This window comes from Pseudomonas sp. Marseille-QA0892, assembly GCF_054950135.1.
In genome coordinates, this window is record NZ_CM143104.1 from 3135818 (window position 1) to 3193488 (window position 57671).

The following is a 57671-nucleotide window of genomic DNA, read 5'->3' on the forward strand; positions in this document are numbered from 1 at the left end:
GATATCCAGGCCGCTGATCGCGTCATCAGCCAAGAATGCCGACTTCACCTTGCCGGTGATCCAGGTGTCGGACACTGCTTCTTCAGCTTTGTCTACCGTATCGTTGGCGGCCAGCATGACAGGCTGTGCACCTTCAAAACGCGCGCTGGTATCAGCATGGGCGGCGTTGGCCAACGGAAGGCTCAGAGCGGCGGCAGTGACAGCAGCGAAAGTCCACTTCTCAAAGGGCATTTTCATATTCGTTACTCCATTCTTGGGGGATAGTCGCAGCGCAATGCACTGCAAACTTGAAAGTTAAGTCGCAACGCCCGTGCCAACGCTTCGCTCTGTTTTTTATGAGCTTTTTCAGTAACTTATGAATTTTTTACATTTCACTTTTCTTGCAGCTTGCAATTTTTCCGTCGTGCAGCATTGCATCCTGCATGCCATCACATTGTCCGCTTGGAAAAACAAAAAGGGCCATAAGGCCCTTTTCGTTCAACACATTAAATCGATTAGGCGCCAGAGCTTTCAGCCGCGGCAACGTCCTTGATCGATAGCTTGATGCGGCCGCGATTATCTACGTCCAGCACCAATACTTTGACTTCCTCGCCTTCCTTCAGAACGTCAGTGACCTTCTCAATGCGCTGATCGCTGATCTGCGAAATGTGCACCAGGCCGTCCTTGCCCGGAAGAATGTTCACGAATGCACCAAAGTCGACGATCCGCTCAACCTTGCCGACGTAGATCTTGCCAATCTCGGCTTCAGCCGTGATGCCGAGAACGCGCTGACGAGCAGCCTCTGCCGCTTCCTTGGTTTCACCGAAGATCTTGATGGAACCATCGTCTTCGATATCGATGGACGCCTTCGTCTCCTCGCAGATCGCACGGATGGTTGCACCACCTTTGCCGATGACATCGCGGATCTTGTCCTGATCAATCTTCATCGCAATCATCGTCGGCGCGTTGGCGGACAATTCGCTACGCGACTGACCGATCACCTGGTTCATCTGGCCCAGGATGTTCAGGCGCGCTTCGAGCGCCTGACCGAGCGCGATCTCCATGATCTCCTCGGTGATGCCCTGGATCTTGATGTCCATCTGTAGCGCGGTAACACCCTTGTCGGTGCCGGCCACTTTGAAATCCATATCACCCAGATGATCTTCATCACCGAGGATGTCGGTCAATACGGCGAACTTGTCGCCCTCCTTGACCAGACCCATCGCGATACCCGCTACAGGCGCCTTCATCGGGACACCAGCGTCCATAAGCGCAAGCGATGCACCGCAAACCGATGCCATGGAGCTGGACCCGTTGGACTCGGTGATTTCCGACACGACACGAACGGTGTACGGGAATTCATCCGCGCTTGGCAGCATGGCAGCTACACCGCGACGAGCGAGGCGGCCGTGACCGATTTCACGACGACCTGTGGCGCCCATACGGCCACATTCACCTACCGAATACGGAGGGAAGTTGTAATGGAGCATGAAGGCGTCTTTCTTTTCGCCTTCAAGCGTATCGAGCAGCTGTGCATCGCGCGCTGTACCAAGCGTCGCTACTACCAACGCCTGAGTCTCACCACGGGTGAACAGTGCCGAGCCGTGGGTCTTGTCAAGAACACCCACTTCGATCTTCAGCGGGCGGACGGTACGGGTGTCACGGCCATCGATGCGCGGCTTGCCATTGACGATATTCTCGCGGACAGTGCGGTATTCAAGCAGTCCAAAGACATCCTTGACTTCAGCGACGGTCGGCTCGCCATCTTCCTTGGCGAAACGCGCCACCACCTGATCACGCAGCTCGCCCAGGCGGCTGTAGCGGTCCTGTTTGATGGTGATCGTATAGGCCTCGGAGATCGCACTACCGAATTCAGCCTTGATAGCAGAGAGTAGCTCGGTGTTTTCAGCAGGCGCTGTCCAGCTCCACGCTGGCTTGCCTGCTTCGGCCGCAAACTCCTTGATGGCGGAGACAACGGTCTGGAACTCTTGGTGAGCGAACAACACCGCGCCCAGCATCTGGTCTTCGGTCAGCTCTTGCGCCTCGGACTCGACCATCAGAACGGCTTCTTCGGTACCGGCCACGACCATGTCGAGACTGGACGCCTTGAGCTGTTCGTAGTTCGGGTTCAGCAGGTAGCCCGTGCTTTCATGGAAGCCCACACGGGCAGCACCGACCGGGCCACTGAAAGGGATACCCGAGATGGCCAGGGCGGCAGACGTACCGATCATTGCAGCGATGTCCGGATCGGTTTTCTTGCTCGTGGAAACCACGGTGCAGATAACCTGGACTTCGTTGGTGAAGCCTTCCGGAAAAAGCGGGCGGATAGGGCGGTCGATCAGACGCGACGTCAGCGTTTCCTTCTCGGATGGGCGCGCTTCGCGCTTGAAGAAGCCACCGGGGATCTTGCCTGCGGCGTAGGTCTTCTCTTGGTAGTGCACGGACAGCGGGAAAAAGTCCTTGCTTGGATCCGCGGTCTTGGCACCGACCACGGTGACCAGGACAGTCACGTCATCGTCGACGCTTACGAGTACAGCGCCGGAAGCCTGGCGGGCGATGCGCCCGGTTTCCAGGGTGACGGTCGACTGACCGAATTGGAATTTCTTGATTACCGGATTCACGGGTTTTCCTTCTCTTTGTTGCCTTTGGGGAAATCGTTGGAATGGGCGGGATTCGGACCCGGCACGCTCCAGGGATAAAACGGACGCTGAAAGCAAAAAGCTGGAAGCAAGAGTGACTCCTACTTCCAGCTTCTGACTTCCAGCTCGTGCGTCTTAGCGACGCAGACCCAGACGACCGATCAGGGCGCTGTAACGAGTGGTGTCCTTACCTTTCAGGTAATCCAGCAGCTTACGACGCTGGTTAACCATACGGATCAGGCCACGACGCGAGTGGTGGTCTTTACCGTTGGCCTTGAAGTGGCCTTGCAGCTTATTGATGTTGAAGGTCAGGAGAGCGACCTGCACTTCCGGCGAACCGGTATCACCTTCAGCTTGCTTGTACTCGTTTACGATCTGGGCTTTTTCTTCAACGCTCAGTGCCATGATGGGCTCCTTGAGTGAACAGGCCGGGCCATGCCCGTGTTTAATAAAGAGAAATGACCGTGCCTGCTGACAGCCACCCTCGTTACGGCCGGTCTGAGAATCTCATTCCGCCCGAATCAAGCGACGCGGGGCAATTTGCCCGTCGTCATCTACCTCACCGATACCAATGAAGCGACCGGTGTGATCTTGGACGCGCAGCATACCGAACTTCGGCGCACCTGGCGCGCGAACCGGCTGACCGTGCAGCCAATAATAAGCACTGTGCTCGGAAAGTTGGACGAGCGGCCAGTGTTCCAGTCCGCTATCCACCGGCTGCAGGAAGCGCTCGAGCGCTTCGCTACCACCTTCGGCGTGGACCGCCTCGAGTGTCTCGAGGCTCACCGCATGGGTTAGGTCGAATGGACCAGCAACTGTCCGGCGCAGCTCTGCAACATGCGCACCGCATCCGAGCAACGCACCGATATCTTCGACCAATGTGCGCACATACGTGCCCTTGCTACAGGCTACCGCCAAACGCGCTGAATCACCGTCCAGCGCCATCAAATCCAGGCGCGCAATACTAACAGAACGCGGCGCGCGCTCCACCACTTCCCCAGCACGTGCAAGCTTGTACAACGGCTGACCGTCACGTTTGAGTGCCGAATACATCGGCGGTACCTGTTCAATGGCACCTCGAAAACGAGGCAGCACCTGTTCGATAGCGGTTTCAGCCACGTCAACAGGCTTGCGCTCGAGGATCTCGCCCTCCGCATCCCCGGTCGTCGTAGTGACTCCCAGGCGCATAACGGTTTCGTATCCCTTGTCCGCATCGAGCAGGTACTGAGAGAACTTCGTTGCCTCGCCGAAGCACAGCGGGAGCACACCCGTTGCCAGAGGGTCGAGGCTTCCTGTGTGCCCTGCCTTTTCGGCATTGAGCAGCCAACGGACCTTCTGCAATGCGGCGTTCGACGAAAACCCTTTTGGCTTGTCGAGCACCAATACGCCATCGACTTTCCGCCGAATACGCTTCACTTGTCCCACGGTCAGTCCTCGCGGTGCTCTCGGTCTTCCGCCACAGCCCGCTCGATGAGCGCTGACAGCTCCGCTCCTCGGCGGATACTGGCGTCGTAAAGGAACTGAAGCTGTGGAACTGTACGCAGCTTCATTGCCTTGCCGAGCTGCATGCGTAGAAAACCTGCGGCATCCTTGAGGATCTCGAGGTTCTGCTTGATATCGTCAGGCGTGTCCTTCCCCATAACCGTGATATGCACACGGGCGTGAGACAGGTCACGTGTGACATCAACTGCAGTAATGGTTACCAGCCCGAGCCGTGGATCCTTGATCTCCCGCTGGATAAGGAGCGCCAACTCCCGTTGCATCTGATCACCGATGCGTTGTGTACGACTGTATTGCTTGGCCATTGAAAGCACCTCGAGCCGCGAACCGCAGCCATGGATTCATTTCCCGTAAAGAGAAACGGCAAGCCCCTGATGAAATCCGGGTGCTTGCCGTTCTGATCTGCGGGAACGCTTAGAGGGTACGCGCGACCTGGACTTTCTCGAAGACCTCGATCTTGTCGCCGACCTTCACGTCGTTGTAGCTCTTCACGCCGATACCGCACTCCATGCCATTGCGCACTTCGGCGACGTCGTCCTTGAAGCGACGCAGCGACTCAAGCTCACCTTCGAAGATAACAACGTCATCACGCAGTACACGGATCGGACGGTTACGGTAGACCGTACCTTCGATGACCATGCAACCCGCGATAGCGCCGAATTTTGGCGAGCGGAAGACATCGCGCACTTCTGCAGTACCCAGGATGTTCTCGCGAACGTCGCTGCCCAACATACCCGAAAGCGCCTTTTTGACGTCTTCGATGATGTCATAGATGACGTTGTAGTAGCGCAGATCCAGGCCTTCCTGCTCAACGATCTTGCGCGCGCCAGCGTCGGCACGAACGTTGAAGCCGAACAACACTGCATTGGAAGCCAAAGCAAGGTTGGCGTCGCTTTCGGTAATACCACCTACGCCACCGCCCACGACACGTACCTGGACCTCTTCGTTGCCCAGATCCGCCAAAGCACCCTGCAGAGCTTCCAGCGAACCGCGAACATCAGACTTGAGCACGATGTTCAGGGTCTTAACTTCGCCCTGGCCCATGTTCTCGAAGATGTTCTCGAGCTTCGCGGAATGCTGCCGTGCCAGCTTGACTTCCCGGAACTTGCCCTGACGGAACAGCGCGACTTCCCGCGCCTTCTTCTCGTCGGCAACCACCGTCATCTCGTCACCGGCATCCGGCGTACCATCCAGTCCGAGGATCTCGACCGGGATGGATGGGCCCGCTGCCTTGACCGGCTTGCCGTTCTCGTCGAGCATCGCTCGGACACGACCATAGTTGACACCGACCAGGACCATGTCGCCCTGACGCAGCGTACCGTCCTGGACCAGTACGGTAGCGACCGGACCGCGACCCTTGTCCAGGCGGGACTCGACCACAACGCCCCGGCCAGGGGCTTCCGGACGTGCCGTCAGCTCGAGGACCTCTGCCTGAAGCAGTACAGCTTCGAGCAATTCGTCAACGCCTGTTCCGACCTTGGCCGAAACCGGTACGAACTGAGTATCACCACCCCACTCTTCTGGAATGACGTCACGACCAGCCAGGTCATTCTTGATGCGGTCAAGATCCGCTTCCGGCTTGTCGATCTTGTTCACCGCCACGACGATCGGCACACCAGCCGCCTTGGCGTGCTGGATGGCTTCCTCGGTCTGGGGCATGACACCGTCATCGGCCGCGACGACCAGAATGACGATGTCCGTTGCCTTCGCACCACGGGCACGCATCGCAGTGAACGCGGCGTGACCAGGCGTATCAAGGAAGGTAACCATGCCACGATCCGTTTCGACGTGATAGGCACCGATATGCTGGGTGATACCGCCCGCTTCACCGGCCGCCACCTTGGCACGACGAATGTAATCGAGCAGAGACGTCTTGCCGTGGTCAACGTGACCCATGACAGTGACGACCGGCGCGCGGTGAATCGCCTCGCCTTCGAACTTCAGGGACTCGGCCAGCTGGTCTTCCAGAGCGTTCTCATTGACGAGCTTCACCTTGTGACCCATCTCTTCGGCAACGAGCTGAGCGGTTTCCTGGTCAAGTACCTGATTGATCGTGACAGGCGTACCCATCTTGAACATGAACTTGACGACTTCAGCTCCCTTGACCGCCATCTGCGCAGCCAGGTCGGCGACCGTGATGGTCTCTCCGATACTTACTTCTCGCACGATAGGTCCTGTCGGGCTCTGGAACCCGTGTTGATTACGCTTCTTGAGCTTGGATTTGCCACGACCGCCACGGCGAGCGAAGCCTTCGGCATCGTCATCACTCGAGGGCGCTCGCGGCCCGACGCGGGACGTCATGCCCTTGTCCTTTAGCGTAGGACGATGCTGTGCATTCTTTCGGTCGCGACGATCGTCTTCATCGCGCGCCTTCTCAGGGCGGCGCGGCTCTTCGCGCTTACGCACCTCGACCTTGTGCCCATCGGTGGCCGCTGCAGCTGGGGCTGCGGCAGGCGATGGAGCAACAGAAGGCTGTGCGACGGCAGCGGCCGGCACGTCGGCCGGAGTGGCAGGAGCGGCCTCTTCAGTACCCTTGGCAGTCTTGGCGGCTTCGGCCTCTTCCTGCTTGCGGCGCTCTTCTTCGGCAGCAGCCGCGCGACGTGCTTCTTCTTCGGCTTTCAAACGCGCAGCTTCTTCCGCGGCACGCTGCTCTTCGAGCTCGCGCTGCTTCTCTGCTTCAAGTTCAGCCGGATCGCGCTTGACGTAGGTCTTCTTCTTGCGAACTTCGACATTAATCGTCTTGCTGCCTGCAACGCGCAGCGTAGTCGTAGTCTTACGCTGCAACGTGATCTTGCGTGGTTCTTCCATTCGCTCGCCGTGGCTACCCTTCAGGTGCGCCAAAAGCGCCTGTTTCTCGTTATCCGTTACCAACTGTTCGGCGCTGGTGTGCGGCAGACCTGCCTCGCGCATCTGCAGAAGCAGGCGCTCAACCGGTGTATCGACCACAGTGGCCAGTTCTTTCACCGTGACTTGCGTCATGCATTTCTCTCCTCAGGCCGCGACTTCTTATTCGAACCAATGGGCTCGGGCGGCCATGATCAATTTGCCAGCGCGCTCTTCATCCATACCCTTGATCTCAAGCAGATCGTCGATGGACTGCTCCGCGAGATCTTCGCGAGTGATGACGCCGCGCATTGCCAATTCCAGCGCCAGATCCTTTTCCATCCCATCGAGTTCGAGGAGATCGTCAGCCGGCTGGGCATCGGCAAGCTTTTCTTCAGTTGCGATTGCTTTCGTCAGCAGGCGATCCTTTGCACGGACGCGCAATTCATTGACGATATCCTCGTCGAAGCCCTCGATGCTGAGCATCTCCTCCATGGGCACGTAAGCAATTTCCTCAAGGCTCGTGAAACCTTCTTCAACCAGCACCTGCGCGAACTCTTCGTCAACATCCAGTTCGTCGATAAAGGTCTGCAGAATGTCGCCGGTCTCGGCCTGTTGCTTCGCTTGAATGTCTGCTTCGGTCATGACATTCAGTGTCCAGCCAGTCAACTGACTTGCGAGGCGGACGTTCTGACCCCCACGGCCGATTGCCTGCGCCAGGTTATCTTCGCCTACCGCGATATCCATGGCATGGGCGTCTTCATCGACAATGATCGCAACGACTTCTGCCGGCGCCATCGCGTTGATGACGAACTGAGCAACATTATCGTCCCATAGCACGATATCGACACGCTCGCCGCCCAGTTCACCCGATACGGCTTGGACACGGGATCCACGCATACCGATACAGGCACCCTGCGGATCAATACGCTTATCCTTCGATCGAACCGCAATCTTGGCGCGCGAGCCGGGATCACGGGAAGCCGCCATCACCTCGATGAGCTCTTCAGCGATTTCCGGCACTTCGATGCGGAAAAGTTCGATCAGCATCTCCGGTGCAGTACGGGAAAGAATCAACTGAGGTCCACGATTCTCCGTCCTGATTTCTTTCAGCAGGGCACGCAGACGGGCGCCGACTCGGAAGGTCTCCCGAGGAATGATCTGGTCGCGAGCCAAAAGCGCTTCGGCATTGTTTCCAAGATCAACGATGACGTTATCCCGGGTCACTTTCTTCACGGTACCAGAGATGATATCGCCCAAGCGGTTGCGATAGGCCTCGACAACCTGAGCACGCTCAGCCTCGCGAACCTTCTGAACAATCACTTGCTTCGCTGTTTGAGCAGCGATCCGGCCAAACTCGATCGACTCGATCTTCTCTTCGATGATATCGCCGGCCTTCGCGTCTGGCTTTTGCTCCTGCGCCTCTTCAACGGTCAGCTCAGATGCCGGATTCTGGAAATCCTCATCCTCGACCACGTGCCAGCAGCGGAAGCTATCGTAGTTGCCCGTGACACGATTGATCGATACACGCAGCTCGACTTCTTCCTCGTAGCGCTTTTTGGTCGCCGTTGCGAGCGCCAATTCCAATGCCTCGAAAATGACGCCTGCCGGTACACCCTTTTCATTGGAGACCGACTCAACAACCAGCAGTACTTCTTTACTCATGTACGCCTCGCCTTTCGCAATCCATTTGGCCCGTCGGATCCACGGCTCAATCGAAACGGGGAATGATATTGGCTTTATCGATCAGATCGATCGGTAGCAGATATTCGTGCTCTTCAACGCGAACCACGACATCTTGATCCTCGGTACCCTGCAGGAGGCCTTGGAAGTTGCGTCGACCCTCGTAGGGCGACCGTAGCCGGATCTTGACCTGTTCGCCGGCATGCGCAGCGAACTGCTCCAGCGTGAACAACGGCCGATCCATACCTGGGGAAGAGACTTCAAGCGTGTATTCGCTTGTAATGGGATCTTCGACATCCAGCACGCCGCTGATCTGACGACTGACCGTTTCGCAGTCTTCGACAAGAATGCCGTCGACATGATCGATATAGACCCGCAAGAGCGAATGCTTACCTTGGGATATGAACTCTATCCCCCAGCACTGATAGCCAAGCGCTTCGACTACAGGGCCCAGCATGGCCTGCAACTGTTCTAGCTTGCTCGACACCTGAGCCCCTCTTATATGAATACAAACAAAAAATGGGCATCACGCCCATCCCTGAATGCTGCATCGGTTGCAGCACAAACTATCCAGCTAAGAAAAAGCCCCTAAACAGGGGCCTCTACTAGTGGTTGCGGGGGCTGGATTTGAACCAACGACCTTCGGGTTATGAGCCCGACGAGCTACCGAACTGCTCCACCCCGCGTCAAAGCTGGTGCCGGATTATACGACCATAACGAAACACGGGTCAACCAAACACCTGGAAACAAGAAAGCCCGCAAAGCGGGCTTTCTTGTGTTTATGGTACCGAGGAGGGGACTCGAACCCCTACAGCCTATGGCCACTACCACCTCAAGGTAGCGTGTCTACCAATTCCACCACCTCGGCAAAACACTTTACTTCTGCTCTGGAACCCCCGGAACATCCCCCGCTTCAGCAGGCGACTGAGGCTTCTCAAGCAGCGGCACATCGTCACTTGGTGCATTCTGCTGCGGCGCTTCGATTGCCGCAGGAGAAGGAAGACCAACTCCGCTTAGTGCCTCAGCCTTTTCCTTAGCAAAATATGCTAACCCAAGACTGGTCAAGAAAAAAAGCGCGGCAAGTATACCAGTAATGCGACTCAAAAAGGTAGCAGAACCTTGCCCACCAAACACGGTTGCCGAAGCACCCGAACCAAACGAAGCACCTGCATCGGCGCCCTTGCCCTGCTGAATCAACACCAGACCGACGACGGCCAGAGCAACCAGCAGGTGCACAACGATTACGATCGTCTCAACCATCATTTACTTCCAGCGGCGCGAACAATCGCCCCGAACTCATCCGCATTCAGCGAAGCTCCACCCACAAGCCCACCGTCGATATCGGGCATATCAAACAGCTCTTCGGCATTTGCAGCCTTGACGCTGCCACCGTACAGCAGCCGGATACCCGACGCGATCTGACCACTCTCACTTGCTAATTGCGACCGTATTGCCGCATGCACAGCCTGTGCTTGAGCAGGTGTAGCTGTCAAACCGGTGCCTATCGCCCATACGGGCTCGTAAGCGATAACTGCACGAGCAAAAGCACTGATACCCAACTCATGCACAACGTTACCCAACTGCTCGGTAACGATCTCTAGCGTTCTACCCGCCTGACGCTCTTCAAGCGTCTCGCCGACACACAGTATCGGCGTCAAACCACATGACTGAGCCGCGATAAACTTACGACTAATCATTGAATCCGTTTCACCGAACAGCTGACGCCGCTCGGAGTGACCGACCAGAACCATCTGGCAACCGACGTCAGCCAACTGCGCCGCGGAAACCTCACCAGTAAGTGCACCCTGCCATGCTTCATGAGCACAATTCTGCCCACCCACCACGACCTGCGTGCCACCTAAAACCGAGACAACCCGCTCAACATGCAGTGACGCTGGCAATACAGCAACGTCAACTCCTGGCGAGACCTCAAGCTTGAGTATCTCTTGCACCAACTCGTCGACTGACGCGCGGGTGCCGTGCATTTTCCAATTGCCTGCCACGAGTGGACGACGCATGCCTGACCTCGTCGATCAAAGTGGTGGCGGATGTTACAGGACCATTTTTGTACTTGCAAGCGAAATCAAGCACATACCTCAGTTACTACTTTCGCCAGCTCATCCGCGTAGCCCCGAACCTTTACCTCATCGTCACCTTCGACCATCACGCGCACGAGCGGCTCAGTACCGGATTTACGTAGCAACACCCGCCCTTTTCCAGCCATTTGCTCCGTTACACGATCACAGGCGTCCTGTACCGCTGGGTGCGTCACCGGATCATTCCCGCCCTGAAAGCGGACATTCACAAGGACCTGAGGCATCTTCCGAACGCCTTGGCGCGCTCCTGCCAGACTTTGTTTACTTCGATCCAGAGCCATGAGCACCTGAAGCGCAGCGACGATTGCGTCTCCAGTGGTCACATATTGCCCACATACGATATGTCCGGAATTTTCTCCGCCGAGCTTCCAATCGCGCTCCTGGAGATTCGCCATAACGTAGCGATCCCCGACCTTTGCACGCATGAATGGCACACCCAATTCGGCCAATGCCAGCTCAAGCCCCAAATTGCTCATAAGGGTACCTACGACCCCACCCTGCAGCTTGCCGCGCCCACGGAGATCGCGCGCAATGATGTACAGCAGCTCATCGCCATCCACTACGGCCCCGGTGTGGTCGACCATCAGAACCCTATCGCCATCTCCATCAAAAGCAATACCAAGATCAGCCGACTGCGCTACGACTGCAGCTTGGAGCGATTCCATATGTGTAGAACCGCAACGGTCATTGATATTCAAGCCATCCGGCTGCGCTGAGAGCACCACGACCTGTGCGCCGAGCTCCTTAAATACGCTGGGTGCGACTTTGTATGTAGCGCCATGAGCGCAGTCGACGACTATTTTTAGCCCTGCGAAGCTTGTCCCAGTGGGCACGCAACTTTTACAGAACTCAATGTAACGTCCCGCTGCGTCATTGATCCGCGAGACCTTTCCAAGCTTCGCTGACTCCACAACACTCATTGGCGCATCGATCAATTCCTCGATCATCAGCTCGATTTCATCGGGAAGCTTGCTACCTTTCCCCGAGAAGAACTTGATGCCGTTATCGTAATGAGGATTGTGGGAAGCACTAATGACGATGCCCGCCTCAGCATGAAACGTACGAGTAAGGTAGGCGATCGCGGGTGTGGGCATAGGGCCCAGCAGCATGACATCCGCGCCTGCCGCGGACAAACCGGCCTCAAGCGCCGATTCGAACATATATCCCGAGATACGGGTGTCCTTGCCTACCAGGACACGACATCTGCCCTGCTTTCGGAAGGCCATTCCCGCGGCCCAACCCAGCTTGAGCATGAAATCAGGGGTAATAGGGAACTGCCCTACGCGGCCACGTATGCCGTCGGTGCCAAAATACTTTCTGCTCATGGAAGCTCCATATCGCTCAATTCGCCGATTCTACCGCGGCGATCATTTTCACGGCGTCTACCGTCTCTGCAACATCATGTACGCGAAGTATCCGTGCACCTTTCGCAACCGCAAGCCCCGCCAAGGCCACGCTGCCAATGAGACGCTCATCCACCGGCTTGTCCAGCACCTTACCGATCATGGATTTGCGGGAGACACCCACAAGCATCGGTGACTTCAAAACGGCCAACTCAGGCAACCTTTGAAAAAGCACCAGATTATGCTGCAGCGTTTTGGCGAAGCCGAAGCCGGGGTCGACAATGACTCGCTCACGAGGAATTCCTGCATTAACGCAGGCTTCAGTGCGCTGCGAAAGAAATGTGATTACGGACTGCACCACATCGTCGTAACGCGGATCCAGTTGCATGGTAGTTGGCTCACCAACCATATGCATCAGACACACTGGCAGGCCGGTATCGGCTGCGGCCTTGAGAGCTCCCGGCCGGGCAAGCGACCTTACGTCATTGATAAGGCCCGCACCTAGCGCCGCGCCCTCGAGCATGACCAGCGGGGTGGACGTATCAAGCGAGATGACGACATCCAGTTCGCGGGCAATTGCATCGACTATCGGCGCGACACGATCCAGCTCCTCCTCCGGCGACACCGCAGCGGCGCCTGGACGGGTCGACTCACCTCCAACATCGATGAACGTTGCCCCTGCACGAACCATTTGCTCGGCATGGCGTAGCGCAGCATCAACCTGGTTGAAGCGACCACCATCTGAGAACGAATCAGGTGTGACATTGAGGATCCCCATGACGTGGGGCACTGAAAAATCAACGACCCGGCGCCCAAAGGGCAACCGGGTCGGGTATAGCGGATTGGACATAAACGCTACTTAGTGCTCGCCAGCCGGCCCACCAATAGGCGTCTCGGGACGACCGGTCTCTTCACGAGGCGGAGTAGAGTCGCCGGAGCCACCCTGCCAGTCACGAGGCTCTCTTGGGGTGCGGCCAGCCATGATGTCGTCGATCTGACCAACATCGATCGTTTCGTACTTCATCAGCGCTTCGGCCATCATGTCGAGCTTGTCGCGATTCTCCTCGAGCAGTCGCTTGGCCGTGCCATAGCAATGGTCGATGATACTGCGGACTTCCTGATCAATGAGCTGTGCAGTCTGTGCAGAAACATTGGTCTGCTGGCTGCCAGCGCTGCGACCCAGGAACACCTCGCCCTCTTCCTCGGCATACATCAAAGGACCAAGCTTTTCCGACAACCCCCACTTGGTAACCATGTTCTTGGCCAACTGGGTAGCACGCATGATGTCGTTGGATGCACCCGTAGTGACCCCTTCAAATCCGAGAGTCATCTCTTCAGCGATACGCCCACCGAACAGCGAGCAGATCTGGCTATTCAAGGCACGCTTGGACAGGCTGTAGCGATCCTCTTCAGGCAGGAACATCGTCACACCCAGCGCACGGCCCCGTGGAATGATCGACACCTTGTAGACAGGATCATGCTCAGGCACCAAGCGTCCAACGATCGCATGACCGGCCTCATGGTATGCCGTGTTCAGCTTTTCCTTCTCGGACATGACCATGGTCTTGCGCTCGGCGCCCATCATGATCTTGTCTTTCGCAAGTTCGAATTCACGCATATCCACGATGCGCTTGCCCGCTCGCGCTGCAAAGAGGGATGCCTCGTTGACAAGGTTCGCGAGGTCCGCGCCGGAGAAGCCTGGTGTACCACGCGCAATGACAGCCGGATCAACGTGATCGCCAATCGGGACTTTGCGCATGTGCACCTTGAGGATCTGCTCGCGTCCGCGGATGTCAGGAAGACCAACGACCACCTGGCGATCGAAGCGCCCCGGCCGAAGCAGCGCCGGATCGAGAACGTCGGGGCGGTTGGTAGCCGCAATGACGATGATGCCATCGTTCATCTCAAACCCGTCCATCTCGACAAGCAGCTGGTTAAGCGTTTGCTCGCGCTCGTCATGACCGCCACCCAGGCCTGCGCCACGATGACGACCCACTGCGTCGATTTCATCGATGAAGATGATGCAAGGCGCGTGCTTCTTCGCTTGGTCGAACATGTCCCGGACACGGCTTGCACCGACGCCCACGAACATCTCGACGAAGTCAGACCCCGAAATGGTGAAAAAAGGCACTTTCGCTTCGCCGGCTACAGCCTTCGCGAGCAACGTTTTACCGGTACCCGGAGAGCCGACCATTAGAACGCCGCGAGGGATACGACCGCCCAGACGCTGAAATTTGCCCGGATCACGTAGGAACTCGACCAACTCGCTGACTTCTTCCTTCGCCTCGTCACAACCGGCGACGTCGGCGAAAGTAGTCTTGACCTGATCTTCGGAGAGCAGGCGTGCCTTGCTTTTGCCGAAACTCATCGGGCCGCCCTTACCACCCGCGCCCCCCTGCATTTGCCTCATGAAGAACATGAAGACTGCAATGATGACGAGGATCGGGAAGCTCGCTACAAGCAGCTGTGTCCAGATGCTCTGCTGCTCGGGCTGCTTGCCCTCAATCACAACGTTGCTGTTGACGAGATCGCCAATCAGCCCGTTGTCCTGGATTGCAGGACGGATCGTTTTGAAATTCTCCCCGTTCTGGCGCTTGCCCGTGATGACGTATCCGTCAACCGTAACCCGCTCGATTTGACCGTCCTTCACCTGCTGGATGAAGTCGGAATAATTCAGCGTCTGCTGCTCGCTAGGGCTGGAGAAGTTGTTCATCACCGTCACCAGTACGGCCGCGATGATCAGCCACAGGATCAGGTTCTTTGCCATGTCGTTCAATTCACTACCCTCTGAAGCCGCCCTGGCGGGCAGGACCCCACATGACGACCGGATGTTCACCGGCCTAACTTACTACACAACCCCTACATTTCGCAGGCGCCGTCTGTAACGCTTTATTTGCTTTGGACGACTAAAATCGATCCAAGTGCAATCGGTTCGACAAATTCATTGCGGCCTCAAGCAACAATGGTTCCGGTCATGCGCGTGGCATGAGTGAAACAAAAGCGGCCCTTACATTTGTACCCTATTGCGCGGCTCAAGGACATGCCTGCGGGCGGCTCCAGGCCAATGCACCCAATCAATGCGATGACACGCCGGACTTGAACCTTGTGCTGCAGCATTCGCCGGTGCCAACCAAGGTGCCTGGCTTTGCCGCCACGCGAAGAACCCACCATGGTCTGCACTATCATCAACGAGCATGACTTCTGCCGCTCAGGTACACTTACCGGCTTTTTCCAACGCCAATCGCATGGCCAGTCACAGGGGTTGATTATGCCGCTCACTCAGGACCAGAAGAAACAGTACAAATCTATCGGACATCATCTAAAACCCGTATTGATGATCGCCGAGAATGGTTTGACCGAAGGCGTACTCGCAGAGCTTGACCGCGCACTTAACGACCATGAGCTTATCAAGGTCCAGGTCCGCGTGGCTGAACGCGAGGATCGCCGCGCCATTATTGACGAGCTCTGCAAGGCAGGCAGCTGTGAACTGGTGCAGTCAATTGGGAAGGTCGCACTGGTTTACCGCAAGAACCCCAAACCGAACCGGAACCTCTCTAACATCGCACGAAACATGGGCTAAAGGGCGGCGTTAACGATGGCGGGGCGCAGGGCGCCCCAATAGTAGCAACCCCAGCGCCGCCAACACGATTCCCGCGACTCGCTCCGCCTCGACCGAAACAAGGGCAAACCCGAAGCACATACCCGCGCCGGCAGCAGCCGCACCGACCAGAAGCACTGCACGACTGTCGCGAATGAGCACCGAGCGGCCTTCGGCCCGCAGCAAGATCAGCAACTGGGTCGCCACACAGATGAGCGTGAGCATACCTTGCGATCGTGTGACCGATCGCAGTAGCTCTTCTGCAAGCATAGGTGCAAATCCAACGCTCGACAGACCAGGTAGCACAAGAAGAGGTAGCGCGAGCGCGCCACCGAGCCAAAGCGTAAGCGTCAATCGCCACACGAAGGTGGCGAAATCGACCCGCTGGTCAGACGTGACGGACTTCGACAATCTCGTACTCGATCAAACCGCTGGGTGTACGCACCGTAACGACGTCACCCTCTTCCTTGCCAACAAGCGCTCGAGCGATGGGTGAGCTGACGGACAGCTTGCCCTGCTTCACGTCAGCTTCGTCATCGCCGACGATCTGGTACGTCGTGGTCTCGTCGGTTTCGACATTGGCGATATCCACCGTGGTGCCAAAGATCACCTTGCCAGAGTGAGGGATACTGCTGACGTCGATAACCTGTGCGTTCTGCAGGCGGCCTTCGATATCACGGATGCGCGCCTCGACCATACCCTGCTGCTCGCGCGCGGCGTGATACTCGGCGTTTTCCTTCAGATCTCCCAGCTCGCGGGCCTCGGCTATCGCCTGAGTGATTTGTGGACGCAGCTCGGTCTTGAGGTGTTTCAGTTCTTCCTCCAGGGCGCGCGCGCCCTGGACTGTCATGGGGTATTTAGTCATGCGTTAATTCCTGCATGGAGATCCTGCAAACGGCGCACGGCTTTCTCAGGACCAAACTTCAGCGCTTCGCAGATTGCCTGACCACCCGCGATCGTGGTGGTGCAGCAGATCTTGTGCTGCAGCGCATTGCGACGAATGGAATACGAGTCTGCAATGGACTGCCGGCCCTCGGTCGTATTGATGATCAAGGTTACTTCGTCGTTCTTGATCATATCCACGACGTGCGGACGCCCTTCAGTCACCTTATTCACACGACGAACCGGCAACCCGGCTGCCTCGATGACACGTGCAGTCCCAGCCGTAGCCACCACCTGGAAGCCCAATTCCACCAGATCAGCCGCCACCTGTGCAACGAAGGGCTTGTCATCATCGCGTACGCTAATGAACGCGCAGCCTGAGTTTGGAAGCACTTCACTCGCACCGATCTGAGCCTTGGAGAATGCTTCTGCAAAGCTGTCACCAACACCCATTACTTCGCCGGTCGACTTCATCTCCGGGCCGAGTATGGGGTCGACACCAGGGAACTTGGCGAACGGGAATACCGCCTCTTTTACGCTGTAGTACGGCGGGATGATCTCTTGGGTGAAGCCGATCTCTGTAAGCGTCTTGCCGGCCATTGCCCGCGCAGCGACCTTCGCGAGCGAGACGCCAATGCACTTGGACACGAACGGAACGGTACGCGACGCGCGCGGGTTCACTTCGATGACGTAGATATCCTCGCCCTGCACGGCCATCTGCACATTCATCAGACCAACGACGTGCAACTCGAGCGCCATTTTCTTCACCTGCTCCCGGATCTCATCCTGGATATGCTTCGGCAGGGAGTAAGGCGGCAACGAGCATGCAGAGTCACCGGAGTGAACGCCCGCCTGTTCGATGTGCTGCATGATCGCGCCGATGACTACGGTCTCACCATCGCTCACTGCATCGACATCCACCTCGATTGCGCAGTTGAGGAAGTGATCAAGCAGTACGGGGCTATCATTCGAGACTTTGACGGCATCACGCATATAGCGCTTGAGCTCGTCTTCCTGATACACGATCTCCATTGCCCGGCCGCCCAACACGTAGGAAGGACGCACCACCAACGGGTAGCCGATATTCTTGGAAGCCAGAATGGCTTCATCTTCGCTGCGAGCCGTCGCGTTCGCCGGCTGACGCAGGTTCAGACGCTGGACCATCTGCTGGAAGCGCTCGCGGTCTTCTGCACGGTCGATAGCATCAGGCGTGGTACCGATGATCGGTACGCCAGCTTCTTCAAGCGCACGAGCGAGCTTTAGAGGTGTCTGGCCGCCGTATTGCACGATCACGCCTTTCGGCTGCTCGACACGAACGATCTCAAGAACATCTTCCAACGTCACCGGCTCGAAATACAGGCGATCGGAAGTGTCGTAGTCCGTGGATACGGTTTCAGGGTTGCAGTTGACCATAATGGTCTCGTACCCGTCCTCACGCATCGCGAGTGCCGCGTGCACGCAGCAGTAGTCGAATTCGATACCCTGGCCGATTCGGTTCGGGCCACCACCAATGACCATGATCTTGTCGCGGCTGCTCGGGTTTGCCTCGCACTCTTCCTCGTAGGTCGAATACATGTAGGCCGTATCCGTCGCGAATTCTGCGGCACAGGTGTCGACGCGCTTGTAGACCGGCAGCACCTTCAGCTTGTGGCGATGGCTGCGCAGGTTTTTCTCGGTCACACCCAGCAGACGAGCCAGGCGCGCGTCAGAGAAACCTTTGCGCTTGAGCCGGCGCATTAGCGCGTAGTCGATATTCGATAGTCCCAGCGTCTGCACATGCTGCTCTTCCTTGACCAGATCCTCGATCTGCACAAGGAACCAAGGGTCGATCTTGGTGAGGGCAAACACTTGCTCGACCGTACGGCCAGCGCGGAATGCATCGGCCACGTACCAGATCCGGTCCGCACCCGGGACGGTCAGCTCGCGCTTGAGCGTGCTTTCCGCCTCGGCATCGTTAAGATCCAGCTTGGGATCGAAGCCGCTTACACCTACCTCAAGGCCCCGTAGTGCCTTCTGCACGGACTCCTGGAAGGTACGCCCGATCGCCATGACCTCGCCGACGGACTTCATCTGGGTCGTCAGACGCGCATCGGCGTTAGGGAATTTCTCGAACGCGAAACGAGGCACCTTTGTGACGACATAATCAATCGCTGGCTCGAACGACGCTGGCGTGCGGCCACCGGTGATGTCGTTCTGAAGCTCGTCCAGGGTGTAGCCAACAGCGAGCTTCGCCGCGATCTTGGCAATTGGGAACCCGGTGGCTTTTGAGGCCAGTGCGGACGAACGCGAAACACGCGGGTTCATCTCGATCACGACCATCCGACCAGTATCCGGGCAGATGCCAAATTGAACGTTGGAGCCACCCGTCTCGACGCCGATCTCGCGCAGCACCGCCAGGGAGGCGTTGCGCATGATCTGGTATTCCTTGTCGGTCAGCGTCTGCGCCGGGGCCACGGTAATGGAGTCACCCGTGTGCACGCCCATGGGGTCGAAGTTCTCAATGGAGCAGACGATGATGCAGTTGTCCTTCTTGTCGCGGACAACCTCCATCTCGTATTCCTTCCAGCCGATCAACGACTCGTCGATCAGCAGTTCGCGAGTTGGCGACAGGTCAAGCCCGCGCGCACAGATCTCTTCGAACTCTTCGCGGTTATACGCAATACCACCACCTGTTCCGCCCATTGTGAACGAAGGGCGGATGATGCATGGGAAACCAACCTGGTCGAGTACGCCATACGCCTCTTCCATGCTGTGAGCGATGCCCGAACGCGGGCATGCGAGACCGATATCTTTCATCGCCTTGTCGAAACGTGAACGGTCTTCGGCCTTGTCGATAGTGTCAGCATTGGCGCCGATCATTTCGACCCCAAACTTCTCAAGCACACCGTGCCGCTCGAGGTCGAGCGCACAGTTCAATGCGGTCTGGCCGCCCATGGTCGGCAGCAACGCATCGGGACGTTCCTTCTCGATGATCTTTGCGACTGTCGCCCACTTGATTGGCTCGATGTAGGTCGCATCGGCCATCGCCGGGTCAGTCATGATCGTCGCCGGGTTTGAGTTGACCAGAATGACCCGGAAGCCTTCTTCCTTCAGCGCTTTACAAGCCTGCGCGCCGGAGTAGTCGAACTCGCACGCCTGACCAATAACGATAGGGCCGGCGCCGAGGATGAGGATGCTTTTGATATCTGTACGTTTTGGCATGTGCTTACTCTCGAATTCCTTGGCTCGACAAACTCAACGGCGCGCAGCCATGGCTTCGATGAAACGATCGAACAGTGGCGCAACATCGTGTGGGCCTGGGCTGGCCTCAGGGTGACCCTGGAAGCTGAATGCGACCTTGTCGGTGCGCTCGATCCCCTGGTTGGAGCCGTCGAACAATGATTTGTGAGTGACGCGCAGATTGGCTGGAAGGGTCTGTTCATCGACGGCAAAGCCGTGGTTCTGGCTCGTGATGAGCACTTCGCCAGTTTTCAGGTCCTGCACAGGATGGTTTGCACCATGATGACCATTCGGCATTTTTACAGTCTTGGCTCCAGACGCTAACGCCAGCAACTGATGGCCGAGGCAAATACCGAATACCGGAATGTCTGTTTCCAAGACCTGCTGGATCGCGCTGATGGCGTAGTCGCAAGGCTCCGGATCACCCGGACCATTCGCCAGGAATATACCATCCGGGTTGAGTGCCAGTGCCTCACTTGCCGGCGTTTGTGCCGGCAGTACCGTGATGCGGCACCCGCGTGCTACCAGCATACGAAGAATGTTCAGCTTTACACCGTAGTCAAACGCGACAACGTGATAAGGCAGCTGCTCGGCTGGGATTTCCGCGTGATCGTCATCCTGCAGGTTCCAGACCGTCGATCGCCATTCGTAAGCCTGCTTGGTGCTGACCTCCTTCGCAAGGTCCATACCTTTGAGGCCAGGGAATTCGCGCGCAAGCTCGAGTGCACGAGCTTCGGTCGCGTCCTCTCCCACCAGGATGCAGCCATTCTGTGCACCCTTTTCACGAAGAATACGCGTCAGGCGGCGGGTGTCGATATCTGCAATGGCGACTGTACCGTTTGCCTTCAGGTAGTCCGACAGGCACTGCTTGTTACGCCAGTTGCTGGCGACAAGTGGCAGATCTCGAATGATCAGGCCGGCAGCCCACACTTGATTGGCCTCGCCATCTTGTGGCGTCGTGCCTGTGTTACCGATATGAGGATAGGTGAGCGTGACCAACTGCCTGGCGTAGGACGGATCGGTAAGGATTTCCTGATAGCCGGTCATGGCAGTGTTAAACACTACCTCGCCGACCGTATGCCCGTCGGCACCAATGGATTCGCCGCGAAAAATGCTGCCATCAGCAAGGGCGAGTATGGCTGGCTTAGTCAAGAAAGACCTCCCGAAGATCTAAGGCTGACGCAAACGCAGATTGTAAAAAAGCGGGATGACGTATCGACCGTCACCCCGCTTTTTATTTGAGCCATTCTGCGCAACTTTTAGTAAACATACTAAAGCAGGCATTGTATAGAAATAGACCTTTCGGGTCCACCGCGCTTGTCGGCCAGTTACGGCTCAACGCAACCCCAGCACGTCCTGCATGTCATATAGACCCGGCTCTCGTCCCTCCAGCCACAGCGCGGCCCGCACCGCCCCTTTCGCGAAGGTCATTCGGCTGGACGCCTTGTGCGTGATCTCGACCCGCTCTCCGTCCGCTGCGAACAGGACCGTGTGGTCACCTACCACGTCCCCGGCCCGTACAGTCGCAAAACCGATCGTCTCGCGCTTGCGCGCCCCCGTCTGGCCTTCACGCCCGTAGACTGCCACTTCGTCCAGATCACGCCCCAGCGCAGCCGCGACAACTTCGCCCATTCGAAGTGCAGTACCGGAAGGCGCATCGACCTTGTGCCGGTGATGCGCCTCGATGACTTCAATATCCACCTCGTCACCCAGAACGCGGGCGGCTGTATCGAGCAGCTTCAGGCACAGATTAACGCCAACACTGTAGTTGGCTGCGAACACGATCGGTATGGACCTGGACGCTTCGACGAGCTGTTCACGCTGCTCGACAGAGAAGCCCGTGGTTCCAATTACCATGGCCTTGCCGGCCTGGCGGCAGCGTGCAATGTTCTGAAGACTGACCGTTGGATGCGTAAAGTCGACCAGGACATCGAATTCGTCGACAACCTTTGCCAGATCGCCTGATAGCGGCACACCAATCCGGCCAATACCTGCCAGCTCGCCGGCGTCGGCGCCAACCAGGGTGCTATCCGGCCGGTCTACCGCCGCAGTAAGACCAGCCGCGCCACCGCTTTGCTGAACGGCCTCGACTAGATTCTTGCCCATGCGCCCCGCGGCGCCCACCACTGCTATACGTCGCATTTGACGTGCTCCATCCCATCGTCGCCAATCAGGCATCACCTGCTGGCGACTTTTTTATCAGAGGTCACCGAAGAAGCGTTTGACGCCTTCAAACCAGCCACTGGCTTTCGGTGAGTGCGAACTGTTGCCATGGAGGCTGCTGCGGAACTCCTCCAGCAACTCACGCTGCCGCTTGTCGAGATTGACCGGCGTCTCGACTGCGACACGGCACATCAGGTCCCCAGGGCCACCACCACGAACAGGAGACACCCCTTTGCCCCGCAGGCGAAATAGCTTGCCCGTCTGAGTGCCTTCCGGAATCTTCAACTTGACGCGACCATCCAGGGTCGGCACCTCGAGCTCGCCGCCTAGCGCTGCATCCACGAAGCCGATCGGGACCTCACAGAACAGATCCTTGCCGTCGCGCTGGAAGATCGGATGCTCGCGGACATTCACGACGACATACAGATCGCCTGCCGGACCGCCCAATGCACCCGCCTCGCCCTCGCCCGACAGGCGAATGCGATCGCCGGTATCGACACCAGCTGGCACCTTGACCGACAGCGTCTTCTGCTCTTCGACGCGCCCTTGACCATGACAGGCATCGCAGGGATCAGGAATGACCTTCCCTGCCCCATGGCACCGTGGACAGGTCTGCTGAACAGAGAAGAAGCCCTGCTGCATGCGTACCTGGCCGATACCGCCACAGGTCGGGCATGTGACAGGCGATGAGCCTTTCTTCGCGCCGCTACCTTCACATATCTTGCAGTTGACCAGCGTAGGTACGCGAATGGTTACGCTAGTGCCGCGTACAGCTTCTTCCAGGTCCAGCTCAAGCGTATAGCGGAGGTCGCTACCACGCTGCGGGCCGGCCCGGGAACCGCCGCGCGCTCCACCGAAGAAGTCGCTGAAGACATCCCCGAAGATGTCCGAAAAACTGGCACCACCCATGCCACCCGGGCCGCCGCCCATCTGCGGATCAACACCCGCGTGGCCGTATTGATCGTAAGCGGCGCGCTTGCTCGCATCAGAGAGTACTTCGTAGGCCTCGTTGGCCTCCTTGAACTTCTCTTCTGCCGCCTTATCGTCCGGATTCCGGTCGGGGTGGTATTTCATGGCCAGACGACGATACGCCTTTTTCAGGTCAGCCTCGCTGGCCCCGCGCTCGACGCCCAGGATTTCGTAATAGTCTCGTTTCGCCATGATTCTCTGTATTCCTCTATTGCCCCTCCAGACATGCCTACGCGGGAGCAAGCCCCCGCGTAGTGAGTCGAGACGCGCGACCTACGGCCGCGCGGGGAGCAAAGCAAACGTGACGTTTACTTGTTGTCCTTGACCTCTTCGAACTCCGCGTCGACGACGTCGTCACCGGCCGGCTTCGAAGCGCCCTCGGCTTTGGTTGCATCGCCTGGCTGCTGTTCGGCGTACATCTTCTGCGCCAGCGGAGCTGACGCCTGAGACAAGGCATTGACCTTGGCCTCGATGACGCTCTTGTCATCGCCACGCACAGCCGTTTCCAGCTCGCCGATCGCTGTCTCGATCGCCGCCTTCTCTTCAGCTGTTGCCTTGTCGCCGGCCTCGGTCAGCATCTTGCGGGTCGCGTGGACCAACTGGTCACCCTGGTTACGGGCCGCGACCAACTCCTCGAACTTCCGATCATCCTCGGCGTTGGCCTCGGCATCACGCACCATTTGCTCGATTTCTTCCTCGGAGAGACCCGAGTTCGCCTTGATGACGATCGACTGCTGCTTGCCGGTTGCCTTGTCCTTCGCGCCTACGTGCAGGATGCCGTTGGCGTCGATGTCGAACGTGACTTCGATCTGCGGAACGCCACGCGGCGCCGGCGGGATCTCGGCCAGGTCAAATCGACCCAGCGACTTGTTCTGCGCGGCTTGCTTGCGTTCGCCCTGCAGGACATGAATGGTCACGGCAGACTGGTTGTCGTCAGCGGTCGAGAACACCTGCGATTTCTTGGTCGGAATCGTGGTGTTTTTCTCGATCAGCGGCGTCATTACACCACCCAGGGTTTCGATACCCAGTGTCAGCGGAGAGACATCAAGCAGCAGTACGTCCTTCACGTCACCGGCGAGGACGGCGCCTTGAATGGCAGCACCGATCGCAACCGCTTCATCCGGGTTGACGTCCTTGCGCGCTTCCTTGTTGAAGAACTCGGCGACGCGCTTTTGTACCAGCGGCATACGGGTCTGGCCACCCACGAGAATGACGTCGTTGATGCTGGAAACGTCGATACCGGCGTCCTTCAGCGCAACGCGGCAAGGCTCGATGGTGCGCTCGACCAGATCTTCGACCAGCGATTCAAGCTTGGCACGCGAGATTTTCACGTTCAGGTGCTTCGGACCAGACGAGTCAGCCGTAATGTATGGCAGGTTCACGTCGGTCTGCTGGCTCGACGACAGTTCGATCTTCGCCTTCTCTGCAGCCTCCTTCAGGCGCTGCATGGCCAACGGATCGCCTTTCAGATTCATCCCGGTTTCTTTCTTGAATTCGTCGACAAGGTAATCGATCAGACGAATGTCGAAGTCTTCACCGCCAAGGAACGTGTCGCCGTTGGTCGCAAGCACTTCGAACTGGTGCTCGCCATCCACCTCGGCGATTTCGATCACGGACACGTCGAACGTACCGCCACCCAGGTCATACACGATGACCGTGTGATCGCCCTTGGCCTTGTCCATGCCGTACGCCAGCGCCGCCGCCGTAGGCTCGTTGATGATGCGCTTTACGTCCAGACCGGCGATGCGCCCGGCATCTTTGGTCGCTTGACGCTGGCTATCATTGAAGTATGCAGGAACGGTGATGACCGCTTCGCTGACGGTTTCGCCCAGGTAATCCTCGGCGGTCTTCTTCATCTTCTTCAGCACTTCCGCCGAAATCTGCGGCGGTGCCATCTTCTGGCCCTTTACTTCGACCCAGGCGTCTCCGTTGTCAGCCTTGGTGATCGTGTAGGGGACCATCTTGATGTCTTTCTGAACGACGTCTTCCTCGAAACGACGGCCGATCAAGCGCTTCACCGCGTATAGCGTGTTCTGCGGGTTGGTCACCGCCTGACGCTTTGCGGATTGCCCGACCAGTGTTTCACCATCGTTGGTGTAGGCGATGATGGAAGGCGTGGTGCGAGTACCTTCTGCGTTCTCGATAACCTTTACGTTACCGTTTTCCAGGATGGCCACGCAGGAGTTGGTGGTTCCCAGGTCGATACCAATGATCTTGCCCATAATCCTCTCCAGAAACTTTGGATTCCGTGCGGCCCGCCCAGGGACCTGCAATACTCGGTTGATCGGTTAAATGGGGGCGTTCACCCCGAATTCAAGCTTTTTCGTCGATGCTCGGTGGTGGCTCGACCGGTGCCTTGCTAACCACGACCATCGCCGGACGAAGCAGACGGCCACTGACCAGATACCCCTTCTGGAACACCTTGAGCACGCTGTTGGGCTCGACATGGGTGCTCTCTTCCATCGCCATGGCCTGATGGTGCTCGGGGTTGAAGGGCGCACCGTGCGGATCGATGGCTTCGATCTGATGCCGCTTGAGGGTGTCCTGAAGCATCTTCAACGTCAGTTCCATGCCCTCGCGCATGGGGCGGATGGTCTCGTCATCTGCGCTGGAAAGCTCCAGGCCGCGCTCAAGACTGTCGACGACACCCAGCAGATCACCAGCGAATTTCTCAAGGGCAAACTTGTGCGCCTTCTCCACGTCCTGCTCGGCACGGCGGCGCACGTTCTGCAGCTCAGCCGCGGTGCGCAGCGACTGATCCTGCGCGGCGGCCAATTGTTCTTCGAGCTGCTCGATGCGCGCCAGCAGGTCGCTATCGGTCTGCTCGCCGGCGGCCACTACGTCCTCAGGATTCTGGGTATCCAGGTTCTGCTCGTCAGCCATGCGAATCTCCTCCAATTATCGTGCGGCTCTCATGGAACCGATTTGCTTGCCGGCTATATGGGGCCAAGAAACGAACCTTCAAGGGTCCGTGGGAAAGAGATCATGCGGTTTCGTCAGAGCGGACAGGCGGTACGTTGCCAGCCTGCAGAGACCACTGTATAAATACCCAGCACGCATTCGAAACCTTGTTCGGAGCCTTCCCATGCTGGTGCACCTGTCCGTTCATAATTACGCGATCGTTGAACACCTTGACCTCGAGCTGCGCGGCGGCATGAGTGTCATCACAGGTGAAACCGGCGCGGGCAAGTCGATCATGCTCGATGCCTTGAGCCTTGCGTTGGGCGATCGCGCAGACAGCGGCGTCGTCCGCCCCGGTGCGGACAAGGCCGACATCCTCGCAAGTTTCGATTTGAGAGACATTCCGGAGGCCGCCGCCTGGCTCGCGGGCCGCGATCTCGAGCACGACGGGCACTGCATTCTTCGCCGCGTGATTACCGCAGAAGGCCGTTCGCGAGGCTATATCAACGGCACGCCCTGCCCGCTTGGTGATTTGAAAAGCCTTGGCGGCCTGCTGATCGATATCCACAGCCAGCACGAACATCAATCGCTGCTCAAGCCTGACACTCATCGCCGTCTGCTGGACGAGTACGCGGGTGCTGGGGATTTGTCGCGCCAGGTCCAGCTGGCATCTCAGCGCTGGCGACAAACCCGTACAGAGCTTGAACGCCTTTCTACCAGCGGCGACGAGCAACGCGCACGTCACCAGCTGCTGAGCTATCAGCTCGAAGAGCTTGCCAATCTTGCACTGGGCGAGAACGAGCTTGAACAACTGGAAGAGGAACACAAGGCGCTCTCGAATGCAGAAAGCCTGCTTGGCTCATGTAGGCAAGTCATAGACATGTGTAGCGAGAGCGATAGCGGAAATGTACTGTCCGCGCTTACAGCCAGCCTCAATCGCCTCACCGCGACCGGTAATCAACCTGCCGCCATGCAGGAAGCCATCAACCTCCTTTCAAGCGCGCAGATCCAGGTTGAGGAAGCGGTGGGAGAACTCAACCGCTTCCTGGACAACTTCGATGCCGACCCGCAGCGCCAGCAGCAACTGGAGGAGCGTCTCGATGCGATCTATACCCTGGCGCGCAAGCATCGTATCCAGCCTGACGAGCTCGGCGTGCTTCAGCAACAACTCATGACAGAGCTCGAAGGCCTGAACGCAAGCGACGAAGCCATCGAGCGCCTTGAAGACGAGCTGGGATCCTACCTGCGCCACTATCAGGAGAAAGCCCAGGCGCTCAGCCAGGTGCGAAACAAGGCCAGCAAAACTTTGGCAACCAAGGTCGAGAAAGAGATGCAGCGACTCGGCATGCCGGGGGGCCGCTTCGCGATCGAGCTGCGTTCTGCGCAGAACGACGACCCTCAGCCTTACGGCCTTGAGCAGGTCGAGTTTTTGGTCAGTGCCAACCCTGGGCAGCCCTTGAAGGGCCTTGCGAAGGTTGCGTCTGGTGGCGAACTGTCTCGCATTAGCCTGGCGATTCAGGTCATCACGGCACAGACCTCGCGCGTACCGACGCTGGTATTTGACGAGGTGGACGTGGGTATCGGCGGCCCTACCGCAGAGGTGGTTGGGCAGTTGCTACGCCGTTTGGGTGAGAAGGGCCAGGTGCTTACTGTCACTCACTTGCCGCAAGTTGCGGCGCAAGGACACCAGCATCTTTTCGTCCATAAGGCACGTGGTAGCAAAGCGACCCGGACAGCTGTTCGGGAGCTGGACGCTGCCAGCCGCGTTGAGGAGATTGCCCGGATGCTCGGCGGCGTGGACCTGACTCAGGAATCGATCGCGCATGCCCGAAAAATGGTGGATACCGTCCAGGTCTGAGCACCGCCGGTGGCGGCTGAGGATGCCGCCATGCAACCGCACGCTGTTCCATGCCGCTAAACCCCCTTACACTGTGCGGCTTTTGAGATGGAGCATCTGACCGTGAGCAATTTTCCACCGTGCCCCCAGTGCGAATCGGAATACACCTATGAGGACGGCTCGCTACTCACCTGCCCGGAGTGCGCTCACGAGTGGAGTATCGATGCCGTGTCTACCGACGACGATGATCAGCGCGTCATCAAGGACTCGGTAGGCAATCCCCTCGCCGATGGCGATACGGTGACCGTCATCAAGGATCTCAAGGTCAAGGGCTCGTCACTCGTCGTCAAGGTTGGCACACGCGTCAAGAATATCCGACTGGTCGACGGCGACCATGACATAGACTGCAAGATCGATGGCATCGGTGCCATGAAGCTAAAGTCTGAATTTGTTCGCAAGGCATGACGCCGCACCGATCGAAATGCCAGGCAGCGCTGCGCGACGCAGCTGCCATACCACCAACCCACGCATGAAGGCGTTCACTAGCGCGCATCGCAGGGCGATACTGGGGCTTCTGGCCGCCCTGGCGACGGTGGCAAGCTGGACCACTTGGATTGTCAGCACACGGGCGACCGTCGGCCATGCCGAGCCGCTGGCTCCGGCCCTGCTGGCCTTCATCCGGTTCGGCACCGCTGCGGCGCTATTGTCGCCCTATTGGTGGCAGCTTAGGGGCCTGCCCAAAGGTAAAAGTCCTTGGCTTTTATTCGGGCTGATGTTCGCCGGTATCCCCTATCTTGGCGCAGTATTAGTTGGTCTTAAGTATGCGCCGGCAACAGAGGCAGGTCCTCTTCTGACCGGCACGCTCCCGCTCTTTGTCGGTGCGCTATCTGCCTTCTTACTGGGCGAGCGTTTCAGTAGGCTTCGCCTTGTTGGCCTTTCTGGAATCGCGATGGGTACATTTGCGATTATCGGGCATAGCATGCTCGAGCCGGAGAGCGGCCACTGGATCGGGCATCTTTTCGTTCTCATCGGCGCGATGAGTTGGTCCATTTACACCATAGCCTTTCGTAAAAGCGGACTGAGTGCCGTCCAAGCCGCCTCTCTGGTGGGCCTATGGTCCGTGATTGTGCTGCTGCCGTTTGCCGCTAGCGACATTTGGCACGCGATTGAAACGACTGCTGTCACAGCAATAGTCCAGCAAATAGCAATCCAGGGGCTGCTGGCAGGCGTCCTGGCATTAATCCTGTTCACGTCAGCCGTTGCATACCTGGGGCCGTCACGTACAACGGCGATAACGGCCATTACACCGGTCACGGCACTGACGGCAGCCGCAGTGTGGCTAGGCGAAACGCCTAACCAATGGGGTATTGCAGGCTGCGGAGCAATTGTTCTGGGTGTTCTCCTCGCAAGCGGTGTTATTGACGAATGGGTCGCTCGTCGGGCTGGCCGCTAACGTCCGCTACGCCGGCGCCCCGTGCCGAAAAGCAAGCTCCGTTACGCTTCTTGGACAAGACCAGTGCGGCGCGGTCTCGCTGGAACAATCCGTTCCAGAAGGCGACGAACATCTTTAGCTCCAATGTGGTCAGTAGTATGGCGCGACACAGTTAGTAATATTTCGATCGTTTTCAGTCGCGCCGCACCTTAATGGAAAGGAGTCCACATGCCGACATATCGCGGATTGGAAGGCGCGCGCGCCTGGCTCGCCTGGATCGTCGTACTTACTCACATCGTCGCTCTCACGGGTATCGCCGAGGCCATCCCAGCGATGCGGGTGATTGGCAAATGCGGTGATTGGGCCGTACAGGTGTTCATCATCATGAGTGGCTTCGTGATCACTCATCTCCTGCTTTCGCGCCAGGAGTCTTACCCGCTCTACATTGCCCGACGCGCCCTCCGGCTATTTCCGGCCTACCTTGTCGCCCTGCTGCTCGCAATTTTGGCACTACCCGCAACCATCAGCGCTTTCGGGGCACTACCATGGCACGACGCAGGCCAACTCATACATTTCGCCGATCAACAAGCGCAACTCAACGATGGCAACCTTACTTGGCATGTCGTGCTTCACGCGCTGATGCTTCATGGCGCGGTTCCCAATAGCCTCTTGCCGGAATCGGAGTACATGTTTCTCACGCCGGCGTGGAGCGTATCGCTGGAGTGGCAGTTCTATCTCCTCGCCCCTTTCCTGCTGAGGATGCTCCTCAACGATCGCCTCAAGATTCTATTCATCGCGGGCGCGGTAGCCAGCTACATCGCCTACCGGGCTGGCCTATTCGGCCAATTCTATTTGCCAAGCTTGCTCCCCGGTTCCATTGGCTACTTCCTCGTTGGTATTGGGACACGCCTTGCCCTGGATCGACTGCCTGCGCTGCGGAGCTATCCGCTTATCCTCGTGGCTGGCTGCCTGATTCTTGCGATTGGCTCCGGTGAGCTGGTTCCGTTGGCGGCATGGATCGGACTGATGAGCTACGCGCAGCTTGACCGTGAAGCGCTCGAGCAACCGGACCTGGCAACGAGGCTGCTGAAGATGGTACTGGACAGCCGCTTCGCCGTTTCCGCCGGGCTTCGCTCTTATTCGGTGTACATCCTGCACTGGGTAGTCATCAGTATCATGATGTGCTTGGCCACCCTGTCTACGACGACCTCGCCCTGGCTGCAGTTCGCTGAAATCTTCGTAGGGACAGTCGCCGTCACGATCATTGGCTCGGAATGCCTGTATCGGTTCGTTGAGCGGCCGGGAATAGAATTTGGCCGCGCCCTGGCAAGACGGCCGGAGCCGGGCACCGAATGCCCCTCGCAACGATTGGCCATACGCTGACCGTTTGGTATTCGTTCACCGGACGGCCCGGGCCTTATACTAGGAGGCCCCATTTACTGCCCATGGAGCTTACCCCGTGAATATCCAGCAATGGCCGCCCAAGTATCGCTTGGTAGGCGCCGTTTGGGCTTGCCTGGCCATCGGTTGCCTTGTCTACGCTCTCGTATCCGATATCGCCTGGTTTACGAGTGAGTTCTATTCGCTGCTCGCGGTGGTTGCCATCCTCATTGGCCTGGCGCTGACACCATCCTTCGTATTTCGGCCGTTGAGGGTAAGTCTTGGCGAAGAGATGGAGCGTCCACTCAAGGTTGCGTTCGGCTTCTTTTGCGCTTTCCAGCTTGCCGCCATCTTCCGCCACTTTGCCGGATAGATTCCGTCGGTCTCTATGGCTGGGACGGTGGCTTCATCCTGCTTGTGAGATCGTGCTTCATGGCCGTGCTGCTGCTCGGAATTACGCTGCGGCACCATAAGCCAAGAGCCGAAGCCTGACCGAAGGCAAAGCAGGGACAACGCACGCCCTTGCGCCATAACGAACGAGGCCGGTCAGTGACCGGCCTCGTTCGTTTCTCCGCCTTCAACCGTTGCTGGGGAAGGCGAACTGAGCAACTTCATGAGAGGCACGCTGTGGCCAGCGCTGAGTAATCGTCTTGCGGCGCGTATAGAAACGGACGCCGTCCGGACCATAAGCATGGAGATCCCCAAACAGGGAACGCTTCCAGCCACCGAAGCTGTGATAAGCCACAGGAACCGGCAACGGCACATTGACACCCACCATGCCAACTTCGATCTCATCGCAAAACAACCGGGCCGCTTCACCGTCACGTGTGAAGATGCAGGTACCGTTGCCATACTCGTGATCATTGATGAGCTGCATGGCCTCTTCGAGGCTCTGCACACGAACGATACATAGCACTGGCCCGAAGATCTCCTCTTGGTAGATCCGCATCTCTGGGGATACTCGGTCGAACAGGCAGCCACCCAGGAAGAAGCCCTTCTCATGATCAGTGACCTTGAGCGTGCGCCCGTCGACAACAAGCGTCGCCCCTGCCGCCACGCCGTCCTCCACGTAGCCTGTCACTTTTTCCAGCGCAGCCTGGGTCACCAGCGGCCCCATGTCCAGGCCGGTACAAGTACCAGGTCCGACTTTCAGTTTCTGAATCTCAGGGACCAGCTTCTCAACCAGAGCATCGGCAATTCGATCACCGACGCAAACCGCGACCGAAATCGCCATGCAGCGCTCGCCACATGACCCATACGCCGCCCCCATCAACGCACTGACGGCATTGTCGAGGTCCGCATCCGGCATCAGTACGGCATGGTTCTTCGCGCCGCCGAGCGCTTGTACGCGCTTTCCGCGCTTGGTCCCTTCGCTGTAGATGTACTCGGCAATCGGCGTGGAGCCAACGAAGCTCAATGCCTTGACCTCAGGCGCGGCGATCAGGGCATCGACGGCCTCCTTGTCGCCGTGCACGACATTCAGTACACCCTTAGGCAAACCGGCCTCGTGCAGCAATTCGGCGATGAGCAACGTAGAGCTCGGGTCGCGCTCGGACGGTTTCAGAATGAAGCAGTTACCGCAGACGATCGCGAGCGGGTACATCCATAGGGGCACCATCGCCGGAAAGTTGAAGGGGGTAATGCCCGCCACGATGCCCACCGGCTGGAAGTCACTCCAACTATCAATGTTCGGACCGGCGTTACGGCTGTACTCGCCCTTCAACAACTCTGGCGCAGCGGTCGCATATTCGACGTTTTCGATGCCACGCCTCAACTCGCCGATAGCGTCTTCGATGATTTTGCCGTGCTCCAGCGAAATCAATTCGGCAATCTTCTGCTGGTTGTCCTCAAGCAGCTGCTTGAAGCGGAAAAAGACCTGCGCACGTTTAGCTGGCGGCGTATGACGCCATGCAGGGAACGCAGCCCTGGCCGCAGCGATAGCCGATGCGAGAACGGCTTGGTCCGCCAGCGCAACGCGCCCAGCGACCTCCCCTGTCGAAGGATTGAAGACATCGGCCGTACGGCCCTGAGTGGCTACCCGCTCGCCGTTGATGAAATGGGGAATGATGGACATGTCACTCTCTCTGTGGGGTCAGGCCTTGGCCCGACACTTACTTGATCCTGCTCCGGTGAAGAGCGTCACATACCTATCCGTGAACGGCCGGGGGCATCGAGCCATGACGCGCCGTTCACGATTGAGGCAGCCGGTCGTGTGATCACCCTTTGAATACTCAATGCGCCGGAGGTCGTCAGGCGATGCCCTGCAGGGTCTGGCCTACCGCATCGAAGACGCGGTCCAGCTCCTCGGGCTTGGCATTGAAGGTTGGGCCGAACTGCAGGGTATCGCCACCGAACCGCACATAGAAGCCTGCCTTCCACAGCGCAACGCCGGCTTCGAATGGTCGGATCACCGGATCTCCGTCACGCGGAGCCAGCTGGATGGCGCCGGCCAGGCCGCAGTTGCGGATGTCGATGACATGCTTCGCACCCTTCAAGTCATGAATGGCCTGCTCGAAATGTGGCGCCAGCGCCGCGGATTGCTCGATCAGGTGCTCTCGAGTCAGCACGTCAAGCGCCGCCAGCCCTGCCGCACAAGCGACCGGATGCGCGGAATAGGTATAGCCATGGCCGAATTCGACCACGTGCGGAGCAGTCGGCTGGCTCATGAACGTTTGATAGATTTCGCGCGAAGCGATGACGGCGCCCAGTGGCACGGCACCATTGGTGACCTGCTTGGCGACGTTCATGAGGTCTGGCGTGACGCCGAAAAACTCCGCGCCGCTCGCCTTGCCCATTCGGCCAAACCCCGTAATGACCTCGTCGAAGATCAACAGAATGTCATGCTGGGTACAGATTTCACGAAGACGTTGCAGGTAACCTGCTGGCGGAACGATCACGCCGGCCGATCCTGACATCGGCTCGACGATGACAGCTGCGATGTTGGAGGCGTCGTGCAGCTCGATCAGTTTCAGAAGCTCGTTCGCGAGCTCAACACCGCCCGTCTCCGCCATACCGCGTGTGAACGCCATGCCTGCCTGCAGCGTATGGGGAAGATGGTCCACGTCCATGAACTGCCCGAACATCTTGCGGTTGCCGCCGATACCGCCCAAGGACGTGCCCGCGATGTTGACGCCGTGGTATCCACGAGCGCGACCGATCAGTTTTGTCTTGGCAGGCTGCCCCTTCAGGCGCCAGTAGGCACGCGCCATCTTGACCGCCGTATCGGCACACTCCGAGCCGGACCCGGTGAAGAAAACGTGGTCCAGCGTCTCCGGCATGCGCTCGGCAATTCTCTCGGCAAGCTGGAACGACAGGGGATGGCCATACTGGAAGCCTGGCGAGTAATCCAGCGTGCCAAGTTGGCGTGCAACGGCCTCCTGGATTTCCTTCCGACAGTGGCCCGCTCCGCAGGTCCACAGCCCGGAAAGGCTGTCATAGACGCGCCGGCCATTCTCGTCGATCAACCAGCTGCCTTCGGCCCCGACCACAATACGGGGGTCCTGCATGAAAGCCCGGTTAGCCGTGAACGGCATCCAGTGCGCATCGAGCTTCAACGTGCCCGACACGGGCGGTGCGGACATTTCCGGCATATTCATTTGCAGTCTCCTCCAAGGGTCAAGGACAGCGCACGTCACCATTGGGCGTAGTGTTGAGAAAGACATTGCCACGCCCGTCGATCCGCTAAAATGCGGATATTCATACCCTCACATTAGCGATCACTAAACAATGCAGCGTCGTCCTAATCCCCTGGCACAGGTGAGCGATTTCGAAATCAGACTGCTGCGGATTTTTCGCAACGTCGCGGACACTGGCGGTTTCGCTGCAGCGGAAAGCGCACTGGGAATCAGTCGTTCGGCCATAAGCCAGCACATGAGCGACCTGGAACAACGCCTTGGGCTACGGCTTTGCCAACGAGGGCGCGCCGGATTCGCACTGACCGAAGAGGGGCGCGAGGTGTACAAGGCCTCGGAACGACTGCTGAGCGCGGTAGAGAGCTTTCGTACCGAGGTCAACGGGCTGCACCATCATCTGCGCGGTGAACTTAATATCGGCCTCACGGACAACCTGGTGACGCTTCCACACATGCGCATCACCCATGCGCTTGCCCGCCTCAAGGACGAAGGTCCCGAGGTAAAGATACAGATTCGAATGATCCCGCCAAGCGAGGTCGAACAAGGCGTGCTCGACGGCCGACTGCACGTCGGTGTGGTGCCGCAGACGGGCGCACTGCCTGGGCTGGACTACCAGGCACTTTACCAGGAGCGATCCGAACTATATTGCGCGGCTGATCACCCGCTGTTCGGCGCCGATGACGCCGTGCTGGAAGATGCGAAGCTCAATGCCATGGATGCCGTAGCGCCGACCTTCCGGTTGCCTGTTGAAATACAGGCGCACTATCAGGCCCTCAACTGCACCGCCACCGCCTCGGACCGTGAAGGCATGGCATTTCTGATTCTCACCGGGCGATACATTGGCTATCTGCCCGACCACTACGCGGCGCTTTGGGTGCAGCAGGGCCGCCTACGCGCCGTCAAGCCTTGCGAGCGTCACTACGATCTGACGCTTGCGACCGTAACGCGTCGGGGACGGCGGCCCCATCTGGTACTCGAACGTTTTCTCGACGCGCTGGCCAGTACGCGCAACTAGCCGCTCAGTCTTGGGCGACCTCACAGCGGTCCCGCCCATTGCGCTTGGCTTTCAGAAGCGCCATGTCGGCGCGATTGATGGTGGCGGAGTAGCCTTCCGCGACACGGTGCTCGGCCACGCCAACGCTGACCGTTACGGAAAGCAGCTGCGTATCGACGCGCACCCGCAGCTCGCGAATGCCATCCCGCAGGCGTTCCACTACAGGCGTGATCGTGGCGAGCGTTGTCTCGGGGAGCACGATCAGAAACTCTTCCCCACCCCAACGGCCGCACAGGTCGTGTTCACGAATTTCTTCATCCATCACCCGCGCCACCTCGACCAACACGCGATCGCCTACTTCGTGGCCGTGCGCATCGTTAACGTGCTTGAAGTGATCGATGTCGAGCATGACGATACTGAATGGCCGGTCGTATCGCTTGCTGCGCTCCGTTTCCGACTTGAGGCGGTCGATGAGCAAACGGCGGTTGCCCAGCCCCGTCAAAACGTCACGCGTCGAAGCCTCCTGCAGCGCGGTGTTGAGGTCGCGCATCATTTGCTGATACCGGTCCGAAATGCGCGCGACTTTCTCGAGCTGACGAAGCTGCTTTTCTAGCCGCTCCGTCAACCCCATCTCTCGCTCTCGGGCCATGCTCTGATAGGCATCAGAGATGTAGCTGATCCGATCGATCCGGCGCGCCAGGTCCTGATGCGCCTCCCAGAGCAGGTCCAGCGCCTCGTGCAGCGGATGATCCACATTCGCCGAATCGGACAACAGCTCCCTGACTCGTTCCTCGAAGGCAGCGTTTGTCCGGGCCATGATTCAAGCCTCGCGCGGCAGAATGTCGAACGGGAACGTACAGTCTTCCTTGAACTCCTCGGCGAGCTCCACGACCCGTTCGTTCTGCTTGTCGTAGTGCCATTTCACGGCGACCGGCTGCCCAGCCTGATGAGCCGCCTCAAGCTGATCGAAGATATCCATCATCGCCTTGATGCTGCTGGTGTTGAGGTACAGAAGATTCAGGTCGAGCAATAGGGGGCGCCCCGCCTCGGCCAGGTAGACCTCGATCCAGTCGAATACCTGACGGAACATCTCATAGGAGTTCTCCGGGTAGGAGTCGCCTTGCATGGCGAGCACGCCACGCTCCCAGTTTCCTTCGATAGCGGGCGATGATTGAGTGCCTGCGATGGCAAAGTCTTTCATGTGCGTTCTCTTGGAATGATCAGATAACGGCGTAGAGGCTGATGAAGGCTCGGCCGTCTGCCAGTTTGCGCAGGGATGCCTGGAGCGGCTCGCTGGCCTTGCGTGCGATGTCGATCAGCCCCAGTCCGGCGCCACTGTCAGCACCTTCTTCACGCGGCTTGCGCAATTGTTCCTTGTAGGCGGCCTTTAACTGCGCCTTGTCCAGCTGCGCCAGCCCTTCGATTGTTGCGACCAGCCGCTCACCATCCGCCTGTTCGATCAGGTTGCCAGCGGATACCACGTAGCGACCCGCATCATCACGTGCCACTACCACAGTCGCACCGGCTTCCTGATCGCTCCAATCCTTTTCACGGGTGTAGTGGCGAATGTTCTGAGTCATCTCGATGTAGACAGCAAATACGTCCATGGCCGAAGACGGGTTGGCGTGGTCGGCGGCAAGGTAGTTGCGCAGGGCGTTTCCGATCTCTTCGATCAGGCTGCGTGATATCGGGCCATTGAAACAGAGCATGATCTGCTGGCGGTTATAGGTCTCCCGCATGCTGAATAGATCGAGGGGCTCCATCGTGTCACTCCTGGTCGAAACGGAAGAAGAGCATGGTGATGTCGTCGCGCTGTGGATAGGTACCCTGATACTGAGCGAGGGTCTCGCTGAATGCCTTGCTTTGGTCGTCCAGCGGCAATCGGGCATGCCGGACTATCATGTCGGCGAACCGACTGTTGCCGAACCCATAGCCTTTCTCTCCGCCTGCCTGGTCGAGAAACCCGTCGGTAGTCAGGTAAAACGTCGTGCCGTCGGTGAGCGGCATTTCACTATTGTGGTACTCGCCGGTTCGCTTGTCACCGAGCGCGCGTCTGGCACCGGCAATCTGGCCACTGCTTTGGCCGTCGCTGTAATAGAGGCCGACCTTTGCGCCGGAAAAAACGATCCGGCGTGACGCCAAATTCACATAGGCCAAACCGACGTCCATGTTCGTCGCCACAGCGCGCTCGCCAGGCTCCGTCAACAGCATTGCCCGCACGATATGGTCGGTACGGGAAAGCACCCTGGCCGGATCCGAAAGGCCAACTTCGGTGATGGCCTGCTCAATTGCGGCATGCGCCAGCATCGTCATCAAAGCACCAGGCACCCCGTGGCCCGCGCAGTCGACCACGCCTATCAGGTAGGCCCCATCCGAAGCACGAAACACGTAGAAGTCGCCCCCCACGACATCGCGGGGGCGCCAAAGCACCGCATGCCGGTGACCCATTGCAATGGACATTTCGCGACTGGGCAGGATGGCGTGCTGGATCAGACTAGCGTAGTCGATGGAGTCATCGATCTTCTTGTGCGCAGCAGCCATCGCTACGTTGGCTTCCTCAAGCGCGCGGGTCCGCTCACGCACTCGACTTTCCAGCTCTTCGGTATGGCTGCGTATCTTCCGCGCCATCGTGCCAAAGGCCGTGCTTAGCTCGCCGATCTCATCATCCCGATGTGTTGGCAAGGGCGCATGGAAAGCGCCGGCAGCCAGCGCCTGGGCACTTCCCCGCAGTTGCCGAAGTGGTTTCAGCACGCGTCGTTCCACGACCCAGGCGCCGGCCATGGCCAATACAACGAGAAGCGACAGGAAGGCCAATAGGGCAGGAATCAGCGGACGGATCTCGATGACCTGAGCGACGCTCAAATCCACCGCTGTGGCCACATACCATTGCAGATCCGGTATCCAGGTAACCGCAAGTAAACGTGGCCCGTCCTCCGTATGAACCCTGAGCGTCTGGACTTCGCCTGGCGAAGCCTTGCTTTTGGCAAGGATGTCCCTCAGGGCTCGATTGTCCGACGTTTCGTCGTCGGCGAAACCGTAGATGCTCGTCTGGAGGGAGCGACCACCGGACTCGGCATTGAGCGTCACAAGATTCGCGTTTGGATGGACCAGAATCGACCCGAACCGATCCAGCACCATTGGCTCCACGCCGACCTTGTCGAGGCTGACGAACTCACGAAGGAAACCCGTCAGCGTGATACCGGAGCCCACCACACCCAGCACACGACTGCCGTCGCGCGCTATCACGTTGAACCAGACCTTGGTGTCCTTCGTGACCGCGTTGTAGTCAACGTTGATCTGGTAGTCCACGGGCTCGCTGATGGTACGGAAGAACCAGCGGTCACCCTCGTGCTCAGGGCTCATGACATAGCGGGGTTCGGTCTGCACCGATTGTCCGTCGCTGTTCAGGTAGTACCCCAGACTGTCAGCCGATGCGACGAAATAGGCGTGATCAGAAAAAGCGTGACGATATCCCTCGGCCTCTCGGAAGAATAGCGAGCGTTTCGCGGGATCGTTCTCGTCGGCCAGCCAGGCGCGGGTGAGTTCCGACCCGGCGAGGCGTTGGGCAAGTGCAAGTTCACGGGAAACGGGGGCGAACAGGCGTTCTCGATTGAGCTGGACGAGGTTGCCAGCGTAGGACTCACCGAAGCGCGCCTGCACGCTTTCGATGGCGCGCCAACCGATCAGGCCTGCCAGGCCAAATGCCAGAAGGCATGCCACAAGCAAGGCCAACAACGATTTACCACGCAGTCCCAGTGCCGCCATTCCATTAACGTCCTGAAAACGGCTGAAGGCACGCCTTTGATTGACGTGCCTTCAGTTATCCACTTTTAAGTATTGCGCGGTGTACGCCTGCCTCTAACAGGTGTATTCGACACGTGGCTGCCGCATTGCGTGGCAGCCACGTGCCCTAGCCTGCACCGTACGCAGCCTGCACCGCATCCTAGCGCAACGATACGGCCATTTGCCACCATACCTCAGGCAAGCTTCTTGTACTTCACACGCTTCGGCTGGGCGGCCGCATCTCCCAAACGCTTCTTGCGGTCCGCTTCGTACTCGGTGTAGTTGCCTTCGAAGAACACGACCTGCGACTCGTCTTCATAAGCGAGGATATGCGTGGCGATACGGTCCAGGAACCAGCGATCGTGGGAAATCACGATGGCCGCACCCGGGAAGTCCAGCAGCGCTTCCTCAAGCGCACGCAGAGTTTCCACGTCCAGGTCGTTGGAAGGTTCATCAAGAAGCAGCACGTTGGCGCCCTGCTTGAGCGTCAATGCCAGGTGCAGTCGGCCACGTTCACCTCCGGAGAGGTCCTTCACGAACTTCTGCTGGTCTGCGCCCTTGAAGTTGAAGCGGCCTACGTAACCACGCGAAGGCACTTCATAGTTACCGACCTTGATCATGTCGAAGCCGTCGGAGACCTGTTCCCAGACCGTCTTGGCACCGTCCAGCTCGTCACGCATCTGGTCGACGCTGGCCAGATGCACCGTCTCGCCGATCTCGATGTGCCCGGCATCCGGCTGCTCCTTGCCCATGATCATCCGGAACAACGTCGACTTGCCCGCGCCGTTGCCGCCGATGACGCCAACGATGGCACCCTTGGGCACCGAGAAGCTGAGGTTGTCGATCAGGACGCGGTCACCGTAACCCTTCGTCACGTTGTGGAATTCGATGACCTTGTCACCCAGGCGCTCGCCTGTAGGGATGTAGATCTCGTTGGTCTCGCTGCGCTTCTGGAATTCCTGAGACTGGAGTTCCTCAAAGCGCTGCAGGCGTGCCTTGGACTTTGCCTGACGCCCCTTGGCGCCCTGGCGAACCCATTCCAGTTCGGCCTTCATGGCCTTGGCATGGGAGGCTTCCTGTTTTGATTCCTGCGCAAGGCGCGCGGACTTGGATTCGAGCCAGCCGGAGTAGTTGCCCTCGTACGGAATGCCGTGACCGCGGTCGAGCTCAAGAATCCAGCCAGCCACGTTATCCAGGAAGTAACGGTCGTGGGTAATCGCGACCACGGTGCCCGGGAAGTCGTGCAGGAAGTGTTCGAGCCAGGCGACCGAATCCGCATCGAGGTGGTTGGTCGGTTCGTCGAGCAGGAGCATGTCTGGCGCGGACAGGAGCAGGCGGCACAGCGCAACGCGGCGCTTCTCGCCACCAGACAGTACGCCGACCTTGGCATCCCATGCGGGCAGGCGCAGGGCATCGGCTGCTACTTCCAGCTGACGCTCAAGATTGTGACCATCGGATGCCTGCAGGATTGCCTCAAGCTTTGCCTGCTCGGCAGCCAGTGCGTCGAAGTCCGCATCTGGCTCGGCGTAGGCGGCATACACTTCATCCAGTCGCGCCTGCGCTTGCTTGATCTCGCCTACCGCTTCTTCGACGATATCGCGGACGGTCTTTTCGGGGTCAAGTTTTGGCTCCTGCGGCAGATAACCTACCTTGATACCAGGCATCGGGCGCGCTTCGCCGTCGATTTCTGTATCCACGCCAGCCATGATGCGAAGCAGCGTGGACTTACCAGCGCCGTTGAGACCAAGCACGCCGATCTTGGCGCCTGGGAAGAACGACAGAGAGATGTCCTTGAGGATTTCGCGCTTGGGCGGCACGACCTTGCTGACCCGGTGCATGCTGTAGACGTATTGAGCCATGGTGACCTGACTTTCGCTTGACGTTGACGGGGAAGATGCGCAGGCCCGGATGACTTCGCCGAATGCGACCCACTCTGATGAGGGTCTTGGCGTAGGCCCAGCGATCAACGGCCTTCGAAGGCTGTTTTGGATCGCGCGCAGTAAGACCGGCAAAGCTACCGAAGGCGCGGCCAAGGGTCAAATGAGAACCGCCACGATACTGGCACTTTGCCTGGTTTCGAGGCATGCTAGCGCGCCGTCGAGGCGCACGCCCTATCAGGAAGCCACTGGTGACCACGCTGCCCCCTTCGCCAGTCCAGACGCCCTTGTCGTCCAGACTGGACCTGCCTCCACGCAGCCGTTCGGTCAAGAGCGTGCTGATTGTGCTGGTCGGTTTCATGTTGGTCCTGCTGTTCTGGCAGCTGACCGCCGACTACCAGCAGGCCGACCAGCTGGAAGCTCATTACGCCTCGCAAAACGTCGCGGCTCAGGCGCTACGCCTGGAGGCATTGCTCGAAGGGCGTGCCGCGGTCGCTCGGACGATACTTGACTCGGTGAGTGCGCCACCAAACGACGAAACCGCAGCCTCCGTGTTGCTATCCCGCCTGGGCGATGCGCTTCCCTCGACCCGCAGCTTGAGCTGGCTCGATCAGGACGGAAACGCTCTCGCAACGATTGGCGAGCCACGCCAGGCAGATGCGCTGCGCCAGGTTTTCCAACGGTTCCCCCACCAGACGTCCTATTTCTTCCAACTGACCGACCGCGCCGAAGACGGCGTCGACCTTCTGATCGAAGCCGAGAACAGCGGATACTGGGTTATCCACATAGCATCAGAAGCGATCAACCACTGGCTCGACGAGGCAGGGCTCCCTGAAACAGGATGGGCGTTGGTCAACGATAAGGGCACGATTCGCCAGCACCCGCTTGGTGGTGAGCAATCGACCAGACATCGGCTCGAGGAGGCAAGCTTCCCCTTACCAGGAACGGGTTGGCACCTGAAGACCGTCCCGATTGCGTCCCATGGCAACTATCCCTCAGGAGCCCTTGTCGCGAAGACCCTTCTTTATGCGCTGTGCTCCGTGCTCACGCTGATCGCGCTGGGCGCCCTGCTTCGTGAGCAGCGAATGCTCAGGGCGCTGACTACGGCGTCCAGACGGTCACTGAACCAGGCTGCCAGCGCGCTTTCGGCTATCGAAGAGCCTGTACTGGTCTCCGAGGCGGACGGCACGCTTCACTACCTGAACCGCCGCGCAGAGCAAATGTTTGGCATCAGCGCGGCGGGCGCGAGCGGCGTATCGCTTCTGCAACTCCTGCCTCAATTGTCCGGCCTGCTGGATGTCTCGCCCGACAAAGGCTCAACCGAAACGATTCAGGTCAGACGCAACGGCGAGTTCCGGCTGTTTACGGTCAACCGTAGCCTGGTGGGTACCGAGAACGACCCGACCGGTTATGTCTGGGTCCTGCGTGATGTAACCGAGGCGCACCAAGCCCTGAGCACACTGGAGGAGACGCGCCGGCGGTATCAGGACATCTTCGAAGGCAGCGGCGTCGGTCTGTGCGTGCTGGATCTTTCAGCATTGCTGGCGTTCATCCAGCACCGGCAATTCGGCACCGTCGAGGCCCTCACCAGCTGGCTCGCGCAATCCCCGGAAAACGAGGCCGAGATCAAGCGGCGCATTCGCATCACCGAAGCCAACGCGATGGCAATCCGCCTGCTGGGCAGTGACTCACTCGAAGGCCTGAACGAGATGGTCGACCAGGTGCCGATGGTGCCCGAAAGCGCGCGCTACCAGATCATCACCGCGCTGATCATGGGGCTGCGCTTCGTTGAGACCGAAGTGCGCTTTCATAATGCGCCGGGCGAGCGCCATGTCTGGATGACCATGCGGCTCCCTGAGGACGAGCGGGACTACCAGGCGGTGACCGTCAGCCTCAACGACATCACCAGCCGCAAGAACGTCGAACTGTCGTTGATCGACCGCGAGCGCTTCTGGTCAGGCATCGCCTATGCCGTTCCCGACACGCTCTACGTGCTGGATTTGCAGACCCAGCAGCATCTCTTCAGCAATGGCAAGCTAGGCCGGCTGCTTGGCTACGACGAATTCAGCCTCGTTGAGGCTGGGCAGGCCGGCTGGGACCGCCTGCTTCACCCCGATGACCGCGCACTCTACGAGTCGCTGCGGGCGCGTCAACAATCCCTGCAGCCCGAGCAGCTGCTGCAGTGTCAGGTCCGCCTTGCCCACCAGGATGGAACCTGGCGCTGGTTCGATGTGCGCGAACAGGCACTGGTCCACGACGGGGATGGCCGCCCGTCTCGATTGATCGGCATTGCCAAAGACATCACGGAGCAAATCGAGGCCAGCGAGTCACTGCGCAGCAGCGAGCAACGCTACCGCCTGCTGGCTGAGAGCATCAGCGACGTCATTTTCTGCAGTGATGCACTGCTTCGCTTGAACTACATCAGCCCTTCAGTCGATGACATGCTCGGCTACACGCCAGACGAACTGCTCGAGTCAGGCGTTGGCTCCATCATCGCCAATCCGCAGCAGATGGTTGGGCTGACCAGCTTGATGGCCCGCGTTCAGACAGGCCTGAAGCATCCGGCTGAAATGGTCCGTTTGCGCGAGGAGGTATCCACTCAGCACATGGTGGTCGACTGCCTGCGCTCCGATGGCCGCAAGGTTCCGGTCGAAGTCCGCATCGTCCTGATGTGGGACGATGCAGGCAATTTCCAGGGCCTCCTCGGCGTAGGGCGTGACATCAGTCGACAGCGTCGCGCGGAAAAGGACATGCGCATGGCCGCGACCGTCTTCGAGCATTCGACGGCGGCCATTCTCGTCACCGACCCTGCCGGCTATATCGTTCAGGTCAACCGCGCCTTCAGCCGCATCACGGGCTACCAGACCAAGGAAATCCTCGACCAGAGCCCGGCCATGCTGACGGCGGACCGCCAGCAGGCGAACCACCTCAAATACATCATCGGCCAACTCGACATCAGTGGAAGCTGGGAAGGCGAGGTCTGGCTGAAGCGCAGAAATGGCGAAACCTATCCAGCCTGGGTAGGGATCACGGCCGTTCAGGACGAGGAAGGCGACCTGGTCAGCTACGTATGCTTCTTCAGCGATATCGGTGAGCGCAAGGCCAGCGAGCAGCGCATCCACCGGCTCGCTTACTATGACGCGCTAACACAATTGCCCAACCGAACGCTGTTCCAGGACCGCTTGCACACGGCGCTGCAGACATCCGGACGTAACGGTGGCTGGGTCGCGCTCATGTTCCTCGACCTGGACCGCTTCAAGCCAATCAATGACTCCCTCGGTCATGCCGCAGGCGACCGAATGCTCAAGGACGTTGCGCAGCGGCTTTCAGGTTGTGTCGATCAGGAGGACACGGTAGCCCGCATGGGCGGCGACGAATTCACCCTGCTCCTGCGCGCTGCTGAGACCCGTGAGAACGCCCTGACCCGAGCGATCCATGTCGCTGAACGCATCCTGGCAAGCCTGTCCCGCGCCTTCGTGCTAGAGGGCCGTGAATTCTTCGTCAGCGCCAGCATTGGCATTGCCTTGAGCCCGCAGGACGGCAATGAGCTCAGCCAACTGATGAAGAACGCCGATACGGCCATGTATCACGCCAAGGAAATGGGCAAGAACAACTTCCAGTTCTATCAGGCCGACATGAACGCGCGGGCCCTCGAACGGCTCGAGCTTGAAAGCGATCTGCGTCATGCGCTGGATAACGGGCAGTTCCAGCTTTATTACCAGCCGCAGCTGTCGGGTGACGGTCGCCGTCTCACGGGTGTCGAAGCCCTGTTGCGCTGGCAACACCCGTCGCGCGGCTTCGTATCTCCGGCCGAATTCGTTCCGGTCCTCGAGGAGCTAGGGCTTGTCGTGCAGGTCGGCGACTGGGCGCTTGCCGAGGCCTGCACACAGCTCAAGGCGTGGCACAGCCGCAAGGTCCGAGTGCCAAAGGTGTCCGTTAACCTGTCGGCCCGCCAGTTCGGCGATGGCCATCTCAGCACACGTATCGCGCGGATCCTGGAGACCTCAGGGCTCCCGCCCAGCTGCCTTGAACTGGAGCTGACCGAAAGTATTCTGATGCACGACATCGGCGAGACCCTGGCGCTGCTCGACGGCCTGAAGCAGCTTGGCCTGTGCATCGCAGTCGATGACTTCGGCACGGGCTATTCATCGCTCAATTACCTTAAGCAGTTTCCGATCGACGTACTGAAGATCGACCGCAGCTTCGTGGACGGGCTGCCCGACGGCGAACAGGACGCGCAGATCGCTCGTGCAATCATCGCCATGGCCCATAGCCTCAACCTCACGGTTATTGCAGAGGGCGTGGAGACTCAAGCACAGCTCGACTTCCTACGTGAGCACGGTTGTGACGAAGTGCAGGGCTTCCTCTTTGGCAAGCCGATGCCCGCAGACCATATCGAAGCGCTTTACAGCAACGACGCCCTGTTCATGCTGGAATAGGGCTCCTTGAACGTAGCGCACCTGCGCTACGTGAGCGCCACTCGCCTGACACATGAGCGAAGCGCATACCCCAGCCCTTGGCGCATGGAGTAGAATGCGCGCCTTTCAAACCCGCCAGAGCCAGGGGATTTGCCATGTTCAGTCGCGAACTGACCCTTTCACGCTTCGACGCCGAGCTTTTCGAGGCGATGCAGCAAGAAGCCAAGCGCCAGGAAGATCACATTGAGCTGATCGCGTCCGAGAACTACACCAGCCCAGCCGTCATGGAAGCCCAAGGCTCCGTACTCACGAACAAATACGCTGAAGGCTACCCGGGCAAGCGCTATTACGGCGGTTGCGAGCACGTCGACGTCATCGAGCAGCTGGCCATCGACCGTGCCAAGGAACTGTTCGGCGCTGATTATGCCAACGTTCAGCCGCACGCAGGTTCGCAGGCGAATGCCGCCGTCTACCTGGCTCTGCTCAGCGCCGGCGACACAATCCTCGGCATGAGCCTGGCCCATGGCGGCCACCTGACGCACGGTGCGAGCGTTTCGTCCTCTGGCAAGCTCTATAACGCGGTTCAGTACGGCATCGACGAGAACGGCCTGATCGACTATGCCGAAGTCGAGCGTCTGGCTGTCGAGCACAAGCCGAAGATGATCGTGGCAGGCTTCTCGGCCTATTCCCAGGTTCTGGATTTCGCCCGTTTCCGTGAAATCGCAGACAAGGTCGGTGCCTACCTGTTCGTGGACATGGCTCACGTCGCGGGCCTGGTTGCCGCGGGCGTCTATCCCAACCCTGTTCCGTTCGCCGATGTCGTTACGACCACCACGCACAAAACCCTGCGTGGCCCACGCGGCGGTCTGATCCTCGCGCGTCGCAATGAAGAGATCGAGAAGAAACTCAACTCTGCCGTGTTCCCAGGTGCACAGGGCGGCCCACTCGAGCACGTCATCGCGGCCAAGGCCGTGTGCTTCAAGGAAGCGCTGCAGCCCGAGTTCAAGACCTACCAGCAGCAGGTCCTGAAAAACGCTCAGGCCATGGCTTCGGTATTCATCGAGCGTGGTTTCGACGTGGTTTCAGGCGGCACACAAAACCATTTGTTCCTGCTCAGCCTCATCAAGCAGGACATCACGGGTAAGGACGCAGACGCTGCTCTGGGTCGCGCGTTCATCACCGTGAACAAGAACTCGGTACCGAACGATCCAAAGTCGCCGTTCGTTACGTCCGGTCTGCGCATCGGTAGCCCCGCCGTTACGACCCGTGGCTTCAAGGAAGCCGAGTGCCGCGAACTGGCGGGCTGGATCTGCGACATTCTGGACAAGATGGGCGACGAGTCGGTCATCGACAGCGTCCGTGAAAAAGTGCAGGCGATCTGTGCGAAGTTCCCGGTCTACGGCAACTGATCCAGACGTGAAATAGAGAAAAGCCCGGCCAGTGAACTGGCCGGGCTTTTTCGTATCCTGCGTTTTTAGAAAACGTAGCGAACGGGCTTCCTTCGCGACTGCTCGGGTGGAGAAATCTCCGCTGGCTTTGCATCGTGCGTGGCGCTGCCGACACTGACGATGCCCCCAGGTGGGTAGGATGGGCTTTCCCGCGGCATGTCGTGCATCGCTACATTGGGCATCTTTCCATGATTGCCTGCGAAAGCAACCATGGCCATTCCAGTCGCTAGCAGCATCGCCCCGACTGTGTACACCGAGAAGAACGCGTCACTGGAGTGCCCATCCGCAGCATCGCGCCGGATGCTATCCTCGCCATGCCGAAGCCACTGCCGCACACTGCCTAAACGTCCAACCGTTGCTGATCTGGAGTTCTTCATCTCAATTCCCTCTGAGAATATCTCGTGGCGAAATCCTTCGCGCCATTGAGCTTAGTTAACACCAAAAAACCACCGATGTACTAAGCTGTCGTCAGAACCTTTTTTTATAAGATCCAACCAATTCGTCAATTTTCTGATCAGTGACTGCCCAGTCACAAAATAGTGACAGTTCGCTGACACAAGGGCAAATACTCTTATCTATTTGTGCATCCATCGCCCGATGCGTGGCTGCACGTTCCAGGAGATCGTTATGTCTGATTCCACCGAAGATCGCCGCCGCTTCCACCGGATCGGCTTCGACGCACCAGCGTCGATAAGCCAGGGCGAGCACACCTGGAATACTCAGTCGCAGGACATTTCGCTCAAGGGCGTGCTTCTGCGAAAACCACAAGGCTGGCCCGAGCAGCCGTCCGGCACCTACCAAGTGCGCGTCGATCTTGGCGCTGATGCCGAGGTCGTCATGCAGGAGGTCGTTCTCAAGCGTACCGATGAAGCGCATCTGGGCTTCGCATGCGAGCACATCGACCTCGAATCGATCAGCCACCTGCGTAGGCTCGTCGAACTCAACCTGGGTGACCCCGCCTTGCTGGAGCGCGAATTGGCTGCCCTGGGCGACTGACCCCCTCGATGCGTGGCCTGTCAGCCACGCAAGCCGTGCACTTACTCGAATAACGCGTCCAAGGCCTGCTCAAGGCGTGTAACCGCAATGATCCGGAGCCCCGGGGGCGCCTCCTTCGGTGCGTTGCCCTTCGGTACGATGGCGCGCCTGAAGCCGTGCTTGGCGGCTTCCTTGAGCCGCTCCTGACCGCTCGGCACCGGCCTGATCTCACCCGATAGGCCTATCTCACCAAAAACGAGCAGGTCGTGTTCGAGCGGCTTGTCACGAAGGCTGGAAATAACGGCTGCCATCAGGGCGAGATCGGACGCTGTCTCCAGCACTTTCACCCCTCCGACCACGTTCAGGAAGACGTCCTGATCGTAGGTCGGGATTCCACCGTGCCGGTGAAGCACAGCGAGCAGCATCGCCAGGCGGTTCTGATCCAGCCCCAGCGTGACCCGACGCGGGTTCGCGAGGTGGCTTGTGTCTACCAGCGCCTGGACCTCGACCAACATGGGGCGTGAACCTTCCCAAGTGGCCATCACGACACTGCCGGGTACGGCCTCCTGAGCTCGAGTAAGGAAGATGGCCGAAGGATTCGATACCTCCTTCAGGCCCTTGTCTGTCATGCCGAACACGCCCAACTCATTCACCGCACCGAAGCGGTTCTTGACGGCGCGCAGCAAGCGCAGTCGACCGTCGGACTCGCCCTCGAAGTACAGAACGGTGTCGACCATGTGCTCCAGGACCCGTGGCCCCGCCAGCGCGCCCTCCTTCGTCACGTGGCCGACAAGGAAAATGGCAGTGCCGCTCTGCTTGGCGAAACGCACCAGCAGTGCTGCGCTTTCACGCACCTGAGCCACGCCACCGGGCGCCGACTGCAACTGCTCAGTGAAAATGGTCTGGATGGAATCCACAACCATGACTTTGGGACGCTCACGCCGCGCCGTATCGATGATGGCTTCGATGCTCGTCTCGGTCATGACCTTCAACCGCTCGAGCGGAAGGTCCAGGCGCCGTGCGCGCATGGCAACCTGCTGTTGGGATTCCTCACCGGTCACATACAGCGCCGGGAAGCGCTCGGCGACATTGCACAGGGTCTGCAGGAGGATGGTGGACTTACCGATGCCAGGGTCGCCGCCGATCAGCACGACGGACCCATCAACGAGGCCGCCACCCAGTACGCGGTCGAGTTCGCGGGACGCTGTGGTAAAACGGGGGACTTCTTCTACGCTGACTTCAGCGAGCGTCTTGAGCTGCGCCTGCTGGCCAGCCCAGCCGCCACGGCCCGAGGGTGTCGAGGCGCTTTCGACGACTGTCTCCACCAGCGTGTTCCAGGCACCGCACTCCGTGCACTGCCCTGCCCATTTCGGAAAGGTTGCGCCACACTCGGTGCAGCCGTACATGCGCTTGGCTTTGGCCATGCCGATTCGCCCCCTGAAAAACGAACCGGCACCTTACTCCAATACTGGATGGATTTACAGATACACGGATCGCAAACCGCTCGGCGAATGGCATTCGCAGCACAGCTAGCCGTGTGCCATGATTGGCTGAACCGAGCACGAATGCGGCAGTCTTAGATCGACCCTTGATTGAGTTCCCGCCTGGCTTGGGTGTAGCAGGCCCTGAGATAGGCGATATCGCTGTCAGGCGAGGGCCCAGTAAAAGGTTCGATTCGCTCGAGACGACTTTCCAGCCCTGCAAGCTGACGATTGAGACGATCGAGCACACCGTCACGCTCGTGCTCCGAGACAGATGGCGCATCGATTACGGCAGGCAGGGACATCATGGCTTCTCCGGCAAACGAAGCCCATGTTGCCGGGAATGCATCTGCGCCGGGTTGATCCGGATCAATGGCCAGTACAACAGTATGAATTTCACCGAGGCTTTATGAATCCGTCGACCCATTCCCTGGTGCCACCTTGCTCGGCTTGCAAGGAAGGCTCGCTGGAGTTCCCTATCAGCATGGCGTTCCAGCCTATCATTGACGTTCAGAGCGGTACGGTCTTCGCGCACGAGGCGCTGGTGCGCGGCATCAATGGCGAAGGGGCCGGCCATGTACTTGGCCGGGTCAACGAACAGAACCGCTACCAGTTCGACCAGGCCTGTCGGATGACAGCCATCAAGAAGGCTGCAGGGCTCCCTCTACCAGGCATGCTGTCGATCAATTTCATGCCGAACGCCGTCTACAAGGCCGAGACCTGTATCCGCGCCACGTTCGAGACCGCCCGGAAACTCAACTTTCCGCTGGACCGGATCATCTTCGAAGTGACCGAACAGGAACACATTCTGGATCTACCACACCTCGTCGACATCCTTCGTGCCTATCGAAAGATGGGCTTCCTGACCGCGCTCGATGATTTTGGCGCAGGTTACGCCCACCTCAATCTGCTTGCAGATTTTCAGCCCGATATCGTCAAGCTCGACATGAAGCTGGTGCGCGGCATCGATAGCGATGGTGTGCGCCAGGTCATCGTCGAATCCATGCTGGACATCTGCCGGCGCCTCAACATCCGCGTCATCGCCGAAGGCATCGAAACCGCGGCCGAATACGCAACGCTGCATGAAATGGGCATTCACCTGTTCCAAGGCTACCTGTTCGCGCGCCCCGAGTTCGAAGGCCTTCCTGAACTTCGCTGGCCGAATGACTTGAACTGAGGCCGCCTCGCTCGAGTCTGCGTATCAGGTACGCCTGAAACATAGCGATACGCTACGCTTGTTTGGCGACCTGTTGCGCCGAAGCGCACGGCAATCCGCTTTTGCCCGGACCTTGCCGCTGCAAAAGCGTCCGCAGAGGCGCTGCCTACGGCGCGATTCCCCAGATCCCGAAGAAGGAATGCGTGCATGAGCTTCGTCCAGGAATTCAAAGCCTTCGCGATGCGAGGCAATGTCGTCGACTTGGCCGTCGGCATCATCATTGGCGCCGCATTCGGCAAAATCGTCTCGTCCTTCGTAGGCGACATCATCATGCCTCCGCTTGGACTGCTGATTGGCGGCGTCGACTTTTCAGACCTCGCAATAACGCTCAGGGCGGCCGAAGGTGACACGCCTGCGGTCGTTCTGGCATATGGTCGCTTCATTCAGACAGTGGTGGATTTCCTGATTGTCGCTTTCGCCATCTTCATGGTGATCAAGGGCATGAACCGCCTGCGCCACAAGGAAGAAGCCAAGCCGGCGGAACCGGCAGCCCCGCCGGCACCGACGAAGGAAGAAGTGCTACTCACAGAGATACGTGACCTGCTCAAGGCGCAAAGCCCGAGCAATCGCCCGCCTCTCTGAGCGTGAAAACGAGTGCGGCGACCGAAGTCGCCGCACCTGCTTAGCCAGCCATCATCGGCTCGGGTTCAAGACGCTTCATCAGTACCCTGGCGATGCGGCGCTCCTTCACCTCCGTCACCGTCAGCCCCCAGCCCGCATACTCTAGCCGGTCCCCCACCATCGGCAGGCGGTCAAGTTGATGCATCGCCAACCCACCCAGAGTCTGATACTCCTCGCTTGCCAGCGCGTTGAAGCCGAGGCGCTCGCGGAGCGCGGCCAGGTTCATTGCGCCGCTGACCTGATATCCATCGCCCTCGTTTTCGATATCAGGCCCCTCCATCTCGCTTGCGTCCGGCAGTTCACCCGCGATGGATTCCAGGATGTCGGTAAGCGTCAGCAAACCCTCGAAGCTCCCGAACTCGTTGACTACGAAGGCGACGTGAGTGGATGAGCGGCGCATCTGTTCCAGAGCACTCAGCACCGTGCAACTGTCGGGAAGATTTACAGGCGCACGGACCAGCTGTTCGATATCCGGCTCGTGCCCGCTGAGAATTACCCTCAGCATTTCCTTCTTGTGCACGTAGCCCAGTGGCTCATCGATCGATGCGCCACGCGAGACGACAAGGCGCGAATGAGGGGACTCGAGCAAGGCGCGCTGGATGTCGGCCATCGGCGCATTCAAGTCGATGTGGTCCACTTCCATCCGATCGGTCATGACGCGCTCGATCGACTGCTCGGCGAGACGCAGCACGCCGCTGATCATTACCCGCTCCTGACGCTCGAACAGCGCTTGCGGCGCGCTTTGCTGGCCGACCATATCGGCGATCTCGTCGTCGACCTCGCCTTCCTGCGTTCGGCCACCCAGCATGCGCATCACAGCGTGCGCCGTACGGTCCCGCATGCTCAGCTGGCCCTGAAGGTGGCGCTTGCGGCGCCAGCGCGCGACCTGGTTGAACACCTCGATCAGCAACGAAAATCCGATGGCAGCGTACAGGTAGCCTTTCGGGATATGGAATCCGAGGCCTTCTGCGGTCAGGCTGAAGCCAATCATCATCAGGAAGCCCAGGCACAGCATGATCACCGTCGGATGCGCAATCACGAAGGCTGTCAGCGGTTTGCTCGCTACGATCATCAGGCCCATGGATATGATGACCGCGATCATCATCACCGGCAGATGCTCGACCATGCCCACGGCCGTGATGACGGCATCCAGCGAAAACACGGCATCCAGTACGATGATCTGGGCCACGACCGGCCAGAAGGCCGCGTAGACGCGATTCGTCTGGTGCGTCTGCGATCGTCCTTCCAGGCGCTCGTGCAACTCCATCGTCGCCTTGAACAACAGGAAGATACCGCCCAGCAGCATGATCAGGTCGCGACCAGAGAACGCCTTGCCGAACACCTCGAACAGCGGCTGGGTGAGCGTGACGAGCCATGCAATGCTCGCGAGCAGGCCAAGACGCATCAGCAACGCCAGCGACAGACCAATCAACCGCGCCTTGTCACGTAGGTGCGGCGGCAACTTGTCGGCCAGAATCGCGATGAAAACGAGGTTATCGATACCGAGCACCAGCTCGAGCACGATCAGTGTAAGAAGTCCCAGCCAGGCGGTGGGATCGGCCATCCACTCCATCAGCAGGCCTCCCTTTCATTACGGGAAGGCTGGCGCCGCTCGAGCAACCCTTTAGAGCTGCAAGCGGAACGCAAGGCATTGGAGACCATTGATACGGAGCCAGGAAGGCTCGAAGGGAAGATAGCCGCACTCATCGCAAGCGAGCGCGGCGGCCTACTGTCACTGTTCATTCAGCGCCTGAGGGTGATTAAGGAACAATCATCCTAAGGCATGCGTTCAGCTTTCGTTCAGGAATCTTTTTTCCAAAGATGACGCGGCAGGCCTTACCAATAGGTTTCCACCGCAACCTGCCCAGGCCGGCGCGTCAATGCGAGGTTCATGCCTCGCGCCTTCAGTACGGCGCGGGTATCGTCGATCATTTCGGGGTTACCACAGAGCATGATCCGTGAGTGTTCAGGCTCCAGGGTGAGCCCAGCCGCCGCCTCAAGCCCTCCGTTCTCGATCAGCGTGGTGACGCGTTCACCAAGGGCGCCTGGCACCGCTTCACGCGTCACGATAGGCACATAGATGAGCTTCTCCTTCGCACCTTCCAACCACTCCCGCAAGGGAAGTTCACGGATGAGCGACTGGTATGCCAGCTCGTTGGCATGTCGCGCGCTGTATACGAGCACGATCCGCTCGAAGCGCTCCCACGCTTCCAGGTCCTGCAGGATCGATAGAAATGGCGCGAGGCCCGTGCCCGTGCCGATGAGCCACAGGTCACGGCCGTCAGGGAAGCGATCCAATGTGAGGAAGCCGAACGCCTGCTTGTCCACGAGCAGCTCGTCACCAACCCGAAGCCGGCTCAGTTCACTGGTGAACTCGCCGCCCGGCACCACAATGGAGAAGAATTCGAGAAATTCATCATGCGGGGCTGACACCATTGAATAGGCACGCCAGGCTACGCTGCCGTCGGCCTTACGCACACCGAGGCGGGCGAATTGGCCGGCGCGGAAGCGGAAGCCGGGATCGCGCGTGGTACGCAAAGTGAACAGATTTGGCGTCAACGTCTCGACCTGGGTCAGCGTCTGCCGGGTGAATTTCTCATCGCTCGCGCTCATGCGGCCTCCTGGATCGGTGAAGTGACAGTGTCGCCTAAAGCACGCGTTCTAAACACCGACGCGAAATGCGGGCATGCGTTCGACTTGAGCCCGTCGAAGCCTGCGAGGACAATGCAGCGCTTGCTGCCCGGGACCGCTCATGCCTCTTTTTGAATCACCGTTCGCCCAACTCGATCTCGTCCGCCGGCCGCCGCGCCGGGACGATCCGCTCCAGGCATTCGACGCCGCTGACGAATACCTGCTCAACCACCTCCATGAAACAGGGCTGGACAGCGCAGCGCGCGTGCTGGTCTTGAACGACGCGTTCGGCGCGCTTGCCTGCAGCCTGGCGCGCCATGCGCACGTCACAAGCAGCGGTGACTCTCATCTGGCTGCCCTGGCCCTCACGGACAACCTTCACCGCAATGGATGCTCTACCGAGACGGTGCGGTTCGTCCCGTCGACCGACGCGCTGGCCGGAACGTTCGATGTCGTGCTGATTCGCATCCCGAAGACGCTTGCCCTGCTTGAAGAACAGCTCATCGGCCTACATGGCCGACTGGCACCCGGAGCGCGCATCGTTGCGGGCGGCATGGTCAAGCATCTGCCTCGCGCGGCCGGTGATCTGCTGGAGCGCTACCTGGGCGAGGTTACGGCGTCGCTTGCGGTCAAGAAAGCGCGCCTGCTTCACGTGGCCCTCACGGGGAAACCGCAGCCCACGTCGCCTTACCCGACGCGTTATCGCCTCGACAGCCCGCCGCTGACGCTCGTCAACCATGCCAACGTGTTCTGCCGTGAAGGGCTGGATATCGGGACACGCGCCTTTCTACCGCACCTGCCGACCAACCTCGGGCAGGCGCGCGTGGCTGACCTCGGTTGCGGCAACGGCGTGCTGGCGATTGCCAGCGCGCTGGCGAATCCGGACGCGACCTACACGCTGGTCGACGAGTCCTACATGGCCATCCAATCCGCGCGCGAGAACTGGCAATCCGCGCTGGGAGACCGCCGGGTGACGCTAACCGCTGCGGACGGTCTCGCTGGCCAGCCGGCGGATTCGCTAGACGTTGTGCTGTGCAATCCGCCTTTTCATCAACAGCAGGTTGTCGGTGATTTCCTTGCGTGGCGCATGTTTCAACAGGCACACGCTGCTCTCGTGCCGGGCGGTGCACTGTACCTTGTCGGCAATCGACATCTGGGCTACCACGCCAAGCTCAAGCGGCTGTTCCGCGGCGTCGAGCAGGTCGCAGCAACGCCAAAGTTCGTCGTATTGAAGGCGCGCAAGTAGCCCACCCGAACGTTCCGTCCCCCAGCCGAATCAGCCGGGTGCTTTCCCGGCCATCGCATCTAAATCGCCGCTGCGTCGAAACTCCCACCCTTGCCGCGGGGACCAATGAAACGCGCTGCGACAACCTGCCCAATGCGACACCGCGCCCTATGGGGCATTCCGGAAATCCGGCGCACCATTGATCCAGATCAATATCGCGAGGATTGGAAATGTTCGGCCTCGATGCATTGGAACTCGCCCGGGCGCAGTTCGCCTTCACTGTCTCCTTCCACATCGTCTTTCCTGCCATCAGCATCGGACTGGCCAGCTACCTTGCTGTGCTCGAAGGGCTGTGGCTGAAGACGGGCAAGGACCATTACATCAACCTGTACCGCTTCTGGTTGCAGATCTTCGCCGTCGCGTTCGGCATGGGGGTCGTATCCGGCGTGGTGATGAGCTACCAGTTCGGCACCAACTGGGCCGGCCTGTCGAATGCCGCCGGCAGCATCATGGGTCCTCTGCTGAGCTATGAGGTGCTGACGGCCTTCTTCCTTGAGGCGGGCTTCCTCGGCATCATGTTGTTTGGCATGAACAAGGTCGGCAAAGGCCTGCACTTCTTCGCCACCTTGATGGTCGCCATCGGTACGTTGATCTCGACGTTCTGGATTCTCTCGTCCAACAGCTGGATGCATACACCGCAAGGCTACGAGCTTATCGACGGGATCTTCCACCCGGCCGACTGGTGGGCGATTGTCTTCAACCCGTCCTTCCCCTACCGCCTGGCCCACATGGCGATGGCCGCATTCGTCAGCGTCGCCTTCATTGTTGGCGGCACCGGTGCCTGGCATTTGCTCAAGGGCCGCCGCAGCCAGGAAGTCAAAACGATGTTCTCCATGGCCATGTGGATGGCGCTCATCGCAGCGCCAGTCCAAGCGGTTATCGGTGACTTCCATGGCCTCAATACGCTGAAGCACCAGCCGGCCAAGATCGCTGCCATGGAAGGTCATTGGGAAACGGAGCGCGGCGTCGACCTCCTGCTGTTCGGCATCCCCGACATGGAAGCGGAGACGACCCACTACGCCATCGGCATTCCAAAGCTAGGTAGCCTGATCCTCACGCACGACATCGACGGTGAGATCAAGGGCCTCAAGGAATGGGCGCCGGAAGACCGCCCCAACTCGACCATCGTGTTCTGGAGTTTCCGCGTCATGGTCGGCCTTGGGGTACTGATGATATTGACCGGCTTGATCAGTGCCTGGCTGCGATTCCGAGGGCGGCTCTACGAGGCCCCCCTCTTCCATCGCCTAGCCCTCGTCATGGGGCCGTCCGGACTAATCGCCGTGCTCGCCGGCTGGGTCACCACCGAAGTCGGCCGGCAACCGTGGGTCGTGTATGGCCTGCTGCGCACCGCCGACGCGGACTCCGGCCACAGCGCAGCCCAGGTGGGCTTCACGTTCAGCCTGTTCGTCATCGTGTACTTCCTGGTATTCGGCGTCGGCGTGACCTACCTGCTGCGCATGATGCGCAAGGGGCCGAAGCTGAAGGCTGCAGAGCACAAGGCCGACCTCGATGGCGGCCCCGGACACATGCGCACGCCATCGCGTCCGGTTACCGGCGCAAGCGAGGCGGACGGCCCCGTCGACAGCGAGGAGACAGATCGTCATGAACGTTGATATCCCATTGATCTGGGCCGGCGTCATCGCGTTCGGCATCTTCATGTACGTGGTCATGGACGGGTTCGACCTGGGCATCGGCATCCTCTACCCCTTCACCAAGAACCGGGAAGAGCGGGATGTGATGATGAACAGCGTCGCCCCAATATGGGACGGCAACGAGACCTGGCTGGTATTGGGCGGCGCGGGCCTGTTCGCGGCGTTTCCGCTGGCCTATGGCGTCGTCCTCTCGGCGCTCTACCTACCCCTGATCCTCATGCTGCTGGCCTTGATCTTCCGGGGTGTGGCGTTCGAATTCCGCTTCCGTTCAAAGCGCTCGCGCCCTGTATGGGACCTGTCCTTCATCATGGGTTCGGTACTGGCGACGTTCTTCCAGGGCGTGGCATTGGGTGCGTACATCAACGGCATCCCGGTTGAGAATCGTGCGTTTGCCGGCGGCCCGTTCGACTGGCTCGCGCCCTTCCCCATCTTTTGCGGTCTGGCGCTTATCGTTGGCTACGCGATGCTCGGCTGCGGTTGGCTGATCATGAAGACGGAAGGCGAGCTACAGGACAAGATGTACAAGTTGCTGCCCGCGCTGGCGTTTACGCTGGCGGGCTGCATCGCCATCGTCAGCATCTGGACGCCGCTGCTCTACGAATCGATTGCCACGCGCTGGTTCCAGACCCCCAACCTTTTTTACTTCGCGCCTGTCCCCATCCTGGTAGTCGCCTGCTTTGTGCTGCTGCTCAGAGCCATGAAGCAGCGTCGCGACAGCCAGCCATTCATCCTGACACTCACGCTCATCTTCCTTTCCTACACGGGCCTGGCAATCAGCCTCTGGCCGAACATCATTCCGCCTGCGATCAGCTTTTACGAAGCCTCGGCGCCCCGTTCGAGTCAGTTGTTCAGCCTCGTAGGGGTAGCCATCATGATTCCGATCATCCTGGCGTACACCGCGTACGGCTATTACGTCTTCCGCGGCAAAATCAAGCTTGGCGAGGGCTATCACTGATGCAGCAGCCATTGTGGAAAAAACTCGCCTGGTTCGCTGGGCTTTGGCTTGCAGGCGTCCTCGCGGTAACCGTCCTGGCCTATGGCATCCGCCTAATGATGGGGCTATGAGTGGCAGAGCTACGCGGCAACCGTCCGCGCGAGCTCTGCCGGCGTGCTGCTCTGCGGCGTACGGATGCTGGTCCAGCGCGACGCTGGCCGAGACGAATGCGTCAGGCGTTCAGCGCCGGCAGGGCGATCCGCCGGTTTGCCTGGATAGT

General features: G+C 59.2%; 49 protein-coding genes and 2 tRNA genes (2 of these 51 running past the window's edge). 16 read left to right on the forward strand and 35 right to left on the reverse strand.

The features are described from left to right. The 15 genes from ACY8D3_RS14570 to ftsH all read right to left on the reverse strand — a co-directional run. Positions 1 to 231, reverse strand: the 5' portion of a protein-coding gene (locus tag ACY8D3_RS14570; RefSeq protein WP_462384392.1) for a BON domain-containing protein. Its footprint begins 141 nt before the window's first position; only the first 231 of its 372 coding nucleotides appear in the window; its start codon is at positions 229 to 231; its stop codon lies beyond the left edge, outside the window. 263 nt (positions 232 to 494) lie between these two features. Beyond that, positions 495 to 2600 (reverse strand): polyribonucleotide nucleotidyltransferase, encoded by a 2106-nt coding sequence (pnp, locus tag ACY8D3_RS14575; RefSeq protein ID WP_462379493.1) that lies wholly within the window; start codon positions 2598 to 2600, stop codon positions 495 to 497. Between the two features lie 153 nt (positions 2601 to 2753). After that, positions 2754 to 3023, reverse strand: coding sequence for a 30S ribosomal protein S15 (gene rpsO / locus ACY8D3_RS14580; RefSeq protein ID WP_462379494.1), 270 nt, complete (start codon positions 3021 to 3023; stop codon positions 2754 to 2756). Positions 3024 to 3125: 102 nt separating this feature from the next. Next, positions 3126 to 4043 carry a tRNA pseudouridine(55) synthase TruB gene (truB, locus tag ACY8D3_RS14585; RefSeq protein WP_462379495.1) on the reverse strand — a complete coding sequence of 306 codons (918 nt, stop codon included), beginning with the start codon at positions 4041 to 4043 and terminating at the stop codon, positions 3126 to 3128. Positions 4044 to 4045: 2 nt separating this feature from the next. Further along, positions 4046 to 4423 carry a 30S ribosome-binding factor RbfA gene (gene rbfA / locus ACY8D3_RS14590; RefSeq protein WP_462379496.1) on the reverse strand — a complete coding sequence of 126 codons (378 nt, stop codon included), beginning with the start codon at positions 4421 to 4423 and terminating at the stop codon, positions 4046 to 4048. A gap of 109 nt (positions 4424 to 4532) precedes the next feature. Beyond that, positions 4533 to 7097 (reverse strand): translation initiation factor IF-2, encoded by a 2565-nt coding sequence (infB, locus tag ACY8D3_RS14595; protein ID WP_462379497.1) that lies wholly within the window; start codon positions 7095 to 7097, stop codon positions 4533 to 4535. 27 nt (positions 7098 to 7124) lie between these two features. Next, positions 7125 to 8606 (reverse strand): transcription termination factor NusA, encoded by a 1482-nt coding sequence (gene nusA, locus ACY8D3_RS14600; RefSeq protein WP_462379498.1) that lies wholly within the window; start codon positions 8604 to 8606, stop codon positions 7125 to 7127. Between the two features lie 46 nt (positions 8607 to 8652). Continuing rightward, positions 8653 to 9111 (reverse strand): ribosome maturation factor RimP, encoded by a 459-nt coding sequence (gene rimP / locus ACY8D3_RS14605; protein WP_462379500.1) that lies wholly within the window; start codon positions 9109 to 9111, stop codon positions 8653 to 8655. 122 nt (positions 9112 to 9233) lie between these two features. Continuing rightward, positions 9234 to 9310: transfer RNA gene (locus tag ACY8D3_RS14610), tRNA-Met, on the reverse strand. Between the two features lie 96 nt (positions 9311 to 9406). Next, positions 9407 to 9492 (reverse strand) — tRNA-Leu (locus tag ACY8D3_RS14615). 8 nt (positions 9493 to 9500) lie between these two features. Further along, entirely contained in the window at positions 9501 to 9884 is a 384-nt protein-coding gene (secG, locus tag ACY8D3_RS14620; protein ID WP_462379501.1) for a preprotein translocase subunit SecG, read from the reverse strand. Then, positions 9884 to 10642, reverse strand: coding sequence for a triose-phosphate isomerase (tpiA, locus tag ACY8D3_RS14625; protein ID WP_462379502.1), 759 nt, complete (start codon positions 10640 to 10642; stop codon positions 9884 to 9886). Before tpiA ends, secG begins: the two co-directional genes overlap by 1 nt. 65 nt (positions 10643 to 10707) lie before the next feature. Next, positions 10708 to 12045 carry a phosphoglucosamine mutase gene (gene glmM / locus ACY8D3_RS14630; protein WP_462379503.1) on the reverse strand — a complete coding sequence of 446 codons (1338 nt, stop codon included), beginning with the start codon at positions 12043 to 12045 and terminating at the stop codon, positions 10708 to 10710. A 16-nt stretch (positions 12046 to 12061) separates the two neighbouring features. Beyond that, positions 12062 to 12913: a dihydropteroate synthase gene (gene folP / locus ACY8D3_RS14635; protein WP_462379504.1), complete on the reverse strand. Its 852-nt coding sequence runs from the start codon at positions 12911 to 12913 to the stop codon at positions 12062 to 12064. A gap of 9 nt (positions 12914 to 12922) precedes the next feature. Next, positions 12923 to 14830 carry an ATP-dependent zinc metalloprotease FtsH gene (gene ftsH, locus ACY8D3_RS14640; RefSeq protein WP_462379506.1) on the reverse strand — a complete coding sequence of 636 codons (1908 nt, stop codon included), beginning with the start codon at positions 14828 to 14830 and terminating at the stop codon, positions 12923 to 12925. A gap of 501 nt (positions 14831 to 15331) precedes the next feature. On the opposite strand from ftsH, the gene yhbY reads away from it, so the two are divergent. Further along, entirely contained in the window at positions 15332 to 15643 is a 312-nt protein-coding gene (gene yhbY / locus ACY8D3_RS14645; RefSeq protein ID WP_462384394.1) for a ribosome assembly RNA-binding protein YhbY, read from the forward strand. Positions 15644 to 15652: 9 nt separating this feature from the next. On the opposite strand, the gene ACY8D3_RS14650 is transcribed toward yhbY, so the two are convergent. The 8 genes from ACY8D3_RS14650 to grpE form a co-directional block, all read right to left on the reverse strand. Next, positions 15653 to 16072, reverse strand: coding sequence for a hypothetical protein (locus ACY8D3_RS14650; RefSeq protein ID WP_462379507.1), 420 nt, complete (start codon positions 16070 to 16072; stop codon positions 15653 to 15655). Next, complete coding sequence (gene greA / locus ACY8D3_RS14655; protein WP_462379508.1) at positions 16050 to 16526, reverse strand: transcription elongation factor GreA; 477 nt, start codon at positions 16524 to 16526, stop codon at positions 16050 to 16052. Before greA ends, ACY8D3_RS14650 begins: the two co-directional genes overlap by 23 nt. Continuing rightward, positions 16523 to 19744: a carbamoyl-phosphate synthase large subunit gene (carB, locus tag ACY8D3_RS14660; RefSeq protein WP_462379509.1), complete on the reverse strand. Its 3222-nt coding sequence runs from the start codon at positions 19742 to 19744 to the stop codon at positions 16523 to 16525. The genes greA and carB overlap by 4 nt, the downstream gene beginning before the upstream one ends. A 33-nt stretch (positions 19745 to 19777) precedes the next feature. After that, on the reverse strand, positions 19778 to 20914 hold the full coding sequence (gene carA / locus ACY8D3_RS14665; protein WP_462379510.1) for a glutamine-hydrolyzing carbamoyl-phosphate synthase small subunit: 1137 nt from the start codon (positions 20912 to 20914) through the stop codon (positions 19778 to 19780). A 183-nt stretch (positions 20915 to 21097) separates the two neighbouring features. Then, entirely contained in the window at positions 21098 to 21904 is an 807-nt protein-coding gene (gene dapB / locus ACY8D3_RS14670) for a 4-hydroxy-tetrahydrodipicolinate reductase (RefSeq protein ID WP_462379511.1), read from the reverse strand. Between the two features lie 57 nt (positions 21905 to 21961). Beyond that, complete coding sequence (dnaJ, locus tag ACY8D3_RS14675) at positions 21962 to 23086, reverse strand: molecular chaperone DnaJ (RefSeq protein WP_462379512.1); 1125 nt, start codon at positions 23084 to 23086, stop codon at positions 21962 to 21964. A gap of 116 nt (positions 23087 to 23202) precedes the next feature. Further along, positions 23203 to 25116: a molecular chaperone DnaK gene (gene dnaK / locus ACY8D3_RS14680; protein ID WP_462379513.1), complete on the reverse strand. Its 1914-nt coding sequence runs from the start codon at positions 25114 to 25116 to the stop codon at positions 23203 to 23205. Positions 25117 to 25207: 91 nt separating this feature from the next. After that, a complete protein-coding gene (gene grpE / locus ACY8D3_RS14685) occupies positions 25208 to 25777 on the reverse strand; it encodes a nucleotide exchange factor GrpE (RefSeq protein ID WP_462379514.1) in 570 nt (189 codons plus the stop codon). A gap of 202 nt (positions 25778 to 25979) precedes the next feature. Here grpE and recN point away from each other — a divergent pair, with 202 nt between their 5' ends. From recN to ACY8D3_RS14710, 5 genes are all read left to right on the forward strand, one after another. Further along, the gene (gene recN, locus ACY8D3_RS14690) at positions 25980 to 27653 is read left to right on the forward strand and encodes a DNA repair protein RecN (protein ID WP_462379515.1); all 1674 of its coding nucleotides are present in this window, start codon (positions 25980 to 25982) and stop codon (positions 27651 to 27653) included. Positions 27654 to 27755: 102 nt separating this feature from the next. Beyond that, positions 27756 to 28097, forward strand: a complete 342-nt coding sequence (locus tag ACY8D3_RS14695) for a zinc ribbon domain-containing protein YjdM (protein WP_462379517.1) — start codon at positions 27756 to 27758, stop codon at positions 28095 to 28097. A gap of 127 nt (positions 28098 to 28224) precedes the next feature. Then, positions 28225 to 29085 carry a DMT family transporter gene (locus tag ACY8D3_RS14700; protein WP_462379518.1) on the forward strand — a complete coding sequence of 287 codons (861 nt, stop codon included), beginning with the start codon at positions 28225 to 28227 and terminating at the stop codon, positions 29083 to 29085. A 207-nt stretch (positions 29086 to 29292) separates the two neighbouring features. After that, positions 29293 to 30447 carry an acyltransferase family protein gene (locus ACY8D3_RS14705; RefSeq protein WP_462379520.1) on the forward strand — a complete coding sequence of 385 codons (1155 nt, stop codon included), beginning with the start codon at positions 29293 to 29295 and terminating at the stop codon, positions 30445 to 30447. A 76-nt stretch (positions 30448 to 30523) separates the two neighbouring features. Beyond that, entirely contained in the window at positions 30524 to 30817 is a 294-nt protein-coding gene (locus ACY8D3_RS14710; protein ID WP_462379522.1) for a hypothetical protein, read from the forward strand. Positions 30818 to 31021: 204 nt separating this feature from the next. On the opposite strand, the gene ACY8D3_RS14715 is transcribed toward ACY8D3_RS14710, so the two are convergent. Both ACY8D3_RS14715 and aptA read right to left on the reverse strand, forming a co-directional pair. After that, positions 31022 to 32518, reverse strand: coding sequence for a CoA-acylating methylmalonate-semialdehyde dehydrogenase (locus ACY8D3_RS14715; protein ID WP_462379523.1), 1497 nt, complete (start codon positions 32516 to 32518; stop codon positions 31022 to 31024). A 175-nt stretch (positions 32519 to 32693) separates the two neighbouring features. Next, positions 32694 to 34040, reverse strand: coding sequence for an omega-aminotransferase AptA (aptA, locus tag ACY8D3_RS14720; RefSeq protein ID WP_462379524.1), 1347 nt, complete (start codon positions 34038 to 34040; stop codon positions 32694 to 32696). A 130-nt stretch (positions 34041 to 34170) separates the two neighbouring features. On the opposite strand from aptA, the gene ACY8D3_RS14725 reads away from it, so the two are divergent. Continuing rightward, positions 34171 to 35091, forward strand: coding sequence for a LysR family transcriptional regulator (locus ACY8D3_RS14725; protein ID WP_462379525.1), 921 nt, complete (start codon positions 34171 to 34173; stop codon positions 35089 to 35091). 4 nt (positions 35092 to 35095) lie between these two features. On the opposite strand, the gene siaD is transcribed toward ACY8D3_RS14725, so the two are convergent. From siaD to ettA, 5 genes are all read right to left on the reverse strand, one after another. Continuing rightward, complete coding sequence (gene siaD, locus ACY8D3_RS14730) at positions 35096 to 35887, reverse strand: biofilm regulation diguanylate cyclase SiaD (RefSeq protein ID WP_462379527.1); 792 nt, start codon at positions 35885 to 35887, stop codon at positions 35096 to 35098. A 3-nt stretch (positions 35888 to 35890) separates the two neighbouring features. Further along, the gene (gene siaC, locus ACY8D3_RS14735) at positions 35891 to 36271 is read right to left on the reverse strand and encodes a biofilm regulation phosphoprotein SiaC (protein ID WP_462379528.1); all 381 of its coding nucleotides are present in this window, start codon (positions 36269 to 36271) and stop codon (positions 35891 to 35893) included. Between the two features lie 19 nt (positions 36272 to 36290). After that, entirely contained in the window at positions 36291 to 36833 is a 543-nt protein-coding gene (siaB, locus tag ACY8D3_RS14740; RefSeq protein WP_462379529.1) for a biofilm regulation protein kinase SiaB, read from the reverse strand. Positions 36834 to 36837: 4 nt separating this feature from the next. Next, a complete protein-coding gene (gene siaA, locus ACY8D3_RS14745; RefSeq protein WP_462379530.1) occupies positions 36838 to 38835 on the reverse strand; it encodes a biofilm regulation protein phosphatase SiaA in 1998 nt (665 codons plus the stop codon). Positions 38836 to 39047: 212 nt separating this feature from the next. Next, positions 39048 to 40712: an energy-dependent translational throttle protein EttA gene (ettA, locus tag ACY8D3_RS14750; RefSeq protein WP_462379531.1), complete on the reverse strand. Its 1665-nt coding sequence runs from the start codon at positions 40710 to 40712 to the stop codon at positions 39048 to 39050. Positions 40713 to 41089: 377 nt separating this feature from the next. Here ettA and ACY8D3_RS14755 point away from each other — a divergent pair, with 377 nt between their 5' ends. The 3 genes from ACY8D3_RS14755 to ACY8D3_RS14765 all read left to right on the forward strand — a co-directional run bounded on the left by ACY8D3_RS14755 (position 41090) and on the right by ACY8D3_RS14765 (position 47592). After that, complete coding sequence (locus ACY8D3_RS14755; protein ID WP_462384396.1) at positions 41090 to 45169, forward strand: bifunctional diguanylate cyclase/phosphodiesterase; 4080 nt, start codon at positions 41090 to 41092, stop codon at positions 45167 to 45169. Between the two features lie 134 nt (positions 45170 to 45303). After that, positions 45304 to 46557, forward strand: a complete 1254-nt coding sequence (glyA, locus tag ACY8D3_RS14760) for a serine hydroxymethyltransferase (RefSeq protein WP_462379532.1) — start codon at positions 45304 to 45306, stop codon at positions 46555 to 46557. Between the two features lie 666 nt (positions 46558 to 47223). Next, positions 47224 to 47592, forward strand: a complete 369-nt coding sequence (locus ACY8D3_RS14765) for a PilZ domain-containing protein (RefSeq protein ID WP_462379533.1) — start codon at positions 47224 to 47226, stop codon at positions 47590 to 47592. Between the two features lie 41 nt (positions 47593 to 47633). On the opposite strand, the gene radA is transcribed toward ACY8D3_RS14765, so the two are convergent. Beyond that, positions 47634 to 48995 (reverse strand): DNA repair protein RadA, encoded by a 1362-nt coding sequence (radA, locus tag ACY8D3_RS14770; protein ID WP_462379534.1) that lies wholly within the window; start codon positions 48993 to 48995, stop codon positions 47634 to 47636. A 152-nt stretch (positions 48996 to 49147) separates the two neighbouring features. Further along, entirely contained in the window at positions 49148 to 49360 is a 213-nt protein-coding gene (locus ACY8D3_RS14775) for a hypothetical protein (protein WP_462379535.1), read from the reverse strand. 176 nt (positions 49361 to 49536) lie between these two features. On the opposite strand from ACY8D3_RS14775, the gene ACY8D3_RS14780 reads away from it, so the two are divergent. Together ACY8D3_RS14780 and mscL are read left to right on the forward strand one after the other, a co-directional pair. Further along, on the forward strand, positions 49537 to 50229 hold the full coding sequence (locus ACY8D3_RS14780; RefSeq protein WP_462379536.1) for an EAL domain-containing protein: 693 nt from the start codon (positions 49537 to 49539) through the stop codon (positions 50227 to 50229). Positions 50230 to 50415: 186 nt separating this feature from the next. Then, a complete protein-coding gene (gene mscL, locus ACY8D3_RS14785) occupies positions 50416 to 50850 on the forward strand; it encodes a large-conductance mechanosensitive channel protein MscL (protein ID WP_462379537.1) in 435 nt (144 codons plus the stop codon). Positions 50851 to 50890: 40 nt separating this feature from the next. On the opposite strand, the gene ACY8D3_RS14790 is transcribed toward mscL, so the two are convergent. Further along, the gene (locus ACY8D3_RS14790; RefSeq protein ID WP_462379538.1) at positions 50891 to 52462 is read right to left on the reverse strand and encodes a TerC family protein; all 1572 of its coding nucleotides are present in this window, start codon (positions 52460 to 52462) and stop codon (positions 50891 to 50893) included. Positions 52463 to 52725: 263 nt separating this feature from the next. Beyond that, entirely contained in the window at positions 52726 to 53502 is a 777-nt protein-coding gene (locus ACY8D3_RS14795) for a ferredoxin--NADP reductase (protein ID WP_462379539.1), read from the reverse strand. A gap of 139 nt (positions 53503 to 53641) precedes the next feature. Between ACY8D3_RS14795 and ACY8D3_RS14800 the strand changes: the two genes are divergently transcribed. The 4 genes from ACY8D3_RS14800 to ACY8D3_RS14815 all read left to right on the forward strand — a co-directional run bounded on the left by ACY8D3_RS14800 (position 53642) and on the right by ACY8D3_RS14815 (position 57522). Beyond that, entirely contained in the window at positions 53642 to 54766 is a 1125-nt protein-coding gene (locus ACY8D3_RS14800) for a methyltransferase (RefSeq protein WP_462379540.1), read from the forward strand. A 209-nt stretch (positions 54767 to 54975) separates the two neighbouring features. Next, positions 54976 to 56418, forward strand: coding sequence for a cytochrome ubiquinol oxidase subunit I (locus ACY8D3_RS14805; RefSeq protein WP_462379541.1), 1443 nt, complete (start codon positions 54976 to 54978; stop codon positions 56416 to 56418). Next, positions 56408 to 57412, forward strand: a complete 1005-nt coding sequence (gene cydB / locus ACY8D3_RS14810; protein ID WP_462379542.1) for a cytochrome d ubiquinol oxidase subunit II — start codon at positions 56408 to 56410, stop codon at positions 57410 to 57412. Before ACY8D3_RS14805 ends, cydB begins: the two co-directional genes overlap by 11 nt. Continuing rightward, on the forward strand, positions 57412 to 57522 hold the full coding sequence (locus tag ACY8D3_RS14815; RefSeq protein WP_462379543.1) for a DUF2474 family protein: 111 nt from the start codon (positions 57412 to 57414) through the stop codon (positions 57520 to 57522). The genes cydB and ACY8D3_RS14815 overlap by 1 nt, the downstream gene beginning before the upstream one ends. A 101-nt stretch (positions 57523 to 57623) precedes the next feature. Here ACY8D3_RS14815 and ACY8D3_RS14820 read toward each other — a convergent pair whose 3' ends face one another. Further along, positions 57624 to 57671 carry the 3' portion of a putative bifunctional diguanylate cyclase/phosphodiesterase gene (locus ACY8D3_RS14820; RefSeq protein WP_462379544.1) on the reverse strand. The gene runs 2700 nt beyond the window's last position, so only the last 48 of its 2748 coding nucleotides appear in the window; its start codon lies beyond the right edge, outside the window; the stop codon is at positions 57624 to 57626.

Coding starts and splice junctions, on each gene's coding strand:
- aptA (WP_462379524.1), bottom strand. CDS start 34,040: ATGAATATGCCGGAAATGTCCGCACCGCCCGTGTCGGGCACGTTGAAG.
- siaC (WP_462379528.1), bottom strand. CDS start 36,271: ATGAAAGACTTTGCCATCGCAGGCACTCAATCATCGCCCGCTATCGAA.
- recN (WP_462379515.1), top strand. CDS start 25,980: ATGCTGGTGCACCTGTCCGTTCATAATTACGCGATCGTTGAACACCTT.
- rpsO (WP_462379494.1), bottom strand. CDS start 3,023: ATGGCACTGAGCGTTGAAGAAAAAGCCCAGATCGTAAACGAGTACAAG.
- ACY8D3_RS14705 (WP_462379520.1), top strand. CDS start 29,293: ATGCCGACATATCGCGGATTGGAAGGCGCGCGCGCCTGGCTCGCCTGG.
- ACY8D3_RS14795 (WP_462379539.1), bottom strand. CDS start 53,502: ATGAGCGCGAGCGATGAGAAATTCACCCGGCAGACGCTGACCCAGGTC.
- greA (WP_462379508.1), bottom strand. CDS start 16,526: ATGACTAAATACCCCATGACAGTCCAGGGCGCGCGCGCCCTGGAGGAA.
- siaD (WP_462379527.1), bottom strand. CDS start 35,887: ATGGCCCGGACAAACGCTGCCTTCGAGGAACGAGTCAGGGAGCTGTTG.
- ACY8D3_RS14800 (WP_462379540.1), top strand. CDS start 53,642: ATGCCTCTTTTTGAATCACCGTTCGCCCAACTCGATCTCGTCCGCCGG.
- glmM (WP_462379503.1), bottom strand. CDS start 12,045: ATGAGCAGAAAGTATTTTGGCACCGACGGCATACGTGGCCGCGTAGGG.
- cydB (WP_462379542.1), top strand. CDS start 56,408: ATGAACGTTGATATCCCATTGATCTGGGCCGGCGTCATCGCGTTCGGC.
- ACY8D3_RS14725 (WP_462379525.1), top strand. CDS start 34,171: ATGCAGCGTCGTCCTAATCCCCTGGCACAGGTGAGCGATTTCGAAATC.
- ftsH (WP_462379506.1), bottom strand. CDS start 14,830: ATGGCAAAGAACCTGATCCTGTGGCTGATCATCGCGGCCGTACTGGTG.
- nusA (WP_462379498.1), bottom strand. CDS start 8,606: ATGAGTAAAGAAGTACTGCTGGTTGTTGAGTCGGTCTCCAATGAAAAG.
- rbfA (WP_462379496.1), bottom strand. CDS start 4,423: ATGGCCAAGCAATACAGTCGTACACAACGCATCGGTGATCAGATGCAA.
- ACY8D3_RS14805 (WP_462379541.1), top strand. CDS start 54,976: ATGTTCGGCCTCGATGCATTGGAACTCGCCCGGGCGCAGTTCGCCTTC.
- carB (WP_462379509.1), bottom strand. CDS start 19,744: ATGCCAAAACGTACAGATATCAAAAGCATCCTCATCCTCGGCGCCGGC.
- ACY8D3_RS14775 (WP_462379535.1), bottom strand. CDS start 49,360: ATGATGTCCCTGCCTGCCGTAATCGATGCGCCATCTGTCTCGGAGCAC.
- folP (WP_462379504.1), bottom strand. CDS start 12,913: ATGTCCAATCCGCTATACCCGACCCGGTTGCCCTTTGGGCGCCGGGTC.
- glyA (WP_462379532.1), top strand. CDS start 45,304: ATGTTCAGTCGCGAACTGACCCTTTCACGCTTCGACGCCGAGCTTTTC.
- yhbY (WP_462384394.1), top strand. CDS start 15,332: ATGCCGCTCACTCAGGACCAGAAGAAACAGTACAAATCTATCGGACAT.
- secG (WP_462379501.1), bottom strand. CDS start 9,884: ATGGTTGAGACGATCGTAATCGTTGTGCACCTGCTGGTTGCTCTGGCC.
- ACY8D3_RS14755 (WP_462384396.1), top strand. CDS start 41,090: ATGTTGGTCCTGCTGTTCTGGCAGCTGACCGCCGACTACCAGCAGGCC.
- ACY8D3_RS14790 (WP_462379538.1), bottom strand. CDS start 52,462: ATGGAGTGGATGGCCGATCCCACCGCCTGGCTGGGACTTCTTACACTG.
- infB (WP_462379497.1), bottom strand. CDS start 7,097: ATGACGCAAGTCACGGTGAAAGAACTGGCCACTGTGGTCGATACACCG.
- ACY8D3_RS14765 (WP_462379533.1), top strand. CDS start 47,224: ATGTCTGATTCCACCGAAGATCGCCGCCGCTTCCACCGGATCGGCTTC.
- siaA (WP_462379530.1), bottom strand. CDS start 38,835: ATGGCGGCACTGGGACTGCGTGGTAAATCGTTGTTGGCCTTGCTTGTG.
- ACY8D3_RS14780 (WP_462379536.1), top strand. CDS start 49,537: ATGGCGTTCCAGCCTATCATTGACGTTCAGAGCGGTACGGTCTTCGCG.
- dapB (WP_462379511.1), bottom strand. CDS start 21,904: ATGCGACGTATAGCAGTGGTGGGCGCCGCGGGGCGCATGGGCAAGAAT.
- dnaK (WP_462379513.1), bottom strand. CDS start 25,116: ATGGGCAAGATCATTGGTATCGACCTGGGAACCACCAACTCCTGCGTG.
- tpiA (WP_462379502.1), bottom strand. CDS start 10,642: ATGCGTCGTCCACTCGTGGCAGGCAATTGGAAAATGCACGGCACCCGC.
- ACY8D3_RS14715 (WP_462379523.1), bottom strand. CDS start 32,518: ATGTCCATCATTCCCCATTTCATCAACGGCGAGCGGGTAGCCACTCAG.
- ettA (WP_462379531.1), bottom strand. CDS start 40,712: ATGGCTCAATACGTCTACAGCATGCACCGGGTCAGCAAGGTCGTGCCG.
- mscL (WP_462379537.1), top strand. CDS start 50,416: ATGAGCTTCGTCCAGGAATTCAAAGCCTTCGCGATGCGAGGCAATGTC.
- ACY8D3_RS14815 (WP_462379543.1), top strand. CDS start 57,412: ATGCAGCAGCCATTGTGGAAAAAACTCGCCTGGTTCGCTGGGCTTTGG.
- dnaJ (WP_462379512.1), bottom strand. CDS start 23,086: ATGGCGAAACGAGACTATTACGAAATCCTGGGCGTCGAGCGCGGGGCC.
- siaB (WP_462379529.1), bottom strand. CDS start 36,833: ATGGAGCCCCTCGATCTATTCAGCATGCGGGAGACCTATAACCGCCAG.
- grpE (WP_462379514.1), bottom strand. CDS start 25,777: ATGGCTGACGAGCAGAACCTGGATACCCAGAATCCTGAGGACGTAGTG.
- radA (WP_462379534.1), bottom strand. CDS start 48,995: ATGGCCAAAGCCAAGCGCATGTACGGCTGCACCGAGTGTGGCGCAACC.